At 64.2% G+C, this 57671-nt stretch carries 45 protein-coding genes and 1 tRNA gene (2 of these 46 running past the window's edge); 18 read left to right on the plus strand and 28 right to left on the minus strand.

Annotated elements, in window-relative coordinates; genetic code table 11:
* Nucleotides 1-506, plus strand: partial view of a peptidoglycan-binding domain-containing protein gene (locus FIU94_RS16410; protein WP_152466818.1) — the 3' portion only. The gene continues 52 nt to the left of window position 1, outside the view; the window shows 506 of its 558 coding nt (coding positions 53-558); its start codon lies off the left edge, out of view; the stop codon is at nt 504-506.
* Between the two features lie 94 nt (nt 507-600).
* On the opposite strand, the gene FIU94_RS16415 is transcribed toward FIU94_RS16410, so the two are convergent.
* From FIU94_RS16415 to rpiA, 6 genes are all read right to left on the minus strand, one after another.
* Nucleotides 601-2079 (minus strand): DegQ family serine endoprotease, encoded by a 1479-nt coding sequence (locus FIU94_RS16415; protein ID WP_152466819.1) that lies wholly within the window; start codon nt 2077-2079, stop codon nt 601-603.
* A 166-nt stretch (nt 2080-2245) separates the two neighbouring features.
* Complete coding sequence (locus FIU94_RS16420) at nt 2246-2425, minus strand: DUF2065 domain-containing protein (RefSeq protein WP_254702566.1); 180 nt, start codon at nt 2423-2425, stop codon at nt 2246-2248.
* A gap of 14 nt (nt 2426-2439) precedes the next feature.
* Entirely contained in the window at nt 2440-3537 is a 1098-nt protein-coding gene (gene hflC, locus FIU94_RS16425) for a protease modulator HflC (protein ID WP_152466821.1), read from the minus strand.
* Nucleotides 3537-4709, minus strand: coding sequence for an FtsH protease activity modulator HflK (hflK, locus tag FIU94_RS16430; RefSeq protein WP_152466822.1), 1173 nt, complete (start codon nt 4707-4709; stop codon nt 3537-3539). The genes hflC and hflK overlap by 1 nt, the downstream gene beginning before the upstream one ends.
* 88 nt (nt 4710-4797) lie before the next feature.
* A complete protein-coding gene (locus tag FIU94_RS16435; RefSeq protein ID WP_152466823.1) occupies nt 4798-6276 on the minus strand; it encodes an FAD-dependent oxidoreductase in 1479 nt (492 codons plus the stop codon).
* 22 nt (nt 6277-6298) lie between these two features.
* Nucleotides 6299-7087: a ribose-5-phosphate isomerase RpiA gene (gene rpiA / locus FIU94_RS16440; protein WP_152466824.1), complete on the minus strand. Its 789-nt coding sequence runs from the start codon at nt 7085-7087 to the stop codon at nt 6299-6301.
* A 236-nt stretch (nt 7088-7323) separates the two neighbouring features.
* Between rpiA and FIU94_RS16445 the strand changes: the two genes are divergently transcribed.
* The 3 genes from FIU94_RS16445 (at nt 7324) to FIU94_RS16455 (ending at nt 9813) form a co-directional block, all read left to right on the plus strand.
* Nucleotides 7324-8028 (plus strand): glutathione S-transferase family protein, encoded by a 705-nt coding sequence (locus tag FIU94_RS16445; RefSeq protein ID WP_152466825.1) that lies wholly within the window; start codon nt 7324-7326, stop codon nt 8026-8028.
* Nucleotides 8028-9401, plus strand: a complete 1374-nt coding sequence (locus FIU94_RS16450) for an L-serine ammonia-lyase (RefSeq protein WP_152466826.1) — start codon at nt 8028-8030, stop codon at nt 9399-9401. The genes FIU94_RS16445 and FIU94_RS16450 overlap by 1 nt, the downstream gene beginning before the upstream one ends.
* 205 nt (nt 9402-9606) lie before the next feature.
* A complete protein-coding gene (locus tag FIU94_RS16455; RefSeq protein WP_152466827.1) occupies nt 9607-9813 on the plus strand; it encodes a cold-shock protein in 207 nt (68 codons plus the stop codon).
* A gap of 312 nt (nt 9814-10125) precedes the next feature.
* On the opposite strand, the gene FIU94_RS16460 is transcribed toward FIU94_RS16455, so the two are convergent.
* Together FIU94_RS16460 and FIU94_RS16465 are read right to left on the minus strand one after the other, a co-directional pair.
* Nucleotides 10126-10893, minus strand: coding sequence for a hypothetical protein (locus tag FIU94_RS16460; RefSeq protein ID WP_152466828.1), 768 nt, complete (start codon nt 10891-10893; stop codon nt 10126-10128).
* A 105-nt stretch (nt 10894-10998) separates the two neighbouring features.
* The gene (locus tag FIU94_RS16465; protein ID WP_152466829.1) at nt 10999-11877 is read right to left on the minus strand and encodes an IS1595 family transposase; all 879 of its coding nucleotides are present in this window, start codon (nt 11875-11877) and stop codon (nt 10999-11001) included.
* 182 nt (nt 11878-12059) lie between these two features.
* On the opposite strand from FIU94_RS16465, the gene FIU94_RS16470 reads away from it, so the two are divergent.
* A complete protein-coding gene (locus FIU94_RS16470; RefSeq protein ID WP_152466830.1) occupies nt 12060-12971 on the plus strand; it encodes a pirin family protein in 912 nt (303 codons plus the stop codon).
* 39 nt (nt 12972-13010) lie between these two features.
* Here FIU94_RS16470 and FIU94_RS16475 read toward each other — a convergent pair whose 3' ends face one another.
* Nucleotides 13011-13598, minus strand: a complete 588-nt coding sequence (locus tag FIU94_RS16475; RefSeq protein ID WP_152466831.1) for a TetR/AcrR family transcriptional regulator — start codon at nt 13596-13598, stop codon at nt 13011-13013.
* 77 nt (nt 13599-13675) lie between these two features.
* On the opposite strand from FIU94_RS16475, the gene FIU94_RS16480 reads away from it, so the two are divergent.
* From FIU94_RS16480 to FIU94_RS16515, 8 genes are all read left to right on the plus strand, one after another.
* A complete protein-coding gene (locus tag FIU94_RS16480; RefSeq protein WP_152466832.1) occupies nt 13676-13966 on the plus strand; it encodes a hypothetical protein in 291 nt (96 codons plus the stop codon).
* A gap of 85 nt (nt 13967-14051) precedes the next feature.
* Entirely contained in the window at nt 14052-15338 is a 1287-nt protein-coding gene (locus FIU94_RS16485) for a homoserine dehydrogenase (RefSeq protein WP_152466833.1), read from the plus strand.
* A gap of 214 nt (nt 15339-15552) precedes the next feature.
* Nucleotides 15553-16587, plus strand: coding sequence for a hypothetical protein (locus FIU94_RS16490; RefSeq protein ID WP_152466834.1), 1035 nt, complete (start codon nt 15553-15555; stop codon nt 16585-16587).
* Between the two features lie 5 nt (nt 16588-16592).
* Nucleotides 16593-17243, plus strand: coding sequence for a hypothetical protein (locus tag FIU94_RS16495; RefSeq protein WP_152466835.1), 651 nt, complete (start codon nt 16593-16595; stop codon nt 17241-17243).
* A gap of 120 nt (nt 17244-17363) precedes the next feature.
* Nucleotides 17364-18332 (plus strand): class II fructose-bisphosphatase, encoded by a 969-nt coding sequence (gene glpX, locus FIU94_RS16500; protein ID WP_152466836.1) that lies wholly within the window; start codon nt 17364-17366, stop codon nt 18330-18332.
* Between the two features lie 59 nt (nt 18333-18391).
* Nucleotides 18392-20131, plus strand: coding sequence for a single-stranded-DNA-specific exonuclease RecJ (recJ, locus tag FIU94_RS16505; RefSeq protein WP_152466837.1), 1740 nt, complete (start codon nt 18392-18394; stop codon nt 20129-20131).
* Nucleotides 20132-20210: 79 nt separating this feature from the next.
* A tRNA-Glu gene (locus FIU94_RS16510) sits at nt 20211-20285 on the plus strand.
* 641 nt (nt 20286-20926) lie between these two features.
* Nucleotides 20927-21817, plus strand: a complete 891-nt coding sequence (locus FIU94_RS16515) for a hypothetical protein (RefSeq protein WP_152466838.1) — start codon at nt 20927-20929, stop codon at nt 21815-21817.
* 244 nt (nt 21818-22061) lie between these two features.
* On the opposite strand, the gene FIU94_RS16520 is transcribed toward FIU94_RS16515, so the two are convergent.
* From FIU94_RS16520 to FIU94_RS16540, 5 genes are all read right to left on the minus strand, one after another.
* On the minus strand, nt 22062-23552 hold the full coding sequence (locus tag FIU94_RS16520) for a YfjI family protein (protein WP_152466839.1): 1491 nt from the start codon (nt 23550-23552) through the stop codon (nt 22062-22064).
* Entirely contained in the window at nt 23549-24430 is an 882-nt protein-coding gene (locus FIU94_RS16525) for a toprim domain-containing protein (protein ID WP_152466840.1), read from the minus strand. The genes FIU94_RS16520 and FIU94_RS16525 overlap by 4 nt, the downstream gene beginning before the upstream one ends.
* A 219-nt stretch (nt 24431-24649) precedes the next feature.
* Nucleotides 24650-24835 (minus strand): AlpA family transcriptional regulator, encoded by a 186-nt coding sequence (locus tag FIU94_RS16530; RefSeq protein ID WP_152466841.1) that lies wholly within the window; start codon nt 24833-24835, stop codon nt 24650-24652.
* A gap of 95 nt (nt 24836-24930) precedes the next feature.
* The gene (locus FIU94_RS16535) at nt 24931-25608 is read right to left on the minus strand and encodes a hypothetical protein (RefSeq protein ID WP_152466842.1); all 678 of its coding nucleotides are present in this window, start codon (nt 25606-25608) and stop codon (nt 24931-24933) included.
* Nucleotides 25605-26918 (minus strand): site-specific integrase, encoded by a 1314-nt coding sequence (locus FIU94_RS16540; protein WP_152466843.1) that lies wholly within the window; start codon nt 26916-26918, stop codon nt 25605-25607. Before FIU94_RS16540 ends, FIU94_RS16535 begins: the two co-directional genes overlap by 4 nt.
* 642 nt (nt 26919-27560) lie before the next feature.
* On the opposite strand from FIU94_RS16540, the gene FIU94_RS16545 reads away from it, so the two are divergent.
* From FIU94_RS16545 to FIU94_RS16555, 3 genes are all read left to right on the plus strand, one after another.
* Complete coding sequence (locus tag FIU94_RS16545) at nt 27561-28322, plus strand: sugar transferase (RefSeq protein ID WP_254702567.1); 762 nt, start codon at nt 27561-27563, stop codon at nt 28320-28322.
* A gap of 75 nt (nt 28323-28397) precedes the next feature.
* Nucleotides 28398-29390 carry a CpsD/CapB family tyrosine-protein kinase gene (locus FIU94_RS16550; RefSeq protein WP_152466844.1) on the plus strand — a complete coding sequence of 331 codons (993 nt, stop codon included), beginning with the start codon at nt 28398-28400 and terminating at the stop codon, nt 29388-29390.
* Between the two features lie 117 nt (nt 29391-29507).
* Complete coding sequence (locus tag FIU94_RS16555; protein WP_152466845.1) at nt 29508-30833, plus strand: DUF874 domain-containing protein; 1326 nt, start codon at nt 29508-29510, stop codon at nt 30831-30833.
* An 11-nt stretch (nt 30834-30844) separates the two neighbouring features.
* Here FIU94_RS16555 and FIU94_RS16560 read toward each other — a convergent pair whose 3' ends face one another.
* Nucleotides 30845-32170 (minus strand): oligosaccharide flippase family protein, encoded by a 1326-nt coding sequence (locus tag FIU94_RS16560; RefSeq protein WP_254702568.1) that lies wholly within the window; start codon nt 32168-32170, stop codon nt 30845-30847.
* 130 nt (nt 32171-32300) lie between these two features.
* On the opposite strand from FIU94_RS16560, the gene FIU94_RS16565 reads away from it, so the two are divergent.
* Entirely contained in the window at nt 32301-33491 is a 1191-nt protein-coding gene (locus FIU94_RS16565; RefSeq protein ID WP_152466846.1) for a glycosyltransferase family 4 protein, read from the plus strand.
* Here FIU94_RS16565 and FIU94_RS16570 read toward each other — a convergent pair.
* The 8 genes from FIU94_RS16570 to FIU94_RS16605 form a co-directional block, all read right to left on the minus strand.
* Nucleotides 33488-34321 (minus strand): glycosyltransferase family 2 protein, encoded by an 834-nt coding sequence (locus FIU94_RS16570; RefSeq protein ID WP_172975933.1) that lies wholly within the window; start codon nt 34319-34321, stop codon nt 33488-33490. The two genes, FIU94_RS16565 and FIU94_RS16570, sit on opposite strands and share 4 nt — an antisense overlap.
* On the minus strand, nt 34318-36855 hold the full coding sequence (locus FIU94_RS16575; RefSeq protein ID WP_152466847.1) for a hypothetical protein: 2538 nt from the start codon (nt 36853-36855) through the stop codon (nt 34318-34320). Before FIU94_RS16575 ends, FIU94_RS16570 begins: the two co-directional genes overlap by 4 nt.
* The gene (locus FIU94_RS16580) at nt 36852-37808 is read right to left on the minus strand and encodes a hypothetical protein (RefSeq protein ID WP_254702569.1); all 957 of its coding nucleotides are present in this window, start codon (nt 37806-37808) and stop codon (nt 36852-36854) included. The genes FIU94_RS16575 and FIU94_RS16580 overlap by 4 nt, the downstream gene beginning before the upstream one ends.
* Nucleotides 37809-37812: 4 nt before the next feature.
* Nucleotides 37813-38490: a 4'-phosphopantetheinyl transferase gene (locus tag FIU94_RS16585; protein WP_152466848.1), complete on the minus strand. Its 678-nt coding sequence runs from the start codon at nt 38488-38490 to the stop codon at nt 37813-37815.
* A complete protein-coding gene (locus tag FIU94_RS16590; protein ID WP_152466849.1) occupies nt 38483-43102 on the minus strand; it encodes a MupA/Atu3671 family FMN-dependent luciferase-like monooxygenase in 4620 nt (1539 codons plus the stop codon). Before FIU94_RS16590 ends, FIU94_RS16585 begins: the two co-directional genes overlap by 8 nt.
* Nucleotides 43099-44094: a glycosyltransferase family 2 protein gene (locus tag FIU94_RS16595; protein ID WP_368407137.1), complete on the minus strand. Its 996-nt coding sequence runs from the start codon at nt 44092-44094 to the stop codon at nt 43099-43101. The genes FIU94_RS16590 and FIU94_RS16595 overlap by 4 nt, the downstream gene beginning before the upstream one ends.
* Nucleotides 44091-50540, minus strand: a complete 6450-nt coding sequence (locus FIU94_RS16600) for a type I polyketide synthase (protein WP_152466850.1) — start codon at nt 50538-50540, stop codon at nt 44091-44093. The genes FIU94_RS16595 and FIU94_RS16600 overlap by 4 nt, the downstream gene beginning before the upstream one ends.
* Before the next feature lie 258 nt (nt 50541-50798).
* A complete protein-coding gene (locus FIU94_RS16605; RefSeq protein ID WP_152466851.1) occupies nt 50799-52256 on the minus strand; it encodes a hypothetical protein in 1458 nt (485 codons plus the stop codon).
* Nucleotides 52257-52460: 204 nt separating this feature from the next.
* Between FIU94_RS16605 and FIU94_RS16610 the strand changes: the two genes are divergently transcribed.
* Complete coding sequence (locus FIU94_RS16610) at nt 52461-53207, plus strand: WecB/TagA/CpsF family glycosyltransferase (protein WP_152466852.1); 747 nt, start codon at nt 52461-52463, stop codon at nt 53205-53207.
* A 7-nt stretch (nt 53208-53214) separates the two neighbouring features.
* Here the strand turns inward: FIU94_RS16610 and FIU94_RS16615 are convergent, their stop codons facing one another.
* From FIU94_RS16615 to FIU94_RS16635, 5 genes are all read right to left on the minus strand, one after another.
* Nucleotides 53215-54150 carry a glycosyltransferase family 2 protein gene (locus FIU94_RS16615; protein WP_152466853.1) on the minus strand — a complete coding sequence of 312 codons (936 nt, stop codon included), beginning with the start codon at nt 54148-54150 and terminating at the stop codon, nt 53215-53217.
* Complete coding sequence (locus tag FIU94_RS16620) at nt 54147-55226, minus strand: glycosyltransferase family 2 protein (protein WP_254702570.1); 1080 nt, start codon at nt 55224-55226, stop codon at nt 54147-54149. Before FIU94_RS16620 ends, FIU94_RS16615 begins: the two co-directional genes overlap by 4 nt.
* A 51-nt stretch (nt 55227-55277) precedes the next feature.
* Nucleotides 55278-56297, minus strand: coding sequence for a diguanylate cyclase (locus FIU94_RS16625; RefSeq protein WP_254702571.1), 1020 nt, complete (start codon nt 56295-56297; stop codon nt 55278-55280).
* On the minus strand, nt 56294-56881 hold the full coding sequence (locus tag FIU94_RS16630; protein ID WP_152466854.1) for a heme NO-binding domain-containing protein: 588 nt from the start codon (nt 56879-56881) through the stop codon (nt 56294-56296). Before FIU94_RS16630 ends, FIU94_RS16625 begins: the two co-directional genes overlap by 4 nt.
* 102 nt (nt 56882-56983) lie before the next feature.
* Nucleotides 56984-57671, minus strand: partial view of a trimethylamine methyltransferase family protein gene (locus FIU94_RS16635; protein ID WP_152466855.1) — the final stretch only. The gene runs 875 nt beyond the window's last position; 688 of the gene's 1563 nt are visible here — the last part of the coding sequence; its start codon lies beyond the right edge, outside the window — the gene reads right to left on this strand; its stop codon occupies nt 56984-56986.

The raw sequence follows: 57671 nt of genomic DNA on the forward strand, positions 1-57671 counted from the left end.
TAGTCTTCTGCGCCGGTCTCGCGGCTTGCCAGCTGATGGCCCCGGTGGCGGACCCGCCTCCCGTTCCGGGCGTGGTGGAACCCACCCGCAACGGTCCCGAGGGGGCGCCGCCCGGCAGCTGCTGGGGCCGTACCGTCAGCCCTGCCGTGTTCGAGACGGTGACCGAACAGGTGCAGGTCGAACCGGCCAAGGTCAATCCCGATGGCAGCGTGGCAAAGCTGCCGGTCTATCGCACCGAAACCCATCAGGAGATGGTCGTGGAGCGCCGCGACAACTGGTTCGAAACACCCTGCCCCGAGGTCCTCACGGCAGAATTCGTCTCCTCGCTCCAGCGCGCCCTTGCCGCCAGAGATCTCTACAGTGGCGAGATCACGGGCACGCTGGACGATGCCACGCGCGACGCGGTGCGCCGCTACCAGCGCGCCGGCGGACCCCAAAGCGGCGTCCTGTCGCTTGATGCGGCACGCAGCCTGGGGCTGATCGCCGTCGCGCGGGACCAGGTCTGATACGCAAACCGCCGGACAGCAGCGCCGCATGGAAAAAGGGGCACCCGCGATGGGTGCCCCTTTCGGTTTGGTCGTGCATCTGTGCCAGCGCGGTTCAATCGCCCAGCGTCAGCGCCACGAAACGGGGATCGCCCGCGCGCCGGACCAGCAGCAGCAGCGATTTGCGGCCCGCCTCCTGCGCGGCCTGAACACGCTCTTCCAGGTCCGCGATGGAGCTGACCTTTTGCTGGCCCGCCTCGGTGATGATATCGCCGGTGCGCAGGCCTTTTTCAAAGGCCTCGGATGCCTCATCGACTTCGGACACAGCCAGCCCTTCCATGCCCGCATCCGCGCCCAGTTCCTCGCGGAGTTCGTCGGTCAGCGGGGTCAGCGTCAGACCCAGCATCGACTGCTGCATGGGTGCTTCTTCCAGCTCTTCCTCCTGGGATCCGGTCGCCGCTTCGCTGTCCGCGTCCTCGCGACGGCCCAGCACGACCTTGACGGTCTGGCTCTTGCCTTCGCGCATGACGGTCACGCGCACGCTGGCTCCCACGGGCGAGTTGCCCACCTGGCGCACCAGGGCGCGGGTGTCGGCCACCTCGACCCCGTCGAAGGACATGATCACGTCGCCGGTCAGCAGTCCCGCTTCCTTGGCGGGGCCGTCGGGTACATCCGTGATCAACGCGCCCGAGGCCGTCTCCAGCCCCATGGCGTCGGCCACGTCGTCGGTCACGTCCTGAATGCGGACACCCAGCCAGCCGCGCCGCGTCTCGCCGTATTCCTTCAGCTGGTCGACCACGCGGGTCACGACGTTGGCCGCCATGGAAAAGCCGATGCCGATGGAACCGCCGTTGGGCGACAGGATCGCGGTGTTCACGCCGATCACCTGGCCGTCCATGTTGAACAACGGCCCGCCCGAGTTGCCCCGGTTGATGGCGGCATCGGTCTGGATGTAGTCGTCATAGGTCCCGGACAGGGCACGGTTGCGGGCAGAGACGATGCCGGCGCTGACGGAAAAGCCCTGGCCCAGCGGGTTGCCCATCGCGATGACCCAGTCGCCCACGCGGGCCTCGTTGCTGTCGCCAAAGCTGACGTAGGGCAAGGGACCGTCGGCTTCGACCTTCAGCAGGGCGATGTCTGTATTGGGGTCGGTGCCAATGACCTTGGCGGTCAGCTCCTCGCCCGAAAAGAATTCGACCGTGATTTCATCGGCGCCGTCGATCACATGGTTGTTGGTAACAACGTACCCATCCTCGGAAATGACAAATCCGGACCCCAGCGCCGAAGACCGGCGCGGCCGCTGGCCGTTGCCGCCGTTGCCGCGGTCGCGGAATTCGCGAAAGAAATCTTCGAAGGGCGACCCCTCGGGCACGATGCCCTGCGGGCCGGTGCGGCCTTCGACCATCGTGGCGGTGGTGATGTTGACCACCGAGGGGCTGATTTTTTCGGCGAGCGGGGCCAGGCTTTCGGGTTTGGCCAGGGCCGCGATGGACTGGGCCACGATCAGAACCAAAGCCAGCAGGCTCAGCATCAGGCCCTTGAACATCCGGCTTTCCTGAAAGGGAACGGCGCGCACTTGTGTGCGTGACTGCATGGCGTTGTCTCCTGCTTTATCCATTGGGGCAAGCTGCCCCAGACACCTTGCCGACAGAGTGCATGGCGAATTGATGCACCGCAACATGAAAGATGTGACTGATCACGGCCTTTTCAACAGCACCCGGCAGAAATGCGGTGGGTCGCCGCAAGTCGCGCCGCGGGCCTTACACCCCCAGACGGAATGCGAGCCAGACCAGGATCAGACCGGCCACCACCACCAGCGCGCCGATCTGACGCACGGCGTTTTCGGGCAGGCTGCGCAGCAGTTCAAGCATACGCTCCAACAGCGAAGGGGCCAGTGCGTACACCAGCCCCTCCACGATCATCACCAGTCCAAGAGTCATGAAGACCCATGCAATCATTGTGTTGCCGCGTCGTCTTCGACCTGCTCTTCTTCGGCCTGTTCATCTGTGGCCTGATCTTCTTCGACCTGTTCTTCTTCGGCCTGGCCTTCTTCGGCCTGTTCTTCTTCGATCCGCTCCCGCTCGATGTCGGGCAGATCAGGCGATATTTCCGTTTCCGGCACCATCTCGCGCAACCGGTCCAGCGCCTCTGTGTCAATAACCGTCGTGCCAAGGCCATTGGCGCGCAGCGCCTGGAACATGGGTTCAACAAAGGGGCTGTCCGGCGATATCACCAACGTGGAATTGCTGGACTGCATCGACCGTTCGAATGCCGCCAGCGACCGGTAGAAGGCAAAGAAATCAGGGTTGGGCCCAAAGGCTTCGGCATAGACCCGGTTACGTTCCGCGTCCGCCTCGCCTCGGGTGATTTCTGCCTCGCGTTCGGCGTTGGAAACCGTTTCCGTCACGGTGCGGTCGGCCGCGGCACGTACCCGCTGAGCCGCCTCGTTACCGCGCGCGATTTCGTCGGCAGCTTCGCGTTCACGCTCGGCCCGCATCCGGGCAAACGTGGCCTCAAGGTTCTGCTGCGGCAGGTTGGTCTGTTTCAGCCTCACATCGACGATCTCCAGGCCCAGCCCTTCGGCGCTTGTGCGGGCCTGAGCGCGGATGCGCAGCGCCAGATCGCGCCGCTCGGGCGACAGGATCGTGTCGGACGTCACCTGGTCGGCACCCAGAACTTCGCGAATTTGCGCGTTCAGGATCGACGACAACCGGTCTTCTGCCGTGCGGATGCCTCCTACACCGACGGCCTGGCGAAACTGCACCACGTCGGCGATGCGGTACCGCGCAAAGGCATCGACGACCAGACGGCGATCATCCGAGGGCGTGACCTCGATCGTCTCGGTGTCCAGCGACAGGATGCGGTCGTCGTAATACACCACATCCTGGATCAACGGGATCTTGAACCCCAGCCCCGGCTCTTCGACGACCTGACGGATCTGACCGAATTGCAACACAAGCGCCTTCTCACGTTCATCAACGATAAAGATCGACGACAAACCGGCCACAAGGGCGATCACCACGACCGGCAAGAGAAATACGGATTTACGCATCAGTTCGACCCCCCACGACGCAATTCATTGAGCGGCAGGTAAGGCAGGACGCCGCTGCCGGTTCCCTCCCCTGCGGTTTCGTCCAGCAGTATCTTGTCGACCTGGCCCAGAACCCGCTCGACAGTTTCCAGGTACAGACGGCGCTGGGTAACTTCGGGCGCCGCGTTGAATTCGGAAGCCACGGCCAGGAAACGGCTCGCCTCACCGATGGCTTCGTTCACCACCTGCGCGCGATACCCTTCTGCCTGCTCGACAACTTGTGCACCCTGCCCGCGCGCTTCGGCGAGCACCCGGTTGGCATAGGCGTCGGCCTGACGCTCCAGCCGGTCACGCTCCTGCTCGGCGGCCTGCACTTCGCGGAAGGCGTCGATCACCTCGCGCGGCGGGTCGGCGGTGTCGAGGTTGACCCGCACCACGCTGATGCCACTGTCATATTCGTCCAGCGTAGCCTGCACGTCCTCGCGCACCGTATCGGCAATCAGACCCCGGTCGCGGTTGAGAATCGGCGCCAGGTTGGAGGCCGCGATGATTTCGCGCATCACCGCCTCGGATACGGCTTGCACCGTCAGTTGCGGATCGCTGAGGTTGAACAACAGCTTGGCTGGATCGTTGATGTTCCAAACCACCTGAAAGTCGATGTCCACGATGTTGGCATCGGTCGTCAACATCAGGCCTTCGCCATTGGCGCGGGTAGACCCGATCGATTCTGTTCGTTCGGACGTGACGTTGATCACCTCGTAAGTGACCAGCGGCCAAGGCGCAAAGTTCAGGCCGGGGTTCCCGATGCTGGAAAATTCGCCGAGGAACAATTCGACCGACTGTTCTTCGGGCCGCACCGTGTAAAAGGACGAATAGAGCCAGAGCAGAAGCGCGATCAGGACACCGATGCCGATTGTGCCGCGGCTCAGCGCCGGGCCACCATCGCCGCCGCCACCGCCGCTGCCATTGCCCCGGTTGCGGCCGCCGCCGCCCATCAGGACGCGCAGGTGTTCCTGGCCCTTCTTGACCAGATCGTCGATCTCGGGAATTTGCGGCCGGTCGTTCGGTCGCTTGCCCCCCGGACCGCCACCGTTCTGTCCACGATCGCCGCCCTGTCCGCCGTTCTGTCCGTTGCCGCGGCCTCCGCCGCTGTTGCCGCCCCCTCCCCAGGGGCCGCCAGAATTGCCAGCCATAAGTATGTTTTCCCCTCTGTGCCGCACATCGCGGCCTTCTATCGTGTCTCTATGTACGCTTTTGAATGTGGGCGCAAACCGCTGCGATTCAAGCGGTGCGGGTCGGGTTGCGCATGGTGACGAGCTCTTCGGACATGGTCGGATGCACCGCACAGGTTGCGTCGAACTGTTCCTTGGTCAGCTTGGCCTTGACCGCGATACCCGCCATCTGGATCAGCTCGCCCGCATGAGGTGCGACAATATGGCAACCCAGAACCACCCGTGTCTCCTTGGACACCACCAGTTTCATCAGCACCCGGTCCGGCTTGCCCGCAAAGGCGGTCTGCATCGGCTTGAACGATGTGCAATAGATCTCGACCGGCTCTTGATCGCGCGCGTCCTCCTCGCTCAGGCCCACCGTGCCCATCTCGGGCTGGGTGAAGATGGCCGAGGGGATCAGCTCGTGATCCACCGGCGTCGGATTGCCGCCGAAGACCGTTTCGACAAAGGCCATCCCTTCGCGGATCGCCACCGGCGTCAGGTTCACCCGGTCGGTCACATCGCCGATGGCGTAGATAGACGGCACGGCGGTCTGGCTGTAGTCGTCCACCTCGATCTCGCCCCGGCGGCCCAGCTTCACGCCGATGTCTTCCAGCCCCATGTCCTTGGTCGACGGGTCGCGCCCGGTGGCAAAGAGCACCATATCGAACACCTTTTCGCCGCCGTTGGTCGATTTGACCCAGATCGGACCGGATTGGCCCTCGGACGCGCCGGCGCCATCCTCGCGCAGGTCCGCCGCCTGCCGGGCGCTGGCGCCCATCGCGGCGTCCGATCCGGTGGGCTGCCCGCCCTCCGCGCGGTCGCTGGCCAGCGACATTTCGACGATGTTGGTGCCGGTGTGCAGGTCGATCCCGCTGTCGCGCATGCTTTCGGCGACCAGCCCCCGGGCCTCTTCATCAAAGCCGCGCAGGATCTGCGCACCGCGGTAGTACTGCGTCACCTCGACGCCCAGCCCCTTCAGGATGCATGCGAATTCGCAGGCGATATAGCCGCCGCCGATGATCAGGATCGACTTTGGCAGCTGCGAGAGGTGAAAGATGTCATCCGATACGATGCCCAAGCCCGCGTTCGGCAGGTCCGGGCGCACCGGGTGCCCACCCGTGGCCACCAGGATATGCTTGGCCGTCTTCGTCGTGCCGTCCGCCAGCTCGACCGTATGCGCGTCCCTGAGGCGCGCCCGCTGGTCAAAGGTATCCACCCCCGAATTCGCCAGCAGCTTGCGATAGACCCCTTCAAGGCGGTCCAGCTCCTCCGTCAGGCGCCCGCGGAAATTGTGCCAGTCGAAAGGGCCCTGCTTGAGGTCCCAGCCAAAGCACTTGGCCTCGTCCACCACGTCCGAATACCCCGAGGCGAAGACCATCAGTTTCTTCGGCACGCAGCCGCGAATGACGCAGGTGCCGCCGTAGCGGTCCTCTTCGGCCAGCGCGACCTTTGCCCCGTGTTCCCCGGCCGCGACCCGCGCGGCCCGTACCCCGCCGGACCCGCCGCCGATCACAAAAAGATCGTAGTCGAAATCGCTATCAGCCATTCGGAAGTTCCTTCAATGTCGCTCAGTCGCTGAGATCGGAAAACAGGTTGTCCGTCTCGACGAACTCCAGCCGCTCGGTCGCGACCGTTCCCTCATTTATGTCGCGCACCTCGACCCTGCCATCCCCGTAGCCGATCACGACCGCGTCACAGATGTCGATGAACAGGCCGTTTTCCACCACGCCGGGCATCTGGTTCAGCACCAGCGCGAGTTGCCGCGCGTTGCCGATGCGGTTCAGGTGCAGATCAAGTATGTGGTTCCCCTCGTCCGTGATGAAGGGTCGGTCGCCGTTCATCCGCAAGGTCGAAGACCGGCCCAGCACATCCATCGAGATCAGCGTCTCCTCGACCAGCGCCTGGGTCGTCTGCCAGCCGAACGGGATCACCTCGATCGGCAGGGGAAAGGCACCGAGGTGCTCGACCTCCTTGCCGATGTCGGCGATCACGACCATCTGATCGCTGGCGGTCGCGACGATCTTTTCCTGCAACAGCGCGCCGCCGCCGCCCTTGATCAGGTTCAGATCGCCGTCGAATTCATCCGCGCCGTCGATCGTCAGGTCCAGCCATTTCGCCTCGTCCAGGCTGATGACCTCGATCCCCACGTCGCGGGCCAGTTCGGCGGTGCGGGTCGACGTGGGCACGCCGCGAATTCTCAGACCGTCCTCGCGCACCATCTCGCCCAGACAGCGCACCAGCCAGGCCGCGGTGGACCCCGTGCCCAGCCCGACCCGCATGCCGTCTTCGACGTATTGCGCCGCCCGCTTGGCAGCCACGAACTTCGCCTTGTCGATGGGAGACAGCTCTCCGGCCATGGGACATCATCCTTTTGCGTAACCTCCCCGGCTTATACGGGCATTGACGGTCCGGCGCGAGGGGCAAGCGCGGGGTTTTTTACCGGAAATCGACCCGCCGCGTCACGAGGGTGTCATTCCGATTTGCCGCTCCCGGGCTCGGCAGGCGCCGCCACGAGGCAGGTCCTGACCCTGCGCACTGCAGAAGTGTCGCTTTCGGCCAAGCGCGCCGTCCTCTCTGCGGTAGGTGCTGGTTCATGACCCGCTACGTCCTTCACTATGCCCCCGACAACGCGTCCCTGATCGTCAGGCTGGCACTGGAACACGCGCAGCTGCCCTACGGGACGCGGCTGGTGAACCGTGCCGTGTCGGAACAGAGCGGCGCCGCCTACCGCGCCCTGAACCCGCAGGGGCTGATCCCGGTGCTGGAGACGCCGCAGGGGCCGATGTTCGAAACCGGGGCGATCCTGCTGTGGCTTGCGGATCGGCACGGCGGTCTGGCCCCGGCACCGCAGGATGCGGAACGCGCGGCCTTCCTCAAATGGTTGTTCTTCGTCTCCAACACCTTACATCCCGCCCTGCGCATGACCTTCTATCCCGATAAATACGCAGGGCCCGACCCGCTGCACCAGGCCGCGCTGCGCGGCACCATGCAGGCGGCCATCGTCGGGCATCTGGGCACGCTCGATACCCTGACCGGGCAGCGCCCCGGCTGGCTGGACCCGCAGCGCCCCGGAGCCTTGCATTTCTACATAGCGGCCTGCCTGCGCTGGTGCGCGCTCTACCCGCAGGACACCGACAGGTCGTGGTTCCGGCTTGCGGATACGCCTCATCTGCGCGATCTCTGCGCCACCGTCGAAGCCTTGCCCTGCACCCGGGCCGCACAGGCCGCCGAGGGTCTGGGCCCGACCCCGTTCACCGCGCCGTCCCTTGCCACCCCACCCGAAGGAAGTGCCACCTGATGTTTCTCTCTGTATTCGACATGTTCAAGGTCGGCATCGGCCCCTCGTCCTCGCACACGATGGGACCGATGGTCGCCGCCGGGCGGTTTCTCGACATGATGCGCGCTTCGCCGTTCCGGTTTGCCGGGCTGCGCGCGTCGCTTCACGGCAGCCTTGCCTTCACCGGGGTCGGCCACGCGACCGACCGGGCCACGATCCTGGGGCTGGCGGGATTCACCCCGCAGGACTACGTTCAGGACAAGGCCGAAGCCGCGCTGAAGCAGATCGGCAAGACCCGCATGATCGAGGTCGAAGGTCTGCCGCCGCTTCGCTTCGATCCCGGTTCGGACATGATCTTCGACTATGTCACCAAACTTGCGGGCCACGCCAATGGCATGATGCTGATGGCCACCGATGCTCAGGGCGATGTGACCCTGCGCGAAACCTTCTATTCCATCGGCGGCGGTTTCGTGATGACCGAGGCCGAGCTGGCCGCCGGACGGAACACCGACGAAGGCGCGCCGGTACCCTACCCGTTCAAATCCGCCGCCGAAATGCTGGAGATGGCCCGGGCGTCGGGCAAGTCGATCGCACAGATGAAACGCGCCAACGAGGTATCCCGCAATGGCGAAATTCACCTGCGCGATGGCGCGAAACGTCTGTGGCAGGTGATGAACGACTGCATCGACCGTGGCCTGACCACCGACGGCACCCTGCCCGGCGGGCTGGCCGTGAAACGGCGCGCCAAGGGTATTTACGATGCCCTGCAGGCCGAACGCGGCCAGAACCAGCGCGCGCCGCATACGATCAACGACTGGATGAGCGTCTACGCCATGGCCGTGAACGAAGAGAATGCCGCCGGCGGTCAGGTTGTCACCGCCCCGACGAACGGGGCGGCCGGGGTCATGCCGGCCACCCTGCGCTATTATCTCGACCACGTGCCCGGCGCGTCCGAGACGCATGTGGAAGATTTCCTGCTGACCGCCGCCGCCATCGGCGGCCTGGTCAAGTTCAACGCGTCGATCTCGGGTGCCGAAGCGGGCTGCCAGGCCGAGGTCGGCAGCGCCGCGGCCATGTCCGCGGCGGGCCTGTGCGCGGTAATGGGCGGCACACCTGAGCAGATCGAGAACGCGGCGGAAATCGCGCTGGAGCATCACCTGGGCATGACCTGCGACCCGGTTAAGGGATTGGTGCAGGTGCCCTGCATCGAACGCAACGGGCTGGGCGCGATCAAGGCGGTCTCTGCCGCGTCGCTCGCGCTGCGCGGGGACGGCACACACCTTGTCCCCCTCGACGCCTGTATCGAGACGATGCGCCAGACCGGCGCGGACATGTCCGAGAAATACAAGGAAACCTCGCTCGGAGGGCTCGCCGTGAACGTGCCCAACTGCTAGCGGGGCGCGGCCTGACGCTGAGTGAAGAACAGCTTCACAATCACCATCGGCCCTTGATTTCCGGTGCATTTTGCAATATCCGGTTCTCGCTAACGTTATTCTTTTTCGACCCACTGTCTCCCTCACACGGCGCTCAGTCCCGATCCAGACCGACTACGCCACGCTGTCGCATCCTGCGGACAGCCCCAAAACGGAGACTACGGATATGGCCACTGGCACCGTAAAATGGTTCAACTCGACAAAAGGCTTCGGCTTCATCGCGCCCGATGGCGGCAGCAAGGACGTGTTCGTGCACATTTCCGCTGTTGAGCGCGCGGGCCTGACCGGCCTGGCAGACGACCAGAAAGTGACATTCGACATCGAAGCGGGCCGTGACGGCCGCGAATCGGCGACGAACCTCGCACTGGCATAAGCCAAACCACGCGAAGTCATGTGAAACGCGGTCCCTGCAAAGGGGCCGCGTTTTGCGTTTGTTCCACACACCCCGGTCCGGCGCTGGCACGGCTGGGTTACATCCGCCCGGTCCCGCTTGACGGCCCCTCGCGCGTCCCGGGGCGAAGGCCCGGACCGCGGCGCCTTCGCATGGCATTCGACACCTGCCCCCGCGCTCGCAGACGTGCCACGAAAGACCTGTCAGATCCATCCTGTCATATACGGCGTGGGGGTGTATCCCCTCAGCATACGGGTGGTTTAAATGATTAAACTCACCTTGTCGCTGATCTGTTTAGTTTGTGGCGACCCTATCCATAGCGAAGACAAATTTACCGCTGTCTCCAGGATGCTCGACCAGAGTTCCGCTGAAAATCGGGGTGTGGTGAATGTCTCGGAAAACGTCTTTGTACTGAATCATGTACACGAACCTTATGACAGCATCTTCGGTTGCATCCATGGTTCTAGAAAGCGTAGCGCCTTGATCCGAGTTTTTTGGAGGAATGACTGGATGAGGGGTTCCGACATGCCCAATTCGTTCAATGTCGTATATGACTGTCGTGGTCTCATTAGGCATGACGTACATTATGTTGTAACCCACCCGCGCCTCGAACGCGGGGGAATTCCCAGAGTTTTGAATGTTCGCGCGGATACTAACGTTGATTTTTCCATCTCTGATATGTCTGATCGTTATGTCGCCGATATTAAGGCCAAGGTAGGCGGCGACCTGAGCCTTGCCTACCTCTCTAGTGGTCTTGAGGGTGAAAACCAAAACGACAAAAGCCCCGACAGTAAATATCATCATGAGCCATTGAGCCACGGAGTCCTCAATAGAGAAGATTCTGCGCGGCCAATACATCAAGTCTGGCCTGCTGTCGTTTTGATTTCCCTGATGGTATTGACTGGAGTTGTTCTCGGAACTCTTGTCGGAAAATGGATCAATCGGTGATACGAACGTGACAAATACAAAGAACACAGTTGTGATGGAGACGCCAATTATTAGCCCTAAAGCAAAGAACCCCCGGTCTGTTAACCTATGCCAAAGTCGGTAAAGTGAGATCATCTATGACAAACCTTAAGACAGCCCGTGACAAGGGCAAACTAGAAGAGTTCATCAAGGAACACGAGGTCGATCCTGACGGCGACCTCGATAAACTGGACGCCGTGATTAAGCGTCCATCTCAGGAAAGCGAGAAAGCAACTCGTCCAGCATCGTCTCGGGACGCATCCGACGATTAAAGCGGTACTCAAATTCCTTGGCGTAGGTTTCAAGGTACTTGGGTGAAACACTGGTATGCGTGCCTTGGATTGAGCATTTCAGGTGACGCCAGAAATTCTCTACCGCGTTCACCGTTTCACCGTTCGGGCCAACGTATCCGTCCCGATCCTTGTTGATCCGCTTCAAGTCATGGCCCAACTGGTCAAGGCCATTGTAGGAGCGCCACTGGTCGGCGTGGATCTGAGTGCCCTTGGCAACGGCTTTCTCCATCTCACCGTGCAGGGTGACGCGTGAGGCGTTCGGGATCACCTTAACGATAGGCTCGCCGCCGCGCTCCACCATCGCCATGATAGCGGTCTTGTGCGGGCGACGGCCATGCGTACCGGGCTTGCGACCGCCCATGTAAGTTTCGTCCACCTGGACAATCTCACATTCGTCGCCAATGGGCGCGTCACCGTCGATTTCTGCCATGTGTTCGCGGATCAGCCGCGCCATGCGCCATGCGGTCTTGTAGGTAACGCCAAGCTGGCGCTGCAATTCCTTGCCGCTGACGCCATGCTTGGACGTGGTGAACAGGAAGATTGCGTAGAACCAAAGTTGAAGCGGGGTGCGGCTCTTTTCGAAGATGCTGCCCACCATCGGGTGAATGTGATGCCCGCACCACTGGCAAGAAAAGGCTTGTTCATTGGTCAGGCGATACCACTTGGCCGCGCGCTCACACTTGGGGCAAACGTGGCCTTGGCCGAAGCGGACATTGAACAAATGCTCAAGGCAAGCCTCGTCGGTGGGGAACTTTTGGAAGAACTGGCGGACGTTGGTCTGTTTCATACAGTTTAGATGGGGATTGCCCTACCGTATGTCAAGGGGATACACCCCACGGCGTGTTTTCGTGTGAGGAACGACACGCCGAAACCTTTCGCATTTTTGCACAGCCCCCGTGCCTGCAACTCTCTTTTCAGGCCCGCGCTGCGCACCTATCTGTCTTGCAGCTTCAGACAAGGAGAATTGTCATGTCCCTCAGACCCACACTTGAGACCCGGCGCGCGATCCCCACGCTTGAAGGTGCGGGTGTCAAGCTGCACCGCGCCTTCGGCTTTCAGGATCCGTCCGAACTGGACCCTTTCCTGCTGTTCGACGATTTTCGCAACGAACGGCCCGAGGATTTCGAAAAAGGGTTCCCCTGGCATCCGCACCGGGGGATCGAAACCATTACATACGTGCTGGAAGGTACGGTGGAACACGGCGATTCGCTGGGCAACACCGGCACACTGGGCGCGGGTGACGTGCAATGGATGACCGCCGGGTCGGGCATCCTGCACCAGGAAATGCCCGCCGGAAACGCGCGGGGGCAGATGCATGGCTTCCAGCTTTGGGGGAACCTGCCATCGGCGCAAAAGATGACGGCACCGCGCTACCAGGATGTGACCGCGGCCGATATTCCGGTCGTGACGGACGACGACGGCACGCAGGTCAAGGTGATCACCGGGAACTTCTGGGGCAAGACCGGCCCGGTTGACGGGATCGCGGCAGACCCGCAGTACCTCGACATCACGGTGCCTGCGGGTGTGAAGAAGACCTTCCGCATCGACACATACCGCCGGGCCTTCGCCTATGTGTTCCAGGGGTCCGGTGCCTTTGCCGACGCGTCTGCCCCGTCCGGCGTGCTGCTGGAAAAGGAAGTGGCGGGCGAAGAGCTCAACATCCGCGACCTCAGCGGCGACCGCACCCTGATCCGGTTCGGCACGGGCGACGAAGTGACCGTGCAGGCCGGCGAGCAGGGTCTGCGCTTCCTGCTGATCTCCGGCGCGCCGATCGAAGAGCCTGTCGCCTGGCATGGGCCGATCGTGATGAACACCCGCGCCGAGCTGGAACAGGCCTTTGCCGACCTGCGCAACGGCAAGTTCATCCGCCCCGCGCATTGATGTGGAATATGGTGTGGGCGCCCGACAGGCCTGACGTGGTCAGGGCGCGGCGCCCACGGCCTTGCGCACCATTTCCCAGTATTGTGCGACGACCTCGTCCAGGGACAAACGGCCCGTTTCGCGGAACCAGGTGTTGATCCCGGTCAGCATCGCGATGATGGCCAGCGTCACGATCTTGGTGTCCTGAACGACAAAGGCACCGCTTTCGACGCCCAGGCGCAGAATATTCTCCAGCCGGTCCTCGTAGCTGCGGCGCAGGCGCTCGATTTCGGCAAAATTGGCCGGATCGAGGTTGCGCAGTTCCATATAGGCGATGAAGACCGCATCGGGCCGGTCCGCGTGAAATCGCATGTGGAACGACACGAAGGTTTCAAGTTGCGCCAGCGCGTCCCCCTTCGGATCGGGCAGCGCGCGCAGCAGCTCTTCCAGGTGGTCGCGCATCAGTTCGAACAGAAGCGTCTGCTTGTCCGGCGTGTAGTTGTAAAGCGCGCCTGCCTGAACGCCCACCTCTGCCGCGATGGCCCGCATCGACACGGCAGCATACCCGCCCTTGGCAAAGAGCCTGAGGGCCGCCGCACGGACCTTGGGCCCGGTGATGTCGGAATGTGAGCCTGCCGTGCGTGCCATGGGCCCTGATTAATGAACCCTTGTTCAAAAGCAAAGCCCGCTTGCGCTGTAAACCGCGCTGGTGCAAGAAAGTCTGCATGAGCATTCGCCCACAGATCGCCCTGCTGGTCGCCTGCGGCCTTGCCGCCTGCACCCAGTTTCCCGAGCTGGACAGGACGGTCTCGCCCGAACTGGCCGCCTCGGCCTATCCGGCGCTCGTTCCGCTGGAACCGGTGCTGGCGCAGGCCACCGCCGGGCGCGTCGATGCGCGCGCCACGCAGGCCGGTCTTGAGGCGCGGGTGGCGCGGCTGCGGGCACGGGCGGCACGGCTGCGCGGATCGGTCCTGACCGGCCGTGAACGCCAGCGTCTGGCCGAAGGTCTGCAATAACGTCGGTCCTGCGTTGCACGCCGCCGGTGAAACGGCTACATCGCGCTCAATTCCAGTCTCCGATCTCAGCCGAAGGATTCCGCCCATGTCTGACCAAATTCGCCTTGGTATCGCCGGTCTGGGCACGGTCGGGGTCGGCGTGGTGCGCATCGTCCGCCAACAGGCCGCCCTGCTGGAGGCGCGCACGGGGCGCAAGATCAGCATCTCTGCCGTGTCCGCCCGAACCCGCAACCGCGAACGTGGCGTCAGCCTGAACGGATACGACTGGGAAGACGACCCCGTCGCATTGGCCACCCGCGACGACGTCGATGTCTTTGTCGAACTCATGGGCGGGTCGGACGGCCCCGCAAAGGCAGCGACAGAAGCGGCGCTGAAGGCGGGCAAGCACGTCGTCACCGCCAACAAGGCGATGCTGGCCATCCACGGGCAGGCGCTGGCCGAATTGGCCGAAGCGCAGGAGCTGAGCCTGCGCTACGAGGCCGCGGTCGCGGGCGGCATTCCGGTGGTCAAGACCCTGCTGGAGGGACTGGCCGGAAACGGCATCACCCGCGTCATGGGCGTGATGAACGGGTCGTGCAACTATATCCTGACGCGCATGGAAAGCTCGGGACAGACCTATCAGGACATTTTCGCCGAGGCGGACGGCCTGGGCTATCTGGAAGCAGATCCGCAGCTGGACGTGGGCGGCATCGACGCGGCGCACAAACTGGCGATCCTGTCCACCATCGCCTTTGGCGCGCAGGTGGATTTCGACGGCATCCAGCTGGAAGGGATCGAACGCGTCACCATCGAGGACATCCGCGCCGCCGCCGACATGGGCTACAAGATCAAGCTGCTGGGTGTCGCACAGAAAACAGGGCGCGGGCTGGAACAGCGTATGCAACCCTGTCTGGTGCCCGAAACCTCCCCCCTCGGGCAGCTGGACGGCGGCACCAACATGGTGGTGCTCGAAGGCGATGCCGTGGGTCAGATTGTGCTGCGCGGCGCGGGTGCAGGCGAAGGTCCGACCGCCAGCGCGGTGATGGCCGATGTCTGCGACATCGCGCGGGGCACACGGCTGCCGGTCTTCGGCCAGCCAGCCAAGGGCCTTGTGCAGGCCCAGTCTGCCCAGTCCAAGACGCCAGCCCCCTACTATCTGCGCATGGCGCTGGTGGACAAACCCGGTGCCCTGGCCAAGATCGCGACGGTTCTTGGCGAGGCGGGTGTCAGCATCAACCGGATGCGGCAGTACGAACATGACGCCACATCCGCACCAGTACTGATCGTGACGCACAAGACCATCCCCGCCGATCTTCATCGCGCCATTGCCGCGATGGACGGCACCGGCGTGATGGCTGGCGCCCCTGTGGCCCTGCGGATCGAGGAAGTCTGAGGGCGGCGCGCCCCGATCCAAAAAACAACCGAAAAACAGGATATTAAGGGCCAAAGCTTGTCTGTGGCCCTTGCTTTTTGTGCTGAGTGGCCGGGTATGGATTCCCGTACTTGGCGAATTTCTACTCTCGGTTGATCGTCGTCCGGGGCGCCGGCTTCGCGATGCCAACATATTTCCAGACGCCCTTTCCATTTTGAGGAGAAGAATGATGCAAATGAATATTGAAGAGGTCCCTACGGCGATACGGCGCCGTGCGGCTCAATTGCTCGAAACCGTCAGGGGGACGGAAATGGATCCCACCGGCGGCAAGGCACGCCTGTCGCCTCAGGTCACGGCGCTGTTCCGGCCCGACATGGACGATGTGGCCTACTATGAGTTTGCCGTGGACCTGGGCCGGGGCGACGACCGGCTGACGGCGATCACCGGCAGGGGCGACAGGGACGGCAAGATGGGGATGCCTGCGGGCACCGGCTTCATCATTGCCGCCAGCAAGGGTCACGACCATCCCATCGCCCACTGGTCGCTGGACCGCGAACCGCCCAGCCGCCAGATTGCCATCGCGGCGGAAGAGAAAGGCAGCAGGGTCGCCCGTGTCTTCAAGGTCGATTCACTGTCCTACGTGGGCGAAACCGAGGATGGTGAGATGGCCGGCCAGACGGGCCAGTTGCCCCTGCCGATCGAAGGGCTGCCGGAGGATTTCGAAAAGGCGCGGGGCCGGATCTCTTCCACCCTGGTCCGACCGGCGCAGAAGCCCAAGGACGACACCGATCCCGGGAACAGCAAGCCCGAGACCGTAAATCGCGGCGCCCGCCCGCAGCGGGTCAAGCTGCGCGAGGTGGAAAGCTGGGCGCAGCTGCGCAAGGTCTATGCCAAGGCCTTCGGCCCCTTGCTCGGCAATCTCGCACGCAATGCCGCCCCCGCCTGGGAGATCGAGGACCTGGTCGCCAAAATGGGCGAAGGGGTCATGACAGGCAGCACGCACCGTGTTGCCCTGCTCGAATCCGACGCCGCCGTCGAGATTTCCGGCGAGGGCGCACGGCTGGTCAAGATCGAGCCGCTGGACACGCCCGAGGGCAGCGGCGCCGTGGCCCTGCACGTCGCGGATGAAAAGCTGGCGCACGAAGTCTCGTTCGAGATGCACATCTCCTACCGATCCGGCCTGCGCGAGACCCTGCTCTTTTTCGCAGTGTCGGAAACAACCCCGTCGGACCGCAAGCCCGACAGCGGCATGAACTTTTTCGAGGAGTGATTTCAATGGCCTATACATATTACTGGGCAGACGGCAGCGTCAGTGAGCAACCCTATAACCAATACACCGTCAACGGCTGCGCCATCGGCTGCGGGTCGCTGGCCTGGACCATCCTGTTTCTCTGGGGCGATCGCCAGGCCGGGACCGGCAACAGCTATTGGGCGCCGCGCTGGGGGCTCTACCGTCAGGACGGCGGCACCGGTGCCAACGTCATCTCACCCACCTCGCAGACCACCGGCGTCAACAACGTGATCGAAGAGATCGCGGACGATGTGGGCACCTTCTGCATTTTCGGCCAGGGCGCGACCTATCCTTGGGAAATGAGCGACGCGAGCGCCTATTTCGTGGGCCGCACCGGGACCAGCCTGACGACGCATTACAATTCGCTGGGCCTGTCGGAAAGCCGGTTGCGGGAATACGCGCGCAATTCGATCCGGGACAGGGACACGCCTGCGGTGATCGGTACGGGCTGGCTCAGTCACTACCCGGTGGCTTACGGCTATGCCTGGCAACGCCGGGTGGTGCGCAAGTGCTTTGTCTTCTGCTGGGACGCAACGGTCTACGACCGCTGGTTCTATGTGAACCAGGGCTGGGGGGGCAGCGGCAACGACTGGGTGCCCGCCGATACCTGGTTCGCGGGCGAGATATATCCCTGATATCAGGCACCCGGCCCGCGAAAGCGGGCCGGGGCATCGCCGCCCGCCCCCCGTGCGCTTGTACGAACGCGAATGGCGCGCTAGAGGACGAAGCAGCATTCAAACCAGCAAGGAATTCTCATGCCCACATCCGCCGATTTTCAAGACCGTATGCTGTCCCTGGGCCTGGCCCGCGTGTCGGAGGCAGCCGCGCTGGCTTCGGCCAAGCTGATCGGCAAGGGGGACGAGAAAGCCGCCGATCAGGCGGCCGTGAACGCCATGCGCACGCAGCTCAACATGCTGGACATCGCGGGCGTGGTTGTCATTGGCGAAGGCGAGCGGGACGAAGCGCCGATGCTTTATATCGGCGAGGAAGTGGGCACCGGCAACGGCCCCGGCGTGGACATCGCGCTGGACCCGCTGGAAGGCACCACGCTGACCGCCAAGGACATGCCCAACGCGCTGACCGTGATCGCCATGGGGCCGCGCGGGTCGATGCTGCATGCGCCGGACACCTATATGGACAAGCTTGCCATCGGGCCGGGCTATGCCGAGGGCGTTGTCACACTGGACATGACACCGGGCGAACGGGTCAAGGCGCTGGCGGCGGCCAAGGGCTGTGCGGTTTCGGACATCACGGTCTGCATCCTGGAACGCCCGCGCCACGAAGATATGATCGCCGAGGTCCGCGCCACCGGGGCCGCCATCCGGCTGATCACTGACGGCGACGTGGCGGGTGTCATGCATTGCGCCGACCCGCAGACCGGGATCGACATGTACATGGGCGCCGGTGGCGCACCCGAAGGCGTGCTTGCTGCGGCGGCGCTCAAATGCATGGGTGGGCAGATGTACGGCCGTCTGCTGTTCCGCAACGAAGACGAGCGTGGCCGCGCCAGCAAGGCGGGGATCACCGATTTCGACCGCGTCTATACCCGCGATGAAATGGTGACGGAGGATGTGATCTTTGCCGCGACCGGCGTCACCGGCGGAAACATCCTTCCCGGCGTGAAGCGCGAACCCGGATGGATGACCACCGAAACCCTGATCATGCGGTCCAAGACCGGTTCGGTCCGGCGCATCAACTACCGCACCCCGGTCGACAAGGGCTGACGCCGCGCCCCTGGCGGGCGGCGCGATGTGTATTTTTGGAACAATGAAACGGGGTGAAGGTGAGCTTTCTCGGCGTTGAGGCCTCTCTGACCGGGCGGCGCTGGGTCGGGCCCGGTGTCGATGCGGAGCGGTCCGCCGAGCTGCTGGTGCAGCGCACGGGCCTGCCGCAGGCGGTGTGCCAGGTTCTGGCCCGGCGAGGGGTTGCGCCCGAGGAGGCGGCGGGTTTCCTCGCCCCTGCCCTGCGCGACCTGCTGCCCGATCCCCGCAGCCTGCAGGACATGGAAAAGGCGGCGGCGCGGTTTCTCGCCGCTGTGGGGCAGCGCCAGCGAATCGCGATCTTTGCCGATTACGATGTGGATGGCGGCAGTTCCGCCGCCCTGCTGCTGACCTGGCTGCGCCAGATGGGCCATGGTGCGACGCTGTACGTGCCGGACCGGATCGACGAGGGCTACGGCCCCAATGACGAGGCGATGGCGGCGCTGGCTGCGGCGCATGACCTGATCGTCTGCGTCGATTGCGGCACGCTGTCCCATGGGCCGGTCGCGGCGGCAGCCGGGGCGGACGTTGTGATCCTGGATCACCACCTGGGCGGCGAGACCCTGCCCGATGCATTGGCCGTCGTGAACCCCAACCGCCAGGACGAGGATGGCACCCTGGCGCACCTCTGCGCGGCGGCGGTTGTCTTTCTGATGCTGGTCGAGGTGGGTCGGCAACTGCGTGACACGGGCCGCAAGGGCCCCGACCTGATGGCGATGCTGGATCTGGTGGCGCTGGCGACGGTGGCGGATGTGGCGCCGCTGATCGGCGTGAACAGGGCATTTGTCCGGCAGGGCCTCAAGGTCATGGCGCGGCGCGACCGGGTCGGACTGGCGGCCCTGGTCGACGTCGCCCGCATGGACACCGCCCCCACGGCCTACCACCTGGGCTTTCTGTTGGGCCCGCGCATCAATGCGGGGGGGCGCATCGGGCAGGCCGATCTGGGCGCGCGCCTTCTGGCGTCTGACGACCCGCACGAGGTGGCCGCCCTGGCCGAGCGGTTGGAAACGCTCAACACCGAGCGGCGCGACGTGGAAGCGGCGGTGCGCGCCGCCGCCCTGGCGCAGGCCGAAGCACGTGGCTTTGACGCGCCGCTGGTCTGGGCCTCGGGCCCCGGCTGGCATCCCGGCGTGGTCGGCATCGTGGCCTCACGGCTCAAGGAGGCTTCCAACCGCCCGTCGATCGTGATCGGTATCGAGGACGGCATCGGCAAGGGATCGGGCCGGTCGGTCAGCGGCATCGACCTGGGCGCCCCGATCCAGCGGCTGGCGGCAGAGGGGCTGCTGATCAAGGGCGGGGGGCACAAGATGGCCGCCGGTCTGACCGTGGCCGAGGACAAGCTTGACCTGGCGATGACGCGCCTGGGGGAGCTGTTGGCAAAACAAGGCGCGCATCTGGCGGGCCCCTCCGATCTGACTGTCAGCGGGCTTTTGATGCCGGGCGCCGCCTCGGTCGAGCTGGCGGAACAGATAGAGGAGGCAGGCCCCTTCGGCGCCGCCGCCCCTGCCCCGCGCTATGTCTTTGCGGACATGCAGATTCATTTCGCCAAACGAGTCGGTGAAAGCCACCTCAAGATCACGTTTGGCGACGGAATCGGCGCCAGGATGGATGCGATCTGCTTCGGGGCCTATGACACACCGCTGGGTGCGGCGCTGGAGGCACATGGCGGTGCACGGTTTCATCTCTCGGGGCGCCTTGACATCAACAGCTGGCGCGGTCGGCAAACCGTGCAACTGCGCCTGGAGGACGCCGCGCGCGCCTGAACGCAGAATATCGCGCCAAAGCGGAAATTTCTGCTTGCGTGCCCTGGCCGAAAACCCTAATGAACCGCTCACGACCAGTGGCCCGTTCGTCTATCGGTTAGGACGCCAGGTTTTCAACCTGGAAAGAGGGGTTCGATTCCCCTACGGGCTGCCACTAACCCAAATAAAATTGTTTTTATTCATCGGGTTGGCACAATCGCACGCTACTGCATCCCCCAGAATATCCCCCATCTAAACGGTGCTTGGCCCCGAAAATTGGAAGCGCTCAAGTTTTTGTGCCACTCACTTGCCTCGCGAATCTACAAGCCTGAAACGCAGCCTCGACCCGACACTTTTCGCGAAATCTTGCGCCGTTTCCTTGCAGCCGCCTTCCGGCACGCTTCACGACAGTATTGTGCGTCGGTTCGCTTATCCTCATTGAGTTCTTCACCGCACCAACGGCACACCCATGTGCCTGATGCGAAGCGGCGGGTCATCTTTATTGCCCTGTTCCGCCGATTACGGTTTTGCGGGCCTCGGCTTCCCGGCGGCCATGAAAAATACGGGATGAAGGTCGCAAGTAGTCGCCCCTCATACTCCTCCATCCATACGGTTCCCGGCTCTGGCGCTGGCATGTCAGTTCCTTTCTAATTTGCGGGTCAAAAGCGGGTTATGTTATTGATAATATGATTTTTTAATTTCTCTGACTAGGATTCCTGGCGGGGCTTGGAAATGTGGCGAGGCAGTGCTTGCTCGCCGATTGTGCTAGCTGTTAGCGTCTCTGAGCAAAGTGTTGCTATCGGAGATAGTCTGAGAATGATGAAAACACGTCAAGGGCGCATGTTAGGCTTAAACCTCGCTTTCTCATTGGCGCTGGACGTTGTTCTGGCTTACGCGGTCGCATCATTGTTAGGCCCCAATGATTTCTGGACTACGTTCTTCGTGATGTTGGGCATTTTTTGGTTTGGACCCATCCCTTTTGCAATCAAGGGCAATATCTACAAATTGCTCCTCCAGCAGTTCAACAAAAACTCAGTTCGCACTTCATTGGTCCAGTCTTTCCGCGAAGCTCAGTTGCCACTTCTTTCCGGGACGGAATTCAATGACCCGGCAGACCTGTACTTTCGAGAAGTTGCGAATGATGATGAGCTGCCCAAGAGTGCAAGGCTCTATGCAGGCGTTACCATGGGGCAAATGTCAATTCTGAATCAATATTCGATGGTAGACACCCTCATGCTCCACTCGAACTTAGATGCAGCACTGGCTCAGTATTTCGATGAAATGCGGCGCGACGGCGTGAAGCCTCACGGCTTAGATAACAAGGCCCTAAACGTTGGTAAAAACGAGGGAGAAGGCGACCTCGACGAACAAGCTGATTTGGTTGCGTCGGCAAAGCTAAATTCTGAAATCGGGCAAATATCGGCTAGAGCACTTCGCGAGGATGGTATTGACGATACACAAATGAACTACGAGCGCGATAAATACTTCGAGTACCGATCTCAAATCGAAGAGATAATGGAAAAAATGGGGGACGACTTTTATTTCGGGGCAGCGTTTCATCAGTATGCAAAACTTGTTTGCGCGGCGGGAGAGCCAGAACTCGCTATGCAATATCTGCCAAGGGTAGACGAAAATTTCCTTCAAAAATTTGTATTGCCTGATCTGCCCGAACTTGCGGAGTTAGCCTCAAGCGAAAAGAAAACGTAACCTTTTAGAACGGATTTCCGACAAGCTCGATAAAGGCAGCGCAGATTGCGCCGAGGACTTGCGACAATCGCGACACAGAGTGCGCAGCCGGGGCTTGTGTCGCAGAAGTCGCAAGGGGTTCTGCTACATCCGCTACAATCGCTACACGGGGCCGCAGTGTAGCAGATGTAGCGATTGTAGCATCGGGCCGGTGCCACTTTCGCGTTCCCCGCTCAGCTTTGCCAGTTCTGCCTTTGCATCAAACCTAATCGCCACAACTCCGCACAAGGTGCCATGCTTCTGCCCGCGCTGCCCCGCGCACCATGGTTCCTCCGGCCAGTCGCACCAGCCATCCATGCTTTTCGAGGATTCCCAGTGCAGCCCGTGCCTTCGGTGTCTCGCGTAGGGCGTTCGGTCCAAACTGCACCACATCACGGGCCATCACATCGGGATGTTCCCAGCTTTCCAAAAGCCAGCGTCGCAGGTTTTCAGCCTTGTCGATTTCGGCCGATACCGTTGCAGCACTTGCAAGCCGTGAAGCTTCGGAAAGATAGAATTGTGCCAATGTGATGGCGTCGGCCATATCGCTGGGCTGCACCTGATGGGCGTTGAGGTCGCGCCATAGGGTCAGCACGCCCGCGATGCGTGCCGCTTGTTCCGCCGCCTTGGATGCCGTGCCGGTGATATGCGCCAAGTCGCCACCGGGGGCTTGCGCGGCTTCGGTTGCATCGGCAAAGCCCGCCAAGAGCGTGCGGGCATCCGGGGCAAGGCCAAGGATGCGCGGTTGCAATTCGCGGGCGTCCGGGTCCATCGGCATCGGCGTTTCGAGGATGGCGCGCAGCCGTGCGCCGAATGCCCCAAGCGCCATATCATCGCGCCGCGTGTTTGCTTGCATCCGGGTTCCGATGGCGCTGGGCGGTTCGCACATCAGGAAGCGGGGCAGAAAGCCCGTATCCGCCGCCAGAGGGTCAGCCATGAAGCCCCGCGCCACGGTCGGCTGCACCATCAGGTGTACCGCCAGCCGCCGCCCGTAGAGCGTCGCGTGTCCATCCCCCGAGCGTGTGCGCCGGATCGGGTTCCCTTGCCAAAGGTCATTCAACGCAGCCAGGGTCTTTTGCCGGTTGTCCGAGTTCATGGCGTGCCCGCCAAGGAATTGCCCGCCTTCATCCGAGAATAGGCCAAGGCTGGGCTGGCCCGTTGCGAATAGCTTGGTTAGCCCTTCGAATGTCGGTTCCGTCACGGTTCGGTCAGCCGATGGCGGGGCGTCGGGTTCCGGCCCCAGCGCTTCCAGGTCGGCTTGTGCCGCTGTGCGCTTTTCGCCTTTGGCTTTTTTGGCTTCCACAAGGATGCGGTCGTGTTCCCCCTTCCAAAGCGCTTGCGCATTGCGCCAGATTTCCATTGCGTCGCGCTGGACGGTTGCCTGTTCCCGCTCATGGTCGCGTAACGCCGCCATCAGCGGGGCGTCGCAGGCGGATTTGCGTTCTCCGCTTCGGGCGATGGTCAGCGCGTAGAGCGACAGCGCACGCGGCCCACCCAGCGTGTCCACTTCGGCAAAGCCCTGCACGGCCAGTGACGCCACCGACAGCGCCGATTGCGCCGGGATGGCAAGCGGGGCTTGCGTGATCCCCTGCACCGCCTCCACGGCCCCGCGCAGAGGTCCCAGAGCGTGAACAGGATAGGCTGCGCCGGGGGCGATGTCGCGAACCAGCGGTTGCGGCCCTTCGGGCAAGTATTGGATCGGCTGGGGCGCATTCATGCGGCTTCCCCTTTCATGGTCAGAATGTCATTCCAGTCGCGGCCATCGGGGGCAGGCAAGAGCGACACTTGCCAGCCCAGCGCGTGCGCCCGTGCCGCCAGTGCGGTTGCAGCTTCACGGCCCGCCATGTCGCCATCGGGGGCAATGGTCAGTCGCCCCGGATGGTCAGGAAGGCGCAACCCCCGGATGCCGGATGTGGATAGCGCTGCCCAAACGTTCGCAGGCGTGCGCAGAAGGCCAGAGGCAAGCGACAAGGCGGTCTCGATGCCTTCGGCCACCACAAGCGGCCCAGGCTCCCCAGTGAGTCGCACAGCGCCACCAGCGACGGCCCCCAGCATCGCCTTCGCGGGGTCAATGTCGGCCTTGCCCGAGCCATCGGCGCGCAGATAGGTGCGATGTACGGCAACACCTGCGCCGCCCTCTACCAAAGCCACCAACGCGGGATAGCGTTTGCCGGTGGCGTGCCAGCACTGCGGATCAAAGCGCAAGGTGTCAGGAAGGGGGCAGGTAATGCCCCGCCCCCTCAAATAGCTTTCCGCAGCGGTGCCCGCGACAGGCTGCGCGCCCATCCACAGACGGTGCGCCTGCTGCGCACGCTTTGCCTCTGCGCGGCGTTGCTCGGATGCACGCTGTGCGATGATTGCAGGATCCGGCGGCGTATAGGCATCGCGGGTGATGCCCGCCGCCGCAGCGATGTTGCGATATTCACACCCGGTTTTCTTACAGTGCAGCAGCAGCATGCCGCCAGTGCCATCGGCCAAAGTCAGCGCGTTCTGCGTTGTGCGCCCTTCACACTGGCAAACCGGGCAGGCCGCGCAGCCGTAGCGGCCAAACCATTTGCCGCGAAGGGTTTGAGTCAGGTGCTTTGCATCCACCATTACAATGCCCCCCAGATCAGGGCAGCCAAGACGTGCGCCTGCGCCTCGGTCACACCATGCAGGCGGCGCAGGTAGTGAATCTGCAGCCTGTTCGAGCCGTTGTGGCGCGCTGATTTCTGTTGTGGTATCATTTGGGTATTCGCCGCATTTGCATGGCAATCTACCCGGCCCGGTTCCTGCGCAAACAGGTTCCGGGCCAATTCATTTCCGACGCTCATATCATGCGACCTTCGTTTCGCGGGCATCCAGCCAAGCGGTAATGTCGCTTTCCTTCCAAGCGACCAGACGCGTGCCAAGTTTGACGGGATGCGGGAATTCCCCGCGCTTCATCCATTCATAAATCGTGCTGCGGGAAAGCCCTGTGCGCGTTTCTACGCAGGGTCGGCGCAAGAGTGTCTCAGCCATATTTTGTTAACTCCAACAGGCCACAGCGGGATTGCCGTAGCATCTGTCGGAACGGTAGGTTCTCAGGTCACCGACATCGAAAGGAGTTAATTACCCTACTTTTCGCATTTTTCCCGGCACACTTCGCGCGCCCAAGTCTCAGGGCTAGCGTCTATCGACAGGCAGTCAAAGATGTCCTTAAGAAAGTCAAGGAATGGACCATAAGCTTTGCCGTCCGTCGTCGCCACAGATGGCGTTTTTCCGGCTAATATTCTAAACGCATCGTACGCCTTGCGCGAAGTAAAATGCGCTCCTGTTTTCTGTCGCGCACCCACACCGGTGTTTCGCTTCGCATTCTCATCTAATGCCGACATCACGGGTGCGGCGTTCGGGTGGATATCCTCAGCACATTTCGTGAGCCGTTCCGCTAACGCTTGGAGAAAGCCAGCCAAAAACGGACCGGAGTCCAGCGCGCCCATAAGGGGCAAGCCGGGCAGATCTTCGTTCATTTGTCGCACTTCTCGAGAAATTATAGTCAGCGACTTGCCCCCATGCCAGCCGAGCCCTTCAAGTTTCTTCGCCGCAATTCGAAGGTTTTTGGCCGCAGCGTCAAGCTGTTCACTATCGTTTATCGGGCGCTTATCGCTGCGCTCAAGCCGCTCCATTGAATTAGCAGCGGAAGCGTGTTCGTAGATATCATCCGCCCATTCTTCTACAGATTTTACGTCCACATCGGGAAAATGTTTTGAGAGGGCAATCTTCAAGGCTGGAATAGCATCCACCCAGTGTCTCATCTTACGCTCCCAAGTCTCGTAACCTTTTCGTTTGTATCCGTCCTATCACAGAGGAACGCGCCCCAAGCCGCCATCATATCGCGCCGCCGTTCCAGCATATCGCTGCGCTGATACGCGCGTTCCACATCGGATCCTATGAAGTGCGCCAAGGCGATTTCGGCCATATCGCGGGGGTAACCTTGTTCCGCAGCCCATTGCCGGAATGTCGAACGCAGTCCATGCGGCACGGCGGGGCGTTTGCTGCGCGGATCGACAAAGCCAGCGCCGCCTGCCCTCACTTCGCTTTCCTGCATTCGACGCATTACAGCAGAAATGGACATATCCGATAGCATCCCGCCGCGCGGGGCAAAAAACACATAGGGGCTGCCGTCCATGCGGGGTAGGCTTTGCAATAGGGCCACCGCATCGGGCGTCAGGGGTACGCGATGTTCGCGGTCAGCCTTCATCCGCGATGCGGGCACGGTCCATGTAGCGGAAGTCGCAACTGTCGCAAGGGTGCGCCCGCCGGTTCCATCATCGCCGCCAAAGGCGATTTCATCCCAGGTCATGCCCCGCACCTCGCCAGAGCGGGCGGCGGTCAGCGCAAGAAACTGCAATGCTTTCGTCGCCATCCCGTCACGCGTTTCCAATTTCCTCCACCAACGAGCCACATCGCCCAACGCCAGCGACGGCTGATTCTGCACCGGCGCCACCTTGCCGGGGGCTGGCAACAGTTCCTTGAGATTGCCCGACCAGCGCGCCGGGTTGTCGCCCGTCCGGTGCCCCGACACAGTGCACCAACTTAAGACAGCTTCGACACGCCCGCGAAGTTTTTTCGCGGTCACAGTGCGTTCGCGCCAATGTGGTTCCAGCATTCGCAAAACGTCGGCAACTTCGATGTTGCGCACTGACATAGAGCCAAGCGTCGGCATCGCCAGCCGATCCAGCGACGACACCCATTGCTTGCGGTGCTTTTCGCTCTTGAATTCCTTGAGTTTCACGGCGGCGTAAATCTCTACAGCCTGCGCGAATGTCAGGTTTCCGCGTTCCGCCCGCTTTTCGGCAAGCGGATCGCCACCCAGCATCGCCTTGCCCCGATTCTCAAGCGCCAACTTGCGCGCAACGGCCAGCGATATGGCGGGCGGGCTGCCCAGGCCAAGTTCGCACCGCTTCCCGCGAATCGTGATGCGCTGGACCCATTGCTTCGCGCCATTTTTTGCCACGCGCAGGAAAAGCCCTTGGCCATCAAAGTGCTTGCCCGGTTCGGTGACGGTTTCGACGAAGCGCGCCGACAATGCCTTTTCTGGCTTCCTGCAACTTATCTGCGCCATTTATATCCCCCAAAACATCCCCCACGTTGACGCGGATCAGTACGGAATATGACGGAACACGGTGCACAATGAAAGTGTTTTTATCATTTAGATTCAATTACCTTAAACGCACATCCCGGAATCTTGCGGAACAGGGCGGGGCGGCCCTACGGGCTGCCACTTTTCCCTGTTTTCGAATTTGACTGCTCCTTGGCAGGCCTGCCCTTGGATTTGCAGGGCAGTTTCGCGCTGCGGCATATGACCCAGGGGATGTGAATTGGCAGACAATCCTGGGCGCTCTCTGCCATTGAGCACCTCGTTTCGTGCCATTATCTTGCAAAGCAGTGTTCTTTTCCCGCAAAGCGCGAAATTCTGGCTTTTTTTGCCTCTGAAACAAATTGTTTCTGAGAAATAAGGCCATTTATGGCGAGAATGTGCCTATATTCGACCCAGGCCGTGTTGTCCGCGCTGCGCGGCCAAAAAACGGCAATCGCGTTTGCGCGAATTTAATGGGTGCCCACTGTAAAACGCCGCGGATGGGGCGTATGAATCGCCGGGAACACTGCCTTTTTCTAGTGATCTGGGCAGTTGAGTAACGAGTGACAGCTCTATGCGCAATTCTCCGCATAGGACAACATATTAGTGCGACCCTGGGGGGTTGTGATGAAGAAGTTTCAAATGGATCGACCGGGTTACGGCCTTGTTGATCTCGTTCAGCAGCGATCCGCCGCGCCAACCTATTCGGGCGATCGCGGCAAGCAAGCGCGGGCCGCGCCGCTTTGGGAGGCGGCGATTGCGCGCAAGTACACCCGGTCCAGGCCGTACCGCCACGGTTTCAAGCGTCTGATGGATCTGGCACTGGTCGTTCTGGCGATGCCGATATGGGTGCCTGTCATCGCGGTTTGCGCTCTGGCCCTGTGGATTGAGGGCGGCCAGCCGCTTTACCGCCAGGACCGGCTGGGCCGCGGCGGGCGCACCTTTTCAATCATCAAGCTGCGTACAATGGTGCGTGATGCGGAAAGGGCGCTTCAGGACCTGCTGGCACAGGATCCGGAGATGAAGGCGGAATGGGACGCCCTGCAAAAGCTGCGGAACGACCCGCGCATTACGCCTGTGGGACGCTTTCTGCGCGCCACGTCGCTGGATGAATTGCCACAGCTGATCAATGTCCTGACCGGTGAGATGTCGCTGGTGGGGCCCCGACCCATGATGGTTGACCAGCTGGATCTCTATGGCAACCCGCGTGCCTATTTCGCGGTGCGTCCCGGCCTGACAGGCCTTTGGCAGGTCAGCGCCCGCAACAACAACAAATTTACCTATCGGCACGGTGTGGATGAAGCCTATGAAAACGCATTGTCGCTGAAACTGGACCTCACGATCCTGTACAAGACGGTCGGTGTCGTACTGCGCCGGACGGGGTACTGACGATGCTTGGCTTTTGCACCGGGCAACACTGTGGTAAGATAATGAACTATGCCAGACACCCCCAAGGAGGCCGAAATGAAGGATAATCTTCTCAGGGCCGACAGGATGGAGATCGGCGCGGAGGATGCTGACTGGACCCGTACCGGCGGGTTGCGGCACAGTATTCGCCCCCGCCATCGCGGGAGCGATGAAGCCCCCGCCGAGGCGCCCCCCGATCAGCGCCTGACAGTTCGGCATCAAGACGCGCCTTCCGGGCACAGGACCGCTGATGTGGCTGAAAAGGCCTTGCAGACGGCGGCAGTGTCCAAGGCAGACAGGGCAATCCACGAATCCGCGTCTGCCGAGCTGACAGAACGGGACGTCCCGCAATGGAACAATCTGGTACTTGTGGCGCCCGGCGCGCGGAACAGGCACAGCACACCCCTTCCAGTGGTCGATGCCGAACGCGACAGCCTTGAGGTGCAGGCTTTTGACCTGCTGCGTACCCGCCTGCGCAAGACCACCAGTGAAAATGGCTGGAGCAACATCGCGATCTCTGCGCCCTCCCGTGGTTGCGGCAGCACGTTCACTGCGCTGAACCTCGCGCTCAGCCTGTCGCGGATCGAAGGGTCGCGCACCGTGTTGATGGACCTCAATCTGCGCGCGCCCGGTGTGCATCGGGCTCTGGGCCTTACCCCTCCCGGCGAGATGCGCGATTATCTGATCGGTGAGACAGCTCTTGCGGATCAAATTCTGCGTGTCAGCGACACCCTGGCGCTGGGGCTGAACGCCCAGGCCGACCCGGACGCCGCCGAAACGCTTCAGAATCCCGACCTGTCCCGCATCCTGGATCAGATGCGCGCGGCGCTTCGGCCCAACCTGGTGATCTACGACATGCCGCCCATGTTGGGGCATGACGATGTGTCGGCCTTCCTGCCGCAGCTCGACGGCATCTTACTGGTGTCGGACGGCAAGCAAACGACGGCCCGCCAGCTGGTAGAATGCGAGCGCATGCTGGACGGGCAGGTCCCCCTGCTGGGCGTGGTGCTGAACCGGGCCCGCAAGAACAGCCTGCGGCGCGACAGGTAACGCGGACGATCAGGCACATTTGCGCCTCAACTTCGCCCGAATTTCCTGCTGTAAGTCCGAAAAACCCCAAGTCGGCCTGACCGGCACAGGGGTCATTTGCATTGAGGTGACGCGTTCATGGGGCCGATCTATTCCCTGGCAGACTTTCTGGACATGGTGCGCCGTCGCATCGGGGTGATCTCTTTCGTGTTCATCGTCGGATGTTTCCTGTCGCTCTACTGGGCGCTGACGCAGCCGCATGTCTATGAATCGGCCGAAGTCATCCAGATCGAACAGCCCAAGATCGCCGGGTCGCTGGCCCCCTCCACGGTCGAGGCATCCTCGGCCCGCCGCCTGCAACTGATCCAGCAGCAGCTGATGGCACGCGACAGCCTGGCGGAGATGATCGCGAAATTCGACCTTTTCGCCGACGTGCCTGCCCTCCGCCTGTCCGAAAAGGTGGATCTGCTGCGCCGCTCGGTGACGATCAACGGGGTTGCCGCCACGCGCGAGGGGTTTGCTGACGACGGCACCATCGCGGTGCTGACGATTACGGCCCGACTGGGAGACCCCGAAAAGGCGCGGGCCGTCGCGCATGAATTTGCGGACCGGACCCGCGACCTTGCCGCCGCGCAGCGGCGCGAACAGACCCGCGAAACGCTCGAATTCTTCTCGGCCCAGGAGGAAAAGCTGATCGCGGATATCGCGCAGCTGGACGAGGAGCTGGCCGCCTACCGCAGCGCAAACGACCTCTCCATCGAAGGCAGCCTTGAATTTGTCCGCTCGGAGATCGCCAGCATCAACGACGCCCTGCTGGAGCTGGACCGCGAGATCATCGCGACGCAGCTGGCCCGCAGCCGGATCGACCGCAATGCCCGCGCCGAGACCATCGCCCGCGAAGAGGCCGACCTGGATGCGCAGCTGGACAGCCTGAACACCCAGCGCCAGCTGCTTCAGGACCGCCGGGCAGACCTGGCGTCAAGCATCGAGACCTCCCCGGAAGTGGAACAGACGCTGACCAAGTTCCAGCGCCGGATGGAGCAGCTTCAGGGCCAGCTCGACGTGATCGCCACCCGCCGCAACGAGGCCGAAGTGGGCTATTCACTGGAAACCGCCGCACGCGGTGAGCAGCTGATCACATTGGAAGAGGCGCGGGTACCCGACTATCCCGTGAGCATGAGCCGCAAGAAACGCGCGGTCATGGGCGCCGGCGCCGCCTTGATGCTGGGGCTGGCGATCGCGTTCCTGCTGGAACTGCGCCATCCCGTGATCCGGACGGCCCGCCAGATGGAGCGTGAGACCGGTCTTGTTCCGGTCGTCTCGATCCCCGAGGTCGGGAAGATCAGGCAGCGCAAAGGGCTGTCGAAGCTTTGGCAGGACCGGCGCGAGGCCGGCCAGCATGGGCGGAATGCCCGTCTGGCCCGTGGCAAGCAGATACCGGGCAAGGCCGAACCCCAAAGGTAGCGGCCCGCCCCCTACGCCGACGCGGCAAGTGCCCGCAATGCGCCCATATGCAACCAGACCGCAAGCACAGCGGCCACCCCCCCCAAGGCAAAGAACAGCAGGTCGTGGCGGGCATCCCAGACACCATGTGCCCGCGCCAGCCAGATCAGACACAGATGCGACAGGGCCATTGCCATCCCCATGCCCAGAATGGCCCCGACAAGCCCGCCATAGAGCGCCCCCAGCAACAGCAACGACACCTGCAAGGTCGAGCGCAGGGCGGAATAGACGAAAAAGCGCCGCGAATCTCCCGCCGCAAGTGCGGCCTGATCGTAGGTCATCCCGATGACCTGCGGGATCAACGCCAGTCCCAGCAGCACCACGACCCCGCCCGCATCGGCATAGCGGCTGTCATACAGCAGATCGACCAGCCAGGGCCCGATCAGGGCCATCACCACCAGCATGCCGCCGATGCCCAGGGTCAGACCGTAGCGCAGCCGGGCAAGCCGGTGCGGCTCCGCCCCTTCGCGGTAGACCGGGATCATCACCCTGCCCGTCACGTTCAGCCCCAGCAACAGCGGGAAACTGGCCAGGAAATAGCCGATGTTGTAGATGCCCAGCGTCTCCAACGTCAGGAACTTGCCCAGGATCGCCTTGTCGCCCTGGCTGGCAAAGAACCAGAACAGGGTCGACAGGAAGATCCACTTGCCGAAATGGATCAGCTCGCTGGCTGCGGTCTTTTCCCACCGAAAGCGGTTGCGCAGGCCCGGCAGGCCATAGTGGGTCAGCAGCAGTTTGGCCCCCGCCCCGACCACGCCGCCGATGACCAGCGCCAGAACCGATTCCATCACAACCGCAAGACCGATCATGACCACGATCCCGACCACCTGAGACGCCAGGTCCAGTACCGTCAGCCGTCCCACCAGCAGGTGCCGCTGGGCGGTTTCGATCCGCGTCGGGTTGAAACCGCCAAGGATCAGCGCAAGCGCCGCAATGGGCAGGTAGCGCGCAAGGTCCGGCTGGTCGTAGAACACCGATACCGGATAGGCCATCCCGCAGGCGACGACCCACAGCAGGATGCCGCGGATGACCTGAATGCTCCAAGCGGTGTTCAGGAAATCCGGATCGTCGCCCCGCTTGCTCTGCGAGATCGAGGGCGTGATGCCCACGTCCGAGAACAGCGTCAGCCCCACGGTGATCACGCTGATCAACGCCATCAGGCCAAAGGCCTCCGGGTACAGCAACCGGGTGAGGATCAGGTTCGAAGCCAGCCGTATCGCCTGCGACGCGCCGTAGCCCAGCACGATCCACGAGGCGGAGCGCAGCGCACGGGCCATCAGGCGATTGCCTTTCAGCATGTCAAAAACCCGCGCAAACACTCAAGAACCGCCTCACTTATGCCTCAGACGCTGCATAATGCGTCCTTGCGTCCTGTGCCAGCACCATGACATGGCATTCGGGCAAAGTTGTGAACTGCGGGGACTGACCGTGAAAATCGCCTACGTGCTCAATACCTATCCCCAGCCCTCGCAAAGCTTTATCCGCCGCGAAATCCACGCGTTGGAACGGCAGGGGCACGACGTGCTCAGGATCGCCATGCGCCCGCACGATGGTCGGCTGGTCGATGCCCAGGACATCGAAGAGGCAGACCGCACCGATTACATCCTTGCGAAAGGCGGCGCCGCCCTGGCGCTTGCCACCCTGCGCGCCCTTGTTCGCGCGCCCGTCCGCTTTGCCGCCGCGCTGCGTGCCGCATGGCGCATGGGGCGCGTGTCCGAAGCCGGGCGGTTGCGCCACCTGGTATACCTGACCGAGGCGGCGCAGGTGGCCCGAGGGTGCCGGGCCGCAGGGGTCGACCATGTTCACGCACATTTCGGCACCAATTCCACCGCCGTCGCCATGCTGTCGCACATGCTGGGTGGACCGAAGTTCTCGTTCACGGTGCATGGCCCCGAGGAATTCGACGCCCCCCGCGCCCTGTCGCTGGGCGACAAGATGCAAAGCGCCGCCTTTGCCGTCGCGGTCAGCCAGTTTGGCCGGTCCCAGCTGATGCGCTGGGCCGACCCCGCCATATGGGACAATATCCGGGTGGTCCATTGCGGCATCGAACCGGCGCGCTTCGATGACCCCGCACCATTGCCCGACGGCCCGCGCCGCGTGGTTGCGATCGGACGGCTGGTGGAACAAAAGGGCCAGCTGGCGCTGGTGGAGGCCATGTCACAGGTGACGTCTGACCTGCACCTCACCCTGATCGGCGATGGCGAGATGCGCGGCCAGATAGAGGCGCTGATCGGCAGGCTGGACCTGGGCGCGCGTGTCACGCTGACCGGCTGGGTGGACGAGGCGCGGGTAAACGCGGAACTGGCGTCGGCTCATGCGCTGGTGATGCCCAGCTTTGCCGAAGGTCTGCCCATGGTGGTCATGGAAGCCATGGCCGCCGCGAGGCCCGTGATCGCCACCTATATCGCTGGCACGCCCGAGCTTGTCCGACCGGACGAGACCGGCTGGCTCGTGCCCGCGGGCGACGTGGCCGCGCTCGCCCACGCGATGGAAGACTTGGCGGCGGCGCCACGCGACCGCCTGTCGCGCATGGCACAGGCCGGACGCGCCCGGGTGCTGGCGCGCCACGACATCGACGCCGAAGCCGCCAAGCTTGCCGAGCATATGAAGAGAGCCTAGCGCCCGCGCACCCAGCGGTCCCTGCTGCGCAGGACCGGCAGGTTGATCGCGGCACGCACCGCGCAAAAGGCGGCGAAGGCAACCGGGTCGCGCAGCGCCCTGCGCCAGACCGGCGGCGTTCCACCCGGCGGATCGTCATGGGCGACCAGATGGGGATACCGGCTTTCGATCTCGGCCACACCGATGTCCTGCCTGCGGCGGACCTTCACCAGCCGGGTAAACCCCTCGACCATCGGCCAGTCATAGCTGGCGGGAACCGCGAAGCGTTCTTGCGGGGTAAAATTCAGCCGCGCGAATGTGTCGTCAGAGATGATGTCAGGCCAGTTGTCCCACCGGCTCCGCCCTGCCCGGTTCATGGCAAACACGCCAAAGCCCGGCACCCCCCGGCTCAGGAACGGGGTGGTCCGCCAGAACCGCGTGTAATGCCGGGTCAGCGGATCGTCGGGCACGGTGATGCGGGGCGTCCCGCTGGCATAACGCGGCGTGTCGGTATCGAGCACCTCGGCCAGCTGGGCCACCAGCGGCGCCGTCACGGTCACATCCGCATCGAGATAGATCAGGACCTTGCCCGACGCCGCCGCCTCGCCCGCGTTCCAGGCGCCCAGCTTGTCGCCCTTTGCCAGCTCAAGCACCTTCAGCGTCCAGCCCCGGTCCTGCGCCTGCGCCGCAAAGCCGCGCGCCACCTGGGCGGTGTCGTCGGTGCAGCCGTTGGCCACAACGATGACCTCCACCCGCCCCGCAACGTCGTCCGAAGCCAGCAGCGCAGCCAGACAGCCCGGCAGATAGGCGGCCTCGTCATGCGCGGGGATCAGAACGCTGGCCCGCGTCACTGAAAGGCCACCAGAGCATCCCAGCGGGGATTGTCGTCATCCAGATACCGCAGGGCGCCCCAGGAGCCCCATTTTGTCGGGGCGTAGACATCGGAATAGGCATTGAAGAGTTGCCCGCCGACCGCTTTCCACCCCTCCAGCAAGGTGGTGTAGAGCGCGCCCATCTGCGGCGCATAGTTCAGCGCCTGAAAAAAGGCGGTCAGCTCCGCGTCATCGACCATCGCGCCGATGCCCACCACATGGCTGCCGCCCTCGTACATGATCAGATCCAGCCCATGCGCCTGAGCGACCTGTGCGTGATAGGGCCAGACCCGCGTGATCAGGTCCGCCACCGTGTCCTCCTGAACGCCGCTGACGCCGCCATCGCGCAACTCGCGCCCGGCGAGATCAAAGGCGAAATCGAACCGGTGCGCCGCAGTGTAGTCCTGCGCGGCCTGGCCGGACAGGCCTTCCGCCTGTGCAGCGGCCTCGGCCCGCTTTCGGCTCTCGTCCAGCCAGCCGCGCAGCATGGGCGCCCGTTCCGCCGTCCCCAGACCGGCGGCGAAATAGCCTGTCACCGCATAGGCGTCGAAAGCCTCTGCCGGGGGCGACAGCCCCTCCGCCACCGCCAGCGGCGCGGTCAGCGCCTCCGTCTCAAGCCCCAGCCAGCCGGTCTGGCTTGAGATCACGTTGACCAGCCGGGCGCGGTCCCCTCCGGCAAAGACCCCGGACCAGAGGCGCGCCACTTCGGCCGCACGCATGCCGTAGTATTGCATCCATTTGTCCTGCTGGTCCCAGCGCGCCCGCGCCTGAACGTCGGCCCAGCGGGCCTGTTCGAACTGCCAGTTCCAGACCTCGTTCGAAAATTCCACATAGACCTTCAACGCGGGGTCGAGCCGTTCTTTCACCAGTTCCGCGAACCGGCGCACGAAATCATCATCGGCCAGATGCGGCACGTTCACCCAGATGTCGGTTTCCAGCGTGTTCGCGAGGTCCACCATCACCTCGATGGGAACGCCGCCGGACCAGGTCGCGTCGCCGGGCAAGGGACGGTCCGCCCAGTTGGTCAGCGTGGAATTGTTGGTCTCCATCCAGTCCATGAAGCGCAACGCGCTGAACTGGCCGATCCGTGCTGTCCAATCGGGGTTGAATACGGCCCCCGCCGCAAAACGGTCGAGATTGTCCTGCTTGACCACGGTGATATTGCGGGGCGGATCAGATGTGTTGATCCGCTGGATGCGGATATCCACGCTCCCCGGACCCGGGGTGTAGTCGAATGTCACCTCGCCATCGCCATACCGCACGTTCTCGGCCCGACCCGTCACCTCGATCACGCCCTTGCCGTCGAAAGCCAGCCGATACCCCCCCGCCAGCGACTGCGCCTCGACCGGGATATCGGTCAGGATCAGCGTGCCGATGCTGCTCAGGCTGCGGGGCTTGCGCAGGGGCCAGCCGTCATCGTCCAGAAAGCCGCCTGCCAGCAGGTCGGCGTATTCCATACCGCCGAACCGTCCCGGTTCGTGCCCCAGCCAGGGGCGCGCGGTCTTCATCAGGTCTATGAATGGGGCCTGCGTGCTCCAATCCGTGACGGCGGCCAGACCAATGGCCACATGGTTCGTGCCCTCGACCGGCCCCTGCGCCCCGGCGATCAGGTCAGCTGCGGGGGTCTCGGGCATGGCGGGCGGACCTGTCGGCACTGCAGCACTTGTCGCTGCGGCGGCCGGGCCGCTGGCGGGCGGCACCGGGGCCACTGCCGTGCCGCCATAGGCTTGCACCGCCTCAAAGGCCACCCGCTGCAGCGCCCGCGCCAGGTCCTCGTCCGGGGTGTCGAACGGCTGCCCCCAACGGTCGTGGAAATCCACCGGCAGCCCCAAGGGGTCCTGCCCTGTCAGCGTGGCATATTGCACCATCGCGACAAAGTAATGGCCCGTATCGTTCAGGTGGATGTCATCGGCAAACAGCGCAGAGATGTCGGTCAGCCCCGGTATTCTCTCCGCCGCAATCTCGTCATACAGCCGTGCCATTGCCTGCCCGGCAGGGATCAACCCGACGACAGTGCGGTCGTCGCGGGTGACAGCGGCGACCTGCGCCACGATCTCTTGCCAGGCGGGCAGGTCCTGGTCCAGCCGGACCCGCCAGGGCGTTCCCGCGCCTTCGTCGTTCTCGACCGGTTCTCCAGTTCCGCTCTTCAGCGAATGCCAGGTCTCCTGAACATAGATATGTGCGTCGGGATTGGCCGAGGCGGCCAGCCCCGCGAAGGCCTGCGCATAAACGTAGGTCTCGGACCATTCGAGATGGTTGGCCAGCGGTATGGCCTCTGTCAGGATCAGGTGGGTGGTCTCTCCCTCCGGCAGAACCGACCGCGCGTCGATCCCTTCCGCGTTGGCGGATTCGTCCCAGTTGTACTTCAGCGGCGCCCCGTTGATGATCTGGGCGCGCACCGTGCCCTGGCCCGTGCCGGCGCGCAGCGCCTCCTGCAGCATGTCAGGCCCGTCGCTGCCGAACAGGCTATGGCCCACCATCACCACGGAGGCCGCGATCCCCAGCAGGCTCATGCCGCCACCCCGGTTTCAGGGTGCCGGGCGACCACGTCCCAAACCACCCGCTGCATCGCCGCCGCCGCATCGCCGGCGGGCGCGACCGCCGGCGTGCCGTCCGCGCGCATCAGCTCATGGGGCAGTCCGCGCGGATCGCGATGATACAACACCGCATAATGGGTCAGTGCCACAAGATAGGCCCCCAAGTCATTGAAATGAATTGTATCCGGCGTGCCATCGTCGCGCCGGGCAAAGAGATCGTGCAGGGACGTGATCCCGCCGATGCCGCCCGCTTCTTCGACCTCGCGGACAAAGGCGGCCATGACCTGGCCCGCGGGAATCAGATGGATCGGCGCCTCTGTCGCGGCCAGCGCGGGGTACTTGACCCGACCTTGCCAGAACTTACGCAGATCCCGGTCGATCCGCGCCAGCCAGCCGTTGCCGTCGTCCGTGTGATGCCAGGTCTCGTACAGATAGATGCGCGCGTCCGGATTGGCGTCCCAGGCCAGCCCGGCCCAGCGGGCAAGATAGGCCGCCGCATCGTGATAGCGGATCGCATCGCGAATCTCGACCATTTCGGTCAGAACGACGGCGTCATACTCGCCCGAGGCCAGCGCCGTCTTCGCGGGGCGGAACCGGTCATGCGCGTTTTCCTCGGCAAACCCGTTGATCGGCACGTCCGGTTCCCAATGGTCGCGCAGGGACGTGCCCCAGCCCAGCTGGGAGTGATACTCATGCCCCGGCCCCGCAAGCTGCGCCAGCATCGCAGGCATGTCGCGCCCCACCAGGCTATGGCCCAAGTGATAGACGTTCAGCGCCCCGCCCGGCGGGTTCAGCGGTTCGGCGTACAGCGCCTCTGCCTCCGCGGCACCGCGGCGCCGGTCCCGTGTGAGGATGACCGCAGCACCCCCGGCCCCCAGCGCGAGCGCGCCAAGACCGGCAAGGGCAAATCGGCGCGTGGCGGGTTTCATCGGGTCAGGCTCCTTCCGCATCACGTTGCCCAATCGCGACCCCGGTGACAAGATGTCCGGCCACCTCCGCAAATCGACCCGGCAGGCTATCGCCGACGGCAAAGGGGCCGACGGTCCGGGTAAACCGCGCGTCAAAGCAGCCCGCATCGGGATATACCGAGACGTCCAGCACCTCAAACCCGAAGAGCGCCCCGGTCAGTGGAAACTGCGCCTTGTAGGCCGCTTCCTTGGCACAGAAGATCGTGAGGGCAAGGCGGTCCCTAGACAGAACGCTCTCCTGACTGATTTCTCTTTCAGAACATATGGTTGAGACCATATCCTCATCCATCGCTTGAACGATCTCCGCATCCACCCCCAGCGCCTGCGCCTCACCTGAGACCACCGCCAGGCACAGCTGGCGGCTGTGTGTGATGCTGCCCACGATCTTGCGCGGCCACACCGGCGCGCGGTTGTCCTGCACCGGAATCGCCTGGGCGGGATGGCCCGCATCCAGCAGGGCAAGGCGGGCGGCGGCACGTCCGGCGGCAAACTCGCGGCGGCGCGCCGGAATGGCACCTGTCAGCGCCTGTTCTTCCACCGGGTACAGCGGCGGCTGTACCGCCGCAGGATCGGTCAGACCAACGCCCAGCGGCACATCGAAAAGGCCCCGCGCCGCCTTCAGGATCGCTGCAGTGTCAAGCATCCGCCTTGCGCCGCGCGGCGCGCATGGCCCGTCGTTTCTGCACGATATCAGCTGTTTGCGGTGACAACGCCGGTGCTGTCTGACGCAACTCCGGCGGCGTCTCGCGACCCGTTCGATCGCCTGCGGATTGGCGTTTGCGCAGGGCACCGCCGCTTGCCTTGTCGATATGCCCCGCGAGCGCGCCCAGTGTCGGAAAGCGGAAAATGTCGGTGATGGACAGGCTCACGCCATCCAGCGCCGCCTTGATGTCCCGATGCGCCTGAACCGCCAGCAACGAATGCCCCCCAAGAGAAAAGAAATTGTCGTCGGCCTGGATGTCGGCCACGCCCAGAAGCCCGGTCCAGACCTGAGCGATGCGGTACATGGTCTCTTCGCTCGGCCGTGCGGGCGTGTCATCAGGCAGCGTCGCCGGGACAGGCTTTGGCCGGGGGGCGGGCGAACGCACGGTGGGTGCGGGCAAGGCCTTGCGGTCAATTTTCTTGTTCGGGGTCAGAGGCATGGCGTCCAATCCTACAATGGCGGACGGCACCATGATCGCGGGCAGATCCCGCGTCAGCGCGTCCCTGGCGGCGGCCTCGCTCACCGCGTTTTTCGGCGTGACATAGCCCACCAACTGCGCGCCGGCAGGTCCCTCGCGGGCGATCACCACTGCCTGATTGACCCCCGGCAAAGCCGCCAGCCGGGCCTCGATCTCGCCCAGCTCGAGCCGGTGGCCGCGTATCTTGACCTGCGCATCCGCACGGCCCGCAAAATGCAGGCATCCGGCGGCATCCCAGGAGACCACGTCGCCGGTGCGATAGATCTTGCCCCCGCCAAAGGGGTTGTCCACGAAACGGTCCGCGGTCATCTCCTCGCGATGCCAATATCCAAGCGTCACGCCATCGCCACCGATCCACAGTTCCCCAGCGACACCAACGGGTTGCGGCTGCATCTTGTCATCCAGGATGAAGACCTGCGTATTGGCGATGGGGGTCCCGATGGGGGCTGTCACATCGGCTGCATCCGCGACCATCTGCGTGGTCGACCAGATCGTCGTCTCAGTGGGGCCATACATGTTCTGGATGCTGGCCTGCGTATGCGACTTGAGCGCGGCAACCAGCGTACCGGGCAAGGCTTCCCCCCCGATCATCAGATGCGTCACCCCTTCCAGCGCCTGCTGCGCCTCGTCGTTCGTGACCAGCATCTGCGCCATTGACGGCGTGCACTGCAGATGCGTCACGCCGTGACGCTGGATCTGTGCCGCGATTGAGAAATCCTCCGCCGCCAGTTCCGTCCCGCGATTGGCTTCGGCCAGCACCTGCGCCAGTGGCTTCAACCCTTCCAGCACATCGCTGACGGGAATGCCGTAGTCGATCAGGCAGGCAACCTCATCAACGCCGATGGACTTGAGCTGTTCGGTACGCGCGAGCCCATCCGCCACGGTGCCGAACATGCCGCTGTCGTTGAAATACCGCTGAAAGGCGAATTCGAGGATCGCGTCCATTTCCTCATCGGACAGACCTTCGAGGTTGACGTCAAAAGGATTGGTCGCGCCTTCGGGCTTTTTGAACGCGGGGAAGGCCCAGGCGTATTGCTTGATCAGCCCCGCAGCCGAACGCAGGTAATCCTTCATCGGTTCGCGCGCGACCTCTTCGGCCGCTTCGCGGGTTTCGGCGAGGTAGGTGTGCAGCATCACTGTCACCGTGAAATCCGCCGGGTCATGGCCCGCATCGCGCAGGGCGGCGTGATAGATCTTGATCTTGTCCGCGACTTCATCGACCGATTGGCCCAGAAGGTGGGTCAGCACATTGGCCCCGATCTCGCCCGCTTCTTTCCAGGTCTGCGGATTGCCGGCAGTCGTGACCCAGATCGGCAGCTTTGCCGACACCGGGCGCGGCTGGGTGATCACCGCATGGGGTGTGCCGTCTTTCTTCGGGAATTCAACCGCTTCCCCGGCCCAAAGCTGGCGCAGCTGGTCGATGGCGGCATACATCGCGGGCTTGTTTTCGGGCGGCGTGTTTTCGGGGCGCAGGACAAAATCATCCGGCTGCCAGCCGCTGGCGATGGCCAGCCCGACGCGCCCGTTGGTCAGGTTGTCGATGACCGCCCATTCCTCGGCGATGCGGGCGGGGTGGTGCAGCGGGGCGACGCAGGAACCGGCGCGGATGGCGAGGTTCGATGTCACCGCAGCAACCGCAGCGCCGGTGACTGAGGGGTTCGGATAGGGGCCGCCAAAGGCGTGGAAATGCCGTTCGGGCGTCCAGACGGCGTTGAAACCATGGGCATCGGCGAATTTCGCGCCTTCCAGCAGCAGCTGGTATTTGGCGGGGCCGACGCCATCGTCATTGCCCCAGTAAAAGATATTGAAATCAATCGTCTGCGCAGACCGGGCAAGCGGGCCGTTCGACACCAGCGTACGGCTTTCGTCACCGGTCAGCACCAGCTTGACCCCGCGCGAGATTGTCCAGAACAGCTCCAGCACCGAAATGTCGAAAGACAGCGAAGTGACCGCCAGCCAGACGGAATGATCGTCATGGTCGATCCGGTCGTCCATCCCGGCAAAGAAGTTGGCGACATTGCCGTGGCTGACCATCACCCCCTTGGGCGTACCGGTAGAACCGGAGGTATAGATCAGATAGGCCAGATCGTCTGGCGTGCCGCGGGCATCGGGGTTGTGATCAGGGCTGGCCGAATGATCCGCATCGACCATCACGGTTTTTGCTGCGCTTTCGGGCAGTTGCGCTGCAATCTTCATCTGCGTCACAATCAGCGGTGCGGCGCTGTCGGTGATGTAATGCGCGATGCGGTCGGCTGGATAGGCCGGGTCGAGCGGCACATAGGCACCGCCCGATTTCAGGATCGCCAGCGTACCGATCAACAGGTCGGGTCCGCGCGTGCAGTACAGCCCGATGGGCACGCCAGGTCCAGCCCCCTCTGACACCAGGACATGCGCCAGCCGGTTTGCCGCTGCATTCAGCGCCGCATAGGTGAATGTCCGATCCTCGAACACCAGCGCCGTCGCATCGGGTGTGCGGGCCGCCTGCGCCTCGAAGGCGGCATGCACGGTTGTCCGGTCATAGGCGCGATCCGTCGCGTTCCAGTCGGTGAGCATCTGTGCCACCTCACCTTCCGGCAGCGCCCAGAGCGCCCCGCAGGTCGCGGCATCGGGCAACGCGGCAAGGGCGGCGTTCAGACGGTCGGCGATCAGGCGGGCCGCCTCCCCGGACACCCGCGCGGCATCGTAGTGCAGCGTACCGGACAGGCTGACGGTGAATGCGGTTTCAGGCAGCAGTGCGTCGTTCCCGGACAGGCCAAGGTCGGGCATCGCGCCGGGGTCGATCTGCGGGTCGCGCAAGCCAAGGTCGGCGGCACGGCCCATGCTTGCCCGTGCCCGGTCCATCCCTTTGGCAATGAAATCGGCGGCGGTTGCGAGCGGCGTGTCATCCTCTGCCCGGACGGCAAGGGGCAGCCAAGGCGCCGCCAGCGGACTTTCCCCACCGGCCTCAACCGCCAGCGTGGCCGCCGCCTGACCGGCAGAGCGCAGCGCGACAAGTGCCGCGACGCAGGCGATCTGATCGGGCTCCAAATCGCCGGTGCTCAGAGCGATGGAAGCCGGTTCTGCCGGGCCGGAGGGAGACCGCGCCAGCAGCAGGTCCAACGGTTGGTTGCCCGCCAGAACCCCGCGCCAATGCGCTTCGTCCTTTACCGCAACCTCCGCCAGCGGCAGGGTCGGCACCACGTCTCCCACGTTCAGCCATTGGGTCAGGTCCACGGGCGTGCCGTCAAAGCCACATAGATCGCTCAGCCGCACGGCCTGTGTCGCCGTGCCCAGCGTGACGGCGTTGTGGGAAAGCGCCAGCACCGTACCGGGGGCGGCGGTTTGCGTGCTGATCTCAAGCCCGCCGATCACCGCAACGGCTTTTTCCAGCGCCAGTTTCGGCAGGCAGAGCGGGGTCCAGTACTCGCCGAAGTCCAGCCCCCGCACCAGCGCCGACAGCTCGGCGGCGGGACGGGTCAGGTCCAGCACGCCCTGCCCCTTGGGCCGCTGGTCGCGGGCGAAATAGCTGCGCTGGCTCAGGTCCTGCGGCCTGCGCTCAAGCCGGTCTGCCTCTAGCTGCGACAGCACCGCGCCAAAGCTTTCCATCCCGGCGGCATAGCATTTGGAGTTGAGGGTAAAGGCGGTTTCATCCGGGGCGATGTCGATCATCTTCTGCGCCAGCAGGTCGCCTTCGTCCACGCCGCCCTCGATCACATGCCAGGACACGCCGTGGGTCGTCTCACCGTTGATGATGGCCCAGGCCGGGGTGTTCAGCCCGGCATAGGCGGGCAATGGCCCGTCGTGAAAGTTGATCGCGCCCTTGGCAGGCAGGGCCAGCACCGCGTCGGGGATCATGCGCAGGTTGGCGATGCTGAGCAGCCAGTCGGCGCTCAGGTCCGCCGCCAGCAGATCGCGGGGGGCCGCCAGCGTGGCAATCCCCTGCCCCTCGGCCCAGCCGCGCACGGTAGCGTCCCGCGTCACGACCGCCGCTATGCCATGCCCCCCGGCCAGGATCATGTCGCCACAGGCGATGGTCAGGCTCTCATCCCCGATCAGGATCGCGCTGAAACCGGCGGGCTGGAAAGTGGCGGTCATGGTCTGTCCTCCGAAACGGGGCGGCGGCGGGTGACTTGGCCGGATCGCGGACGCAGGCCAAGCCCGTGCCGCGCGAGATCGCGGGTGAAGAATGCGGGGTCCTGCGACCTGCGGCCTGTCAAGGCGCAGCGCAGGGCGTGCAGCGCCGAACCGGTCAGCCGCGCGGCCCAGGCGGCCGTGGCATAGGCCCTGCCGTGGGTCTTGATGAAATAATGGCGGCGCGAGGCGAACCAATAGGCCGGCATGCGCTGCCATTCCTTCATCCCGGTGGAGACGGAGCCGATGTGGATCACGCGGGCCTCAGGCACGTACCAGCAGGACCAGCCCGCGCGCGCGCCGCGCTTCATCAGGTCGGTTTCCTCGAAATACAGAAAGAAGGTTTCATCGAACCTGCCGATCTCCTCCAGTGTCTCGGCACGGATCATCACGCTGGCCCCGGCGGCCCAGTCCACCTGGGTGGTCTTTTCCGGCAGTGGCGGCGCCACGATGGCATGGGCCAACAGGCGCGAAACGGGGCCGAAGCGCACGGCCCCCTCGAATTCCCCTGCGACGGAGGGGAAGCGGAAGGCGGTGGTATGGGGCAGATCATCCTCGCCCCGCACATGGCTGGCGGCGAACCCGGCGCGGGGATGGTGCGCCATGTGGTCCAGCAGGGTTGCGATGCAGCCCGGATCGGGAAAGGCATCTGAATTCAGCAGATAAAAGAAATCCGGCGCGCTGCCGTCCGACATCTGTTCGGCCAGACCGATGTTGCAGCCCGCGCCAAAGCCGCCGTTGCGCCCCGACAGGATCAGACGCACCCGCGGCCCCAGGTTCCAGTCGGCCAGCGCCTGTTCGAAAATGCCCACCGACCCGTCGCCGGAGGCATTGTCGACGATCACCAGTTCCGCCGTATCCGGCATATCGGCCAGTGCCGCCTGTGCCGCGCGCAGGGTCATCTGCGGGGTGCGGTAGTTCAGTAGCACGACAAGCAAGCGGGGGTCGGACATCATTCCGCCGCCGTCGCCTGCAGGTCGTCGTGCTGCATCAGCGCCGCCGCGATCACCTCGCGCAGCTCCTGCGCCAGAACCGTCACATTCGGCGCCAGAACCATGCTGACGTGGTCGCCCGGCACCTCGATCACCTGGATATGAGGGGCGTATCTGCGCCAGTCGTTGTCGGCGAAGACATATTCGCGTTCGGCGCTGACCCAATTGCCGTTCGTCACCTGCCAGTGCAAATCCAACGGCGGGCGGAACAGGGTCATCGGCCCGTCCCAGTCGGGCGTCTGATACGCGCCCACCGCACCGAGGAAGGCCGCCTGGATCTTGTGGTTGTTGAACTCCGCGCCCGGCGCATCCTGTCCGGGGCTGTGCAGGCCCTTGCGTTTCTCTATCTCCCAGGCCCAGCGGTTGCGCGCCCACTCGGCCAGGTATCCCGGCCCCTTGGTGCGCAGTTCCGCCAGTTTGATCAGCGCCTTGTCCGGGCGGCTGAGCGACGGGCGCACCGGCAGGGGCGTGTCGAGCATCGCCAGCACGGCAACCTCGTCACCTGCGGCGCGCAGCTGCTGTGCCATTTCATAGGCCGTGATCCCGCCACCGGAATACCCCGCCAGAAGATAGGGGCCTTCGGGTTGCAGGCGTTTGATTTCGTTCAGGTAATCTTCTGCCGCATCGGGAATTGTCGCATGGGGCGCCGTGTCTCCGATAAGACCGCGCGCCTGCACCCCGATCACGCGGCGTTCGGCGGTGAAGGGCAAGGCAAGATGGCGCAGGTTCAGCACATTGCCGAACATGCCGGCCACCACGAACAGCGGGGCGGCCTGCTTGTGCGTGCTTTGGTTCAGCGGCACCAGGAATTCGAACTTCTCGGGCGCAGGCGTTGCCCCGTCCGGCCCCGAAACCTCGGCAGCGCCGCCGGTTTCCGCCGCGATCAGCGCCGCGCATTTTTCGATCGTGGGTGCCTCGAACAGGACGGAAATGGGAAACTCCACCTTGAACTCACGCTTTACACTCGCAAACAGGCGAACCGCGATCAGGGAATGCCCGCCAAGGTCAAAGAAGCTGTCCTCGACCCCCACCGGGCTGACGCCCAGCAGGTTTTCCCACATCTCGGCCAGCCGTTCCTCGATCCCGTTGCGGGGCGCGACATAGCTGCCATCCAGATCCGGGCGCTCAAAGCTCTGGCCGCTCCTGACCGTGGCCACGGCGGGTTCATCCGCCTGCGCGATCAGCGCGTCCAGCGGCAAGGAAGACACCATGACCTGGGGCCGGTTCAGCGCGATGGCGCGGCGCAGCGCCTCGGGTCCTTCAGCCGCGCGAATGCCCTGCGACACGAGGTAGGCCAGCCGTTCTTCGGCGGGGGACATCGGTGTATCCTGTTGCCCGTCGTCTTCCTGCTGCACCTCTGCGGCGGTCAGCGGCGTGGTGCCGAAACCGCCCTCCAGCCGCTTCATCTCGAAATCGCGGATGTCCACCAGCACCTTGCCGGTCGGATCGGCGATGGTGACGTCGAACCGGGCAAAGCCGTCACCGGCATGTCCCGCCGCCAGTCGAACATGCGACCGCACCTCTGCCGGCAGGCTGTCGTGCACGCGGATCAAGCCGTAAGACACAGGCACCCAAAGGTGCGCCGCGGCATAGCCCGGCACCAGCGACATGGCCCAGCCGGTCGCCAGGTCCATCAGCCCCGGATGCAGAACAAAGCCGTCGCCGGGATCGCCTTGCGCCTCTTGGGGCAGCGCCAGCTTTGCGATCCCCTCGCCCGCGCCCAGCGCCGTCTCGCGCAGGACATGCCAGCGTGGTCCGAAGGCCAGATGCGCCTCCTGCGGAGAGGTCAGGCGCGCCTCGTCCGCCTGTTGCACGTCCCCGCAGCGCGCCAAGATCGCACCGAGGTCCAGCGCGGGGGGCCGCGCCTCTGCCAGCGGCGCCAGAACGGCCTGCGCATGCAGTTGCCAGCCCGTCTTGCCGCCGAAAACGCAATCGCTGCGCATTTCGGCGGTAAAACCACGCTCCCGTGCTGACAGGGTGATCCGCATCTGCCGCGCTTCGCCCTCGGCCACCGGCATGGCACGCAGGAAATAGAGATCCTCGATCTCAAAGGCCCCCAGCCCCTGCTCCGCCGCTGCTTCCGCCAGCAGTTCGACAAATCCGGTGCCGGGCAGGATCGCCTGGCCGTCCCTGGTCCGGTGCTGGTCCAGCACCCAGTGATCCGTGGTCAACGGCGCGTTGAGCAGCGTATCGCCACGCGGGTCAGCACCCGCAGACCGCAGCAACGCCGCATCCAGCGACCGGGGCGGCAACACGTCGCTGGCGGTGCCCGGCAGCGCATTGGCGGCCATTCCGACGTCTGCCCAGACGCCCCAGTTCACCGCGACAACCCGTGTCCTGCCGCCACGCCGCGCGGCGGCAAAGGCGTTGAGCCAGGCGTTCGCCGCGACGTAATCCACCTGCCCTGCCGCGCGCGTCGCGGTGGAGGTGGAGGAGAACAGCACCAGAAATTCAAGCGTGCCATCGGGCAACAGCTGGTCCAGCACCCGCAGGCCCTGGACCTTGGGCGTCAGGACCGCATCCATCTGGGCATCGTCCTTGCCCAGCATCGGCGCGTCGTCCAGCACCCCGGCGGCGTGGATCACCCCGGTCAAGCCGCCCGGGCGCGCCATCAGGTCGTCGACCACCCGGCGCATCTGCGCCAGGTTGGCCACATCGCCGCCCGCCACCTCGATCCGCCCGCCCCGGGTGCGGGCAATCTCTTCGAGCCGCATCACCGCCTGCATCCGCCGCGCCATGCGGTCGGCCGTGCCCTGCCGCGCGATGTAGTCCGGCCAGTCCGCGCGGTCGGGCATGGCGTCACGCGCGAGCAGGATCACGGTCGCGTCATGTCTGGCCAGAATATCCGTGGCCAGTGTCTGACCGATCCCGCCGAAACCGCCGGTGATCAGATAGGTGCCGCCATCGCGGAAGGTGGCACCCTCCGCTTCGGGCAGTGGCAGCGGTTTGTAGCCCATCTCGAACCGACTTTCGTCGCGGTAAGCCACGATGCGCGACGCAGGGGCCGCCATCAGATCCTCGATCAGCCGGTTGGTCAGGTCGGGCCGCGCCGGGGCAACCTCGGGCCGTGCGAACCAGCCCTTGCGGGTCTCGACCGGTTGCCGGGGGGCAAGGTCCACCTGCGTCGCCGTCACGCCCGGCAGTTCACGGGTGATCACGCCCACGGGGCCGGCGACCAGTGCCTTCTCTGGATAGGGCAGCGCCTCGTCCATCACCTGTGCCGCGGCGCTGGTGAACACATGTATCTGGAGCGGCGCGTCAAGGCCCGCTTCGGTCAGGGCCTGCCCCAGCCAGGTCAGGCTCCAGAACCCCTGTTCGATGTTGCGATCAAAGGTGCTGGACCCGGGGCGCGGTGCAACCTGGTCATCGGTCAGCCAGAAATGCGCGATCCGGTCGGGCATCAGCCCGTCTTCTCTCAGCGCGGCGATCAGCAGGTCATAACCCGCCCGCCCCTGTTCGGCTGCCAGCGTGAAGCTGTGCGCGTCCGCGCGGGAAAACGCGTCGCCCGCGCGCAGGCTGACAACCCGGTGGCCCGCGTCGCGCAAACGCTCCATGACGGGCGCGGACAGGCCCGCGTCGTCGGCGAAGACCAGCCAGGTCAGCGGCTGCGCGCCCAGATCGGCCAGCACATCCAGGTCGACCCCGGCAAAGGCGGGGCGCCAGGCGGGTATCGCACCCCAGTGGGTGATGTCCTCCGACCGGACAAGTGCCTGTTGCGCGACGGCCTGCGCAGGCACACCCGGCGCGATGAAATACGACGCCCGTTGGAATTGATAGGTCGGCAGAAGCACACGGTTGCGCCGCGCTTCGCCCCATAACTGCGACCAGTCGGCCTGCACGCCGCAGGCCCAGAGCCGCGCGAACATGGTGATGAAATAGACATCGTCGGCCAGGTCCTGTTCCGGATGCCGGAGCGAGGAGATCACCTGCCCCGTTCCCACCGCGGGATGCATCTGCGCCAGCGACGACAGCGCCTTGCCCGGCCCGACCTCAAGGTAGACGCGCTTGCGCGCCGCGCTCAGGGTGGTGATGCAATCGGCGAAGTTGACCGTGTTGCGCAGCTGTCCGACCCAGTAGTCGGGATCGGTCGCCTCTTCGGCGGTGATCATCCCGCCCGACCGGTTGGAGGCAAAGGGCATCTGCGGCGCGCGCAGATCCAGACCGGCAAGGAAGGCGCGGTAGCGGTCCAGGATGCCTTCGAGCATCCGGCTGTGCGCGGCAATGTCGATCGCGATGCGCTGATGCTCCAGCCCTGCCTCGGTCAGCCGTGCCTGCATCTCGTCCAGCGCCGCCTGCGGGCCCGACACCGCAATCAGTTCGGTCGCATTGACCGACGCGATGTCCAGATCGTTGCCCAGCAAAGGCACGATGTCCTCCATCCGGGCCGAGATCGACAGCATGCCGCCCGCCGGCACCTCGTCGAACAGGCGTCCGCGCAGCAACACGAGGTCGATCAGGTTTTCAAAGGACATCACCCCGGCAAGGCAGGCGGCGACGTTTTCACCCATCGAATGCCCCACCATCGCGGCGGGCTGCACACCCCAGGACATCCAGAGCTGCGCCAGCGCGTATTCCGTGATCGCGATCAGCGGCAATTGCACCGAAGGTTTCTTCAGTGTCTCGTCAGCCGCCTTTTGCGTCTCGGCGGAAGGCAGCCAGAGCGCCCGGATGTCATAGTCGAGCTGCGGTTGCAGATGCGCCAGCCCCCGGTCCATCCAGTCGGCAAAGACCGGTTCGGTCTCGTAGAGGTCGCGGGCCATCCCTGCATATTGCGCCCCGCCGCCGGGGAACATGAAGACCACCTCCGGGCTGTCGCCGAGCGCCTCGTGGGTAAAGACGCGGCGGGTGTCGCCCGCCTCCAGCAGATCGGCGGCCTCGTCATGGGTGGCGGCGACCACGACCCGCCGCCTGTCGAAGGCACGCCGCCCTTCCTTGAGGGTAAAGGCCACGTCCGCCAGCGGCTGTTCGGGATGGGCGCGCAGGTGCGCGGCCAGCGCGGCGGCATTCGCGTCCAGCGCGGCTTTGGAGTGGCCCGAGATCACGAGCGGCTGGAACGGCCAGTCGCTGGCGTCCGACGCGGCGCGTTGCGGGGCTTCCTCGATGATCGCATGGGCGTTGGTGCCGCCGACGCCCAGCGCGTTGATCGCGGCCCGGCGCGGTGTGTCGCCGCCCGGCCAGTCTGTCAGCCGGTCGTTCACGCGGAACGGGCTGCCCTCAAAGGGGATCGCCGGGTTCGGGGCCTCGTACCCCAGCGACGGCGGCATCTGCTTGTGATGCAGCGCGAGCGCGGCCTTGGCAAAGCCTGCGACCCCGGCGGCTGTATCCAGATGCCCGATGTTGGTCTTGACCGATCCGATGCGACAGAAATCCGTGGCGTCGGTCTCGGTCCGGTAGGCTTCGGTCAGGGCCGCCACTTCGATCGGATCACCCAGATAGGTCCCCGTGCCATGGCATTCCACCATGCCGATGCTCTGTGCGGCGACGCCCGCGGCATCCAGCGCCGCCGTGATCGCCTTGGTCTGGCCGTCCACAGAGGGGGCCAGGTAGCCGGCCTTGGCCGCGCCGTCGTTGTTCACCGCCGAGCCCTTGATCACCGCCCAGATGTGATCGCCGTCCGCCACCGCATCGCTGAGCCTGCGCAGCGCCACGCAGCCCGCGCCGGAGCCAAAGACGGTGCCCTGCGCCCGGTGGTCGAAGGCATGGCAGTGCCCGTCCGGCGACAGGATTTCGTTTTCCTTGAACAGATAGCCCCGCCCCTGCGGCAGCTCGATGGTGACGCCGCCCGCCAGCGCCATGTCGACCTCGCCGGCGCGCAGGGCGGCGCAGGCGTAATGGATCGCCACCAGCGACGTGGAACAGGCCGTCTGCAGGTTGATCGACGGCCCCTTGAGGTCGAAGACATGGCTGACCCGCGTGGACAGGAAATCCTTGTCGTTGCCGGTGTGGCGCAGCAGGAACATGCCCACATCGTCCACCAGATCGGGGTTGGAGCAGATGTTGAAATAGAAATAGCTGCCCATGCCGCAGCCCGCATAGACCCCGATGTCGCCCGCGATCGTTTCGGGCGGATGGCCCGCCTGCTCCATCGCTTCCCAGGCGACCTCCAGAAACTTGCGGTGCTGCGGGTCGAGGATGGCGGCATCCTTGGGCGAAAAACCGAAGAACTCAGGATCGAAGGTGTCAAAGCCGTCCAGAAGGGCCGCGACGGGCACGTAATTGCGGCGCGCGACGGTCTCGGGGCTTTCACCCGCCTCCAGCAGTTCCTGTTCCGACAGGCGGCGGATGCTCTCCACGCCGTCGCGCAGATTGGCCCAATAGGTATCCACCCCCGCGGCGCCGGGAACATTCACCGACATGCCCACGATGGCGATGTCTTCGCCCGTCGCGTTGCGGTTGTCTGACGTGTTCATGTTCAAATCATCCCATCCCCAAAAGCGCGGAAGGTCTGGGCCCCATGGTCGAGTTAAGAAATATCGGGCGTTTCAACAGGGCAATTGCGGCAACATTATGCCTCGTTTTAACTGTCCCCGATATTCTTAAGGATTTCTTGAATAATTTCACCGAACTCCGCCCCCTTCTATCACGACAATCGCAGGACGATCGGGGAAATGTTGCCACAGGAAGAACAATCGCGCCATATTTCGCAGAATCGGCCCTGCAAGCGCCTATCACAGCACCGTTCGTTTGCCGCTGCGCTGCGGCGGCGGGGCCATCGCGGGGCGGCCCATCGTATGCCGTGGTACAGCCGACCCACGCGGCGAAAGCCGTTCCGCGTGCCCCAGGAGCGCGCCCGCCGTCAGCCAGGTCAGCGAGGTAAGTGTCGCGTTCAGCAGCATATCCACCATGGTGATCCCGAGAATCAGGCAAAGCGGCGGCACCAGCGGCGACAGCGCCCCATCTGCGTTCCGGCGCATGTAATAGGCCAGCATTGCTATGGGTAGGGCCAGCAGCCCGAACTCGCAAAGATAGCCAAGCCAGCCGAAGGTGCCGAAGATGATGATCCACCGGCCATCCGGGATCGACAGGATCTCCCCGGTTTCCCCGTCGCGTATCAGGCTGCGGCCCCAGCCGCCCCAGCCGAACAGCGGTTTTTCCGCCGCCCGCGCCAGGAGCTGCTCTTCGTTGTTGAAACGGTATTCCAGCGACTGGGCCCGCGCGGGATTGATCGCCTCCGCCTGGGCTAGGATCGCATCCAGCGGCACCAGTTGGAAATTGCGCAGCATCGGATAGACCACCGCGACGATTGCAAACAGACATGCCAGTCGCATTTGCCAGCGCAGCGGTGTGAAAAGCACAAGGGGAGTCAGCGCCACGCCATAGGCCAGCGATGCCAGGCTTTTGCACAGCACCAGCAGCACCGCGAGATAGGCAACGATGGCAAAGGCCCGAAGGCGCTGTTCGGGTTCAGCCACCCGCGCCAGCCCCGCCGCAGCGATCAGACCGGTGCAGACGAACAATGCAAGCCAAAGACCGTGCGGCAGGAACACGATGGGCCGGAAGCCTCCATCGCGCATCATCTGTTCGAACGAGTGCTGGAAGAAGCCGTAGACCCAGACGTTCATTTGCGGCGAAAGCCTGATCTCGATCAACGACGGCACCGAATAGATCAGCGCCCCCACCATCAGCGCCGTCAACAGCTCTCGAAGCCCGTTTTCCGACGCAAGGAACTGCCGCGCCAGCAGGAACGGCACCAGGCTCAGGACCTGCGCGATCAGCACCGACCCGATGTCGCGCACCGATTGCCCCGGCAGCTGATCGACGATGAACACGATGGGGTCGGCGTCGCGCAGCACTTCGAAGGTGATCGGGTCCCCGTTGGTCAGCACCGTCGGGATCGCCGACAGGACCAGCCCCGCGACCAGCCACTGCGCCAGCCGCGCATCGGGCCAGATGTTGACCCGATGCTGCACCCCCAGCAGCAGGATCAGCAGCACGCTGAGATTGGGGATCGACGTCTTGTCCATCGCCGGGATCAGCGGCAGGTTGAATTCCGCAAGCGGAGGAAGAAACAGGTATCCCCCCAGGATCGACCAGATCAGGGCGCGCTCCAGCCTTTGGGTGCGAAACAGGATCAGGCAGACCATCGGCCAGATCAGCAGCATCAGGTATGCAAGGCCGTTGGGCATGGGGGCGGTCGGGTCCTGGGATCGCTAGATGAGGTAGAGGCGGCAAATTACCATCTGGCCTGTGTCCTGTCATCCGGGTAGATTTGCGATCATCCATGATCCAGAACAAATAACCCCCCGCAAGATGTTGTTACAAAAAGATATTTTCGATGGAAGGCCGAACTGTGGGTGCGTTTCGCCGCGTCAGGGTCAGGCGGGTGGCGTGTGAAATTTGGCACGCCCCCCACCGAAGTCGCGGTCAATGTGCCCACGCGTGCCGCATTGTTTCGCGCGGTACGTCTGAAATTCGATGCCCGCGACGGATTCGCGTTGGCCACGCTGAACCTCGACCACCTGACGAAACTCCCGCGCGAGCCGGTCTTTCTGGCGGCCTACCGGGACCATGACCTGGTGGTGGCCGATGGCCGCCCCATCGTCTGGCTGTCGCGGTTGGCCGGCCAGCCATTGGAGCTGATGCCGGGGTCGGACATGATCCTGCCGCTGTGCGAACTGGCGGCGGACTGCGGCGTGTCGGTCGCGCTGATCGGCAGCAGCGAGGCGGCGCTGGAGGGGGCGGCGGACGCACTCATCGCGCGCACGCCGGGGCTGAAGATCGCCCACATCCACGCGCCACCTTACGGTTTCGACCCCGGCGGGTCCGAGGCCGACGCGCTGCTGGATGCGCTCGCCGCCAGCGGCGCGGGGCTGTGTTTTGTCGCACTTGGCGCGCCCAAGCAGGAAATCCTCGCCGCGCGGGGACGCGACCGCGCGCCCCGGGTCGGGTTCGCGTCAATCGGCGCCGGTCTGGATTTTCTGTCAGGCCATCAGGTGCGCGCGCCCCGCGTGATGCGCAAGCTGGCGCTCGAATGGCTGTGGCGCGCGCTGCAATCGCCCCGCCGGATGGTGCCGCGCTACGCCAAATGCGCCGCGATCCTGCCGGGGCTGACGTTTCGGGCGCTGCGCCGGCGCTGAGGCGGCGCTACTTGTATTCTATGATCCGGCCACGGCCACGGCGCAGCAGATACTGCAATACGCCCTGCGCCTCGGCCACCTTGCCCAGCACGGTGAACAGCGCCCAGGCCGTGCCACCGCGCCGCGACAGGCGCAAAACCTGCAGTGGATAGACCATGAAAAGCGCCAGCGCCCATGGCGTGACCAGCAGGGCCAGCAGCAGGATTGCCAGCGGCAGCACGGCCCCCCAGATCAGCGCGCGCCGCGTCTCGGCCACCCAGTGCCGCTCTGGCGGCGCACCGTGCAGTGCCGCCCCTTCGGCAAAGGCATGGCCCGCCCGGCGCGTACGGTTCCACCACTGGCCAAAGCGTGTGATGGCCGCGTCGTGCCAGGTCATCTCGGCCTCCAGCCGCCAGACCTGCCAGCCAGCGGCGCGCAGGCGGACGCAGAGTTCCGGCTCTTCGCCCGCGATCAGCGTATCCCGGTAGCCGCCCACCGCGCGCAATGCTGACACCCGCATCAGGGCATCGCCCCCGCAGGCCTTTGCCTGCCCTACCGGCGTGTCCCATTCCGCGTCGATCAGCGCGTTGTAAACACTGGCATCGGGCTGACGTTCCCGGCGGCGGCCGCAGGCCACGGCGGCCCTGGGATGCGCGGTCAGAAAATCGCATGCGATGTCTAACCAGCCCTCCCGCAGCACACAGTCACCGTCCAGAAGCTGCACCAGTGCCGCATCCTCGGGCAGGACAGCCAAGCCCGCGTTGCGCGCCCGTGCGGCGGTAAAGGGCCGCGTCATATCCAGCGCGACAACCTGTGCCCCCCGTGCCTTTGCGGCTGCAACCGATCCGTCGGTGGACCCCGAGTCCACGTAGATCACCGGGGCCGCCTTCCCCGCCAACGCGTCGAGACATGCAATCAGCCGCGCGCCCTCGTTGCGGCCGATGACGATGGCGGCCACCTTCACGACGACAGGCCCGCAAGGTGATCGGCGTAGGCCTGGCTGGTGACGGTGAAGCCCGCCCGCGCCAGCAGTTCAACGCGGTTCCAGCGCCGCGCATCGAGAGAGAACAGGCTGACATCGGGCCGCCGCGACAACACCTGCGCCCGCGCCGCATCCTCGCCATGCGCGAGATCACCCGAGGTCAGCGACGCGGCGTCGCGCGCCAGCTGTTCATTGGCGAACTTGTAGTGCTGGATCACCGGTGTGACGTCAGACACCGTGACCCCCATCGACAGATGCGGATGCGGGGCGGGCGTGACCCCCGGCCCGTTGAAGATCAGCGGGTGTTTGGTCAGACAGCAGTTTTCCCCGAATACCTTGCCCCGCACCCCGCCAAAGCGGAACTGGACCGCGTCGCTGGACAGCCTGTTGTCGCGCAAGAGCGCCGAGAACGGGATTTCCGGGCTATGGTAGTCATACCGGGCGACGCTGCTGATGTCGAAATAGACGAAGTCCCGCAAGACCCGGTCGTAAGGCAGGCGCGCCACCTCGGCCAGTGGCGCCTTGGGGAACATTTCGAGCATCTGGGCCACCATCGCGGTATGACCCTGCGCCTGCATATAGCTGGTCAGCGCCCGGATGCCGTGGGTCGCCGCGCCCTCAAAGTCCAGGATCTCGTCCATGTCCACGTAGAGGCACCAGCGATCGCGGCCATAGGTCTGCGCCGGGTACGCACGGATAAGATCCTCGTAGCGCGCCAGAGGCAGCGTGCATTGATCGACGACGCAGTCGGACCGGGCCATCAGCCGGTCGAGCGTGTCGTCGCTGGAGCCATTGTCGATAAAGGCGAAATGTCGGATGCCCAGGCTGCGGTAATGGTCGAAGAACGCGTCCAGATAGTAGCTGCCGTTGCGCACCAGCACGATGGCCAGCACGTCGTCCTCGCCGAGGTCCAGGCAGCGCGGCCCATGCAGGTGCCGGATCGAGGCGGCAAAGCGCGCCCTGCGGCGACGTTCGGACAGCCGCGCGACAAGGCGGCGCAAAAGATGGAGCGGGCTTTTCATGGTCGGGTGATACGACAGGGCTGCGCAGCCGTCCATCGTCCCGCGCCTGCGGTCGCGATTTTGAACCGACTGTGGCCCGGCGATGCGTCAGGCGCTGGACTGCTCCCGGCGGTCCAGCGTCACCCCGCGCAGCGATGCGTCGTAAAGAGTATGACGCGCCCGCCCGGCGTGTTTCGACGAATAAAGCGCCAGATCGGCATCCTCGATCATCCGGTCCATCCCCTGGCTCAGGCCCTGGGGGTGCCAGACGGTGCCGATGCTGGCGGAAATCCGGCACAGGTGGCCGTCGTAGGGTATCGGCTCTGATATGCGGTCGATGATGCGCTGGCCCACGCCGCGCAGGGTGGCCGCGTCGGCGACATTCGGGAGGACGATGGTGAATTCGTCCCCGCCGACCCGCGCCACCGTGTCGGTTTCGCGGGTCTCCTCCCGCATGATCCGCGCAGCCTGCCGCAGCACATGATCCCCCGCGGCGTGCCCCAGCGTGTCGTTGACGGTCTTGAAGAAATCCAGATCAATCTGCATCACGGCAAAGGGCACCCGGCCCGCGGCCATCCGGGCCAGCACGCCGTTCAATGCACGCCGATTGGCCAGCCCGGTCAGAGCATCAGTGACCGCTTCCTGCTCCGCCACGAGCCGCGCGTCCTGCAGGCGGTGGTTCAGCCGTCGCGATTCCTCCATCGCCGCGGTCTTGGCCTCGATGAGGTAGAGCATCTCGATCGCCAGATCCGTCGCGGCGAAATCGGCATTGCTGAGGGCAAAGTCGCGCACGCCATTCGCGATTGAAATGCCGAAGGAAAGGTTGACGATCATCCGCCCCTGTGCGTCCCCCAGCGGCACGAGAACCGCCTTGAGCGCGGTTTGCGGGGGCGCGCGCATTTCAAGATGCAACTTGGTATCCTGCGACAGGCGCAGATCGCGGAAACTGGCAATGGCGCGGGGGCGGTTGACTGCAAAGACCTCCAGAAAGTCCACCCCGATCAGTGACATGCCTTTCGACAGCTTTCTTACCGTCGGCCCGGCGTGCAGGATATGCCCTGCCGCATCGACCACCAGATGCATGGGGCACAGAACATCCAGGAAGGACAGGTCGAGCGGCACGTTCATCCCACCCGCGCCCCCAGCTCGAAACTGCGGCCCTCGGCGTAGTCGGGTTCAATCAGTGAAATCGCCAGTGTTTCGACGTCCCTCTCCGTTCTGGTCGGCTCAAGAAGTGCCAGCGCGCCATAGTCGTCGGCCATCGCACGCAGCACACCTACCATGACATGGGCAAAGCCGTGCACCGGCGACCGGCAGAGCAGACTGTAGCGCCCCGGCCCCACCGCCCGCAGTTCGATCTGCGGCAGGTGCAGATCGGGTACCGCCAGCCGCGCGCGGTCGGGCAGGTCATCCAGCGAATGCAGAAAATCGGCAAAGGTGACACCGCCGAACCTCAGCAGCCGCCGAACCCCTTCAAAGGATGGATCGGCCACCAGGAACGTGCCGAAATCCTCCAGCAGGTCCTCGCGGCAACGCCCCGTCAGCGCGATCAGCGCATCCAGTACCACATGGGTCAGCCGATCCTCGTAGGTCAGCATCGCCTCGAAACTGTCGAACTCGAGTCCCGCCCGCCGGACGACCTCGTCCCAGCCGTGCTTGCCGAAAGTTCCGCAGATGTAGTTCTGGATGCTGCGGTTGATTAGACCGTGCATGCGTCCCTCTTCCCAATATGCCCCGCGGGCACCATGCGGCAAAGGGGTTAAAACCGCGTCAACAGATGCAATTGTCGAAGAATACGCCGCAAAGGTCGCGCGTCAGAAGTCGGTCGGTGCCCCGCCTTCGGCCTTGCGCCGCGCGACAAAGTCCTGCAGTTCTTCCCGGATCGCGATGTCCAGCGGCGGCGGCTCGAAGCTGGTGACGATTTCCTTGAACATGTGGTGCGCCCGCTCCGGCGTCCAGATACCGCCCGCCGCTTCCCAGCCCTCGTAATTCTTCCAGTCCGACAGGAACGGCTGGTAGAAAGCGGTGGAGTAGCGGTCCTGCGTGTGCTGGATGCCAAAGAAATGGCCCGCCGTGCCCACCGACTTGATCGCGTCGAGCGCGATCTCGTCCGGGCCGGTGGCGCAGATCTCTGGCTGCATGTAGCGTTGGATCTGTTGCAAAACCTCGCAATCCATGATGAATTTTTCGGGACTGGCGATCAGCCCGCCCTCCAGCCATCCGGCCGCGTGATAGACCATGTTGGTCCCCGACTGCACCGCAGCCCAGAGCGAATTGGACGTCTCCCACATCGCCTGCCCGTCCGGCACGTTGGCCGCGCAGACGCCGGAGGACCGCATCGGAAGCCCGTAGAACCGCGCCAGCTGGCCGGTCATCTGAGTGGCCCGCATGTATTCGGGCGTGCCAAACGCGGGCGCCCCAGATTTCATGTCCACGTTGGAGGTAAAGGTGCCGATCGCCACAGGGCAGCCGGGGCGGATGATCTGCGCCAGCACCACAGCA

It is taken from the genome of Sulfitobacter sp. THAF37 (assembly GCF_009363555.1).
In the GTDB taxonomy this organism is placed as follows: Bacteria; Pseudomonadota; Alphaproteobacteria; order Rhodobacterales; family Rhodobacteraceae; genus Sulfitobacter.

Bases quoted from the DNA above. Each gene is read 5' to 3' on its own strand.
- FIU94_RS16535 (WP_152466842.1), bottom strand. From the start codon at position 25,608: ATGAGACACTGGGTGGATGCTATTCCAGCCTTGAAGATTGCCCTCTCA.
- FIU94_RS16555 (WP_152466845.1), top strand. From the start codon at position 29,508: ATGGGGCCGATCTATTCCCTGGCAGACTTTCTGGACATGGTGCGCCGT.
- FIU94_RS16595 (WP_368407137.1), bottom strand. From the start codon at position 44,094: ATGATGTCCGACCCCCGCTTGCTTGTCGTGCTACTGAACTACCGCACC.
- FIU94_RS16585 (WP_152466848.1), bottom strand. From the start codon at position 38,490: ATGCTTGACACTGCAGCGATCCTGAAGGCGGCGCGGGGCCTTTTCGAT.
- rpiA (WP_152466824.1), bottom strand. From the start codon at position 7,087: ATGGCCGGAGAGCTGTCTCCCATCGACAAGGCGAAGTTCGTGGCTGCC.
- FIU94_RS16600 (WP_152466850.1), bottom strand. From the start codon at position 50,540: ATGAACACGTCAGACAACCGCAACGCGACGGGCGAAGACATCGCCATC.
- FIU94_RS16490 (WP_152466834.1), top strand. From the start codon at position 15,553: ATGAATATTGAAGAGGTCCCTACGGCGATACGGCGCCGTGCGGCTCAA.
- FIU94_RS16455 (WP_152466827.1), top strand. From the start codon at position 9,607: ATGGCCACTGGCACCGTAAAATGGTTCAACTCGACAAAAGGCTTCGGC.
- FIU94_RS16620 (WP_254702570.1), bottom strand. From the start codon at position 55,226: ATGGACGGCTGCGCAGCCCTGTCGTATCACCCGACCATGAAAAGCCCG.
- FIU94_RS16420 (WP_254702566.1), bottom strand. From the start codon at position 2,425: ATGACTCTTGGACTGGTGATGATCGTGGAGGGGCTGGTGTACGCACTG.
- FIU94_RS16465 (WP_152466829.1), bottom strand. From the start codon at position 11,877: ATGAAACAGACCAACGTCCGCCAGTTCTTCCAAAAGTTCCCCACCGAC.
- FIU94_RS16445 (WP_152466825.1), top strand. From the start codon at position 7,324: ATGACCCGCTACGTCCTTCACTATGCCCCCGACAACGCGTCCCTGATC.
- FIU94_RS16590 (WP_152466849.1), bottom strand. From the start codon at position 43,102: ATGACCGCCACTTTCCAGCCCGCCGGTTTCAGCGCGATCCTGATCGGG.
- FIU94_RS16540 (WP_152466843.1), bottom strand. From the start codon at position 26,918: ATGGCGCAGATAAGTTGCAGGAAGCCAGAAAAGGCATTGTCGGCGCGC.
- FIU94_RS16485 (WP_152466833.1), top strand. From the start codon at position 14,052: ATGTCTGACCAAATTCGCCTTGGTATCGCCGGTCTGGGCACGGTCGGG.
- glpX (WP_152466836.1), top strand. From the start codon at position 17,364: ATGCCCACATCCGCCGATTTTCAAGACCGTATGCTGTCCCTGGGCCTG.
- FIU94_RS16450 (WP_152466826.1), top strand. From the start codon at position 8,028: ATGTTTCTCTCTGTATTCGACATGTTCAAGGTCGGCATCGGCCCCTCG.
- FIU94_RS16475 (WP_152466831.1), bottom strand. From the start codon at position 13,598: ATGGCACGCACGGCAGGCTCACATTCCGACATCACCGGGCCCAAGGTC.
- FIU94_RS16480 (WP_152466832.1), top strand. From the start codon at position 13,676: ATGAGCATTCGCCCACAGATCGCCCTGCTGGTCGCCTGCGGCCTTGCC.
- FIU94_RS16630 (WP_152466854.1), bottom strand. From the start codon at position 56,881: ATGCACGGTCTAATCAACCGCAGCATCCAGAACTACATCTGCGGAACT.
- hflC (WP_152466821.1), bottom strand. From the start codon at position 3,537: ATGCGTAAATCCGTATTTCTCTTGCCGGTCGTGGTGATCGCCCTTGTG.
- FIU94_RS16520 (WP_152466839.1), bottom strand. From the start codon at position 23,552: ATGAATGCGCCCCAGCCGATCCAATACTTGCCCGAAGGGCCGCAACCG.
- FIU94_RS16515 (WP_152466838.1), top strand. From the start codon at position 20,927: ATGATGAAAACACGTCAAGGGCGCATGTTAGGCTTAAACCTCGCTTTC.
- FIU94_RS16605 (WP_152466851.1), bottom strand. From the start codon at position 52,256: ATGCCCAACGGCCTTGCATACCTGATGCTGCTGATCTGGCCGATGGTC.
- FIU94_RS16530 (WP_152466841.1), bottom strand. From the start codon at position 24,835: ATGGCTGAGACACTCTTGCGCCGACCCTGCGTAGAAACGCGCACAGGG.
- hflK (WP_152466822.1), bottom strand. From the start codon at position 4,709: ATGGCTGGCAATTCTGGCGGCCCCTGGGGAGGGGGCGGCAACAGCGGC.
- FIU94_RS16575 (WP_152466847.1), bottom strand. From the start codon at position 36,855: ATGAGCCTGCTGGGGATCGCGGCCTCCGTGGTGATGGTGGGCCATAGC.
- FIU94_RS16545 (WP_254702567.1), top strand. From the start codon at position 27,561: ATGAAGAAGTTTCAAATGGATCGACCGGGTTACGGCCTTGTTGATCTC.
- FIU94_RS16560 (WP_254702568.1), bottom strand. From the start codon at position 32,170: ATGCTGAAAGGCAATCGCCTGATGGCCCGTGCGCTGCGCTCCGCCTCG.
- FIU94_RS16625 (WP_254702571.1), bottom strand. From the start codon at position 56,297: ATGAACGTGCCGCTCGACCTGTCCTTCCTGGATGTTCTGTGCCCCATG.
- FIU94_RS16415 (WP_152466819.1), bottom strand. From the start codon at position 2,079: ATGCAGTCACGCACACAAGTGCGCGCCGTTCCCTTTCAGGAAAGCCGG.
- FIU94_RS16525 (WP_152466840.1), bottom strand. From the start codon at position 24,430: ATGGTGGATGCAAAGCACCTGACTCAAACCCTTCGCGGCAAATGGTTT.
- FIU94_RS16495 (WP_152466835.1), top strand. From the start codon at position 16,593: ATGGCCTATACATATTACTGGGCAGACGGCAGCGTCAGTGAGCAACCC.
- FIU94_RS16580 (WP_254702569.1), bottom strand. From the start codon at position 37,808: ATGAAACCCGCCACGCGCCGATTTGCCCTTGCCGGTCTTGGCGCGCTC.
- FIU94_RS16435 (WP_152466823.1), bottom strand. From the start codon at position 6,276: ATGGCTGATAGCGATTTCGACTACGATCTTTTTGTGATCGGCGGCGGG.
- FIU94_RS16460 (WP_152466828.1), bottom strand. From the start codon at position 10,893: ATGATCTCACTTTACCGACTTTGGCATAGGTTAACAGACCGGGGGTTC.
- FIU94_RS16550 (WP_152466844.1), top strand. From the start codon at position 28,398: ATGAAGGATAATCTTCTCAGGGCCGACAGGATGGAGATCGGCGCGGAG.
- FIU94_RS16470 (WP_152466830.1), top strand. From the start codon at position 12,060: ATGTCCCTCAGACCCACACTTGAGACCCGGCGCGCGATCCCCACGCTT.